The sequence below is a fragment of the Shewanella hafniensis genome (genome assembly GCF_019655335.1).
In the GTDB taxonomy this organism is placed as follows: domain Bacteria; phylum Pseudomonadota; class Gammaproteobacteria; order Enterobacterales; family Shewanellaceae; genus Shewanella; species Shewanella hafniensis.
Map to the genome: position 1 here is coordinate 1 of NZ_BPFD01000030.1, position 48,277 is coordinate 48,277.

The following is a 48,277-nucleotide window of genomic DNA, read 5'->3' on the forward strand; positions in this document are numbered from 1 at the left end:
AACGGCCTAATACCGTTCGATTACATCGAACACTGCCTAACGCAGTTATCTTACCCTGACTGCGATCTCCACAGCCTATTACCTTGGCAGGTTAATCTAGGCAAGACGTAGATCACCGGACGCTTACAGTGATTTGGCTTCTTTAGGCTTATCTTCTAACGAGTAAATGAACCTATTTATTTCAGAAGTACTTATCACTAAAATATTATTATGGTCATCTAATTTACTTGCTAAGCTGTATTGTGGAGGTCTGTAAGGCCTCTTCAGCCTCAACCTTATTTCTTGAAGACTAAGTTTCTCATTTTCGTCTTGAGCATCAGGAGCCAAAGAAGAGTTGTACTCATCACTTTCAGACAAACGCTCTCGCCTAACCTGTAATTGATAGGTTTCGCCATCTTTTTGAAGATAATGCCCAACGAAACGAGGAATTATTCCAGCATGATCAGAAGTTGTTTGATAATACCTATCTGCTATATCCGCCTGTTCCGCACCAACCATTGCTAAATCCCACACCCCTGATATGGAATACGTCTCAGCTACGACCTCTTCAGCCCACAAGTCTCCTGATATCTGGGTATATCCTTTTATCGGAACGCGAAAGCACTTATCTTTAGGAAAATCGGGGATATTTTTAGGTATAAGCTGCTTATATTTCACATCTTTTGCTCTAATAAGCCGTACTTTTTTAGCTTTTGCTCCATTTACAAATTTCACTGAAAGCCTGATGTGACCATCGGCTGCAAGTTGATATAACTCCGATAGTGAGATTGACTCCCCAATCAAATTAGAAATATGAGTAATCGCTTCATCAAGTGTTAACCATTTTTTCAATTTATATAACTTACTCATGCTTAGCCTAGCCCTATAACGTTTTACTAGATAAAACGTCTAGATAATCCGCCCATTCCTGCATTAATTTGGTTCTTTCAGCCAGATAAAGCGAACGGTTATAAGCTCTTGAGGTTGCAGTCCCAGTTAGATGAGCAAGCTGCACTTCAATCACCTCATGATTCCAGCCTTTTTCATGCAAGATAGTTGATGCGGTACTTCTAAAACCGTGAGCTGACATGACATCAGCGGGATAGCCCAACTCACGAAGACGATTGGTTAAAATATTTTTGCTCATTGGTTTACTGCTATCCCTTTGATTTGGGAAGACCAGCTTTGAATATCCGGTTACCGCTTTTATCTCTTGAAGATGTTGAACCACCTGTTTAGACATCGGGACTAAATGCTCTCGCCCTCGCTTCATCTCTTCTGCTGGAATCCTTATCAAACACTCATCGAAATCGATGTATTCCCACTTTAGGTTTCTTATCTCGGTTGGTCTTAAAAATAGCCGAGGGATCAGCTTTAAAGCTTCGATAGTGCAGAAATTACCCGACTCTGAGGTGTCTATATCGCTGATCAATTTAGCGAGCTCGTTAGGCTTAACAATTGCAGCCCTATGCTTAACAGGTGGTAAAGGTTTTAATATATCTCTCAGAGGCAAGCCTTGAGCTGGGTTATTACGTGTGAGCCGATGCGCCAATGCATAGCCGAATACTCGGTTTATAACAGCCAAAATGTTAGGGGCTTTCTTAGACGTTCCACCAGCTTCGATGGCAAGCATTAATTCAGTTATATGACCTGCATCGATCTCCTCAATATGAAGCCCACAGATAGATTTAGAGTCCACCAGCAACCATCGCTTAACTCTAGATGCATGGTCTTCAGACCAAGAATCTCTTTGCTGCTCCCACCATTTAATAGCAATTGTTGAAAACAACTTATCTTTAGAGGCTGTTTTGACACGCTTTCTATCTCTGCGCTCATCCATGGGGTTAATACCATGAATTAATGAAGCTCTTGCTTCTTCCGCCAATCTTCGAGCTTCAGCTAGTGATATAGAGGGGTATTTCCCTAAAGCCATCTCTTGGTACTTACCTGCATGCCTAAATCTCAGTCGCCAAAGTTTGACGCCACTTTTTTTAACTAATAAAAACAGGTTATTACCGTCAGATTTTTTCACCTGAGATTTATCATCTGGACAAATCATTTTTTTAACTTCTAACGTAGTTAAGGGCATCCACAACTCCTAAAGAGGGGTACAAGATGAGGGGTACTGAGGTTTACATACCTGTTTTTAGGACGGCATAAAATTAAGATACCCCTCATTAACACCTCAACATTCTAAGAACCAATGAAATATTATGGGTACTTATAGGAAGCCAAGTCAATAAAAAAGCCCGTAAACTATAAGCTTACGGGCTGTCCTAGGAAGTATTAGTATTTGGGCAATACGATTACATCATGCCGCCCATTCCGCCCATGCCACCCATACCGCCCATATCTTGGCTAGCATTTTGTGGAATTTCAGCAACCATAGCTTCTGTAGTGATCATCATACCTGCGATTGACGCAGCGAATTGCAATGCACAACGGGTCACTTTAGTTGGGTCAAGGATACCCATTTCTAACATGTCACCGTAAGTGTCGTTGCCGGCGTTGTAACCATAGTTACCGCTGCCGTTCTTCACTGTGTTAGCAACAACTGACGCTTCTTCACCCGCGTTAGTGGCGATTTGACGCAGTGGTGCTTCCATTGCACGCAGTGCGATAACCACACCGTGTTTTTGGTCTTCGTTTAATACTTCAACGTCAGCGATCTTAGAAGCTACGCGAACCAGAGCAACACCGCCGCCAGGAACCACGCCTTCTTCTACCGCAGCGCGAGTTGCATGCAGAGCATCTTCAACGCGGGCTTTTTTCTCTTTCATTTCAACTTCAGTCGCTGCGCCAACTTTGATTACTGCTACGCCGCCAGCTAGTTTAGCCATACGCTCTTGCAGTTTTTCTTTATCGTAGTCAGAAGTTGACTCTTCAACTTGTTGTTTGATTTGGCTTACACGAGCAGCAATTTGTGTTTGCTCGCCGTTACCATCGATGATGGTGGTGTTGTCTTTAGTGATCACAACACGCTTAGCTGTACCTAAATCTTCCAGGGTTGCTTTTTCAAGCTCTAGGCCGATTTCTTCAGCAATAACAGTACCGCCAGTTAGGATTGCTACGTCTTGCAGCATTGCCTTACGACGATCGCCAAAGCCAGGTGCTTTAACCGCAGCCACTTTCACGATACCGCGCATGTTGTTAACAACTAGCGTTGCTAATGCTTCGCCTTCAACGTCTTCAGCAACGATAAGCAATGGCTTACCGGTTTTTGCCAGACCTTCAAGGATAGGTAACAGTTCGCGAATGTTAGAGATTTTCTTGTCTACTAACAGTACGAATGGGTGATCTAATTCAACGCTGCCGGTTTCTGGCTTGTTGATGAAGTATGGAGATAGGTAGCCACGGTCAAACTGCATACCTTCTACTACGTCCAATTCGTTTTCTAACGCTTGGCCTTCTTCAACTGTGATCACGCCTTCTTTACCGACTTTTTCCATCGCAGTTGCGATGATTTCGCCGATAGATTCGTCAGAGTTTGCAGAAATAGTCGCAACTTGCGCAATCGCTTTTGAGTCGGCACAAGGTTGTGATAAGGCTTTTAATTCAGCAACAGCAGCAATAACGGCTTTGTCGATACCGCGCTTCAGATCCATAGGGTTCATACCGGCTGCAACGGCTTTTAAGCCTTCAACTACAATGGCTTGAGCCAGTACAGTTGCAGTAGTAGTACCATCACCGGCGGCGTCGTTGGCTTTAGAAGCAACTTCTTTCACCATTTGCGCGCCCATGTTTTCGAATTTGTCTTCTAACTCGATTTCTTTGGCAACAGACACACCGTCTTTAGTGATCAGTGGTGAGCCGAAGCTCTTGTCTAATACCACGTTACGGCCTTTAGGACCTAAGGTCACTTTCACTGCGTTTGCGAGAATGTTTACGCCAGCCAGCATTCTTACGCGAGCGTCATTACCAAATACAACTTCTTTAGCTGCCATCTTGATTATCCTTTAAATTTTTAATGATTAATTGGAATGTCGAATTGATGCTGAGGATTAACCCACTACTGCCATCAGGTCAGCTTCCGACAGGATCAAGACTTCTTGACCGTCGATTTTTTCTTTCTTAACGCCGTAACCTTCGTTGAAGATCACCACGTCACCCACTTTGACATCCAGTGGCTTAACTGTGCCATTTTCTAAAATACGGCCATTGCCCACAGCAAGGATTTCACCGCGAGTTGATTTTTCAGCGGCGCTACCGGTCAGTACTATGCCACCCGCTGATGTTGATTCAACTTCTAGACGCTTAACGATTACGCGGTCATGTAATGGACGAATATTCATCTATGAACTCTCCTAATGATTTGATGCCCTACAATCGAGCCTATTTGTGATTAAAAAAACAGACACCTCGGTCTGCTCTTTTGCTGTCTGAGATATGGGGCTGGCTGTGTCGAGATCCAAGGGCATTTACAAAAAAAACTTCAATTTTTTGATGTCGGTTTTTTCAAGTCGGCACAATCCTGCTAGAATCTCGCCTCCGCTCGCTAACAAGGCACTATTTTTCCATGAAAGACAGACACGGGCTGCTCACCGCGCCAATTGGTCGTGTACTGCTCAACATGAGCCTCCCCAACTTAATTGGCATTATGACCATTCTAGGTTTCAGCCTCGCTGACACTTTTTTTATCAGCCAATTGGGCACCGAAGCCTTAGCCGCCATTAGTTTTACCTTTCCAGTGACCTTAGTGATCTCGAGTATCGCCATTGGTATTGGCGCTGGTGTCTCGACTAATTTAGGCCGACTTATCGGTTCGGGTAATGCCCACAAGGCCAAAGTCTTCTTGCATGATGCCTTATTACTCACCTTTGGTTTGATTGCCAGTTTAGCCGCACTGGGTAGCATTTTTATCGCGCCGCTGTTTCGCTTACTTGGGGCAAATGATGACAGCTTGCCGCTGATCCACGACTATATGATTTACTGGTATGTCAGCGCGCCACTGCTGGTATTGTTGATGGTGGGCAATCAAGGTTTGCGTTCCACCGGCGATACTCGCTCGCCAGCGATGATTATGGCGCTGGCGGCAGTCATTAACCTTATCCTCGATCCATTACTTATCTTCGGTATTGGGCCGTTTCCGCGCTTAGAAATCCAAGGCGCCGCGATAGCAACCCTGTTCGCTTGGTTGATTGCCTTATCTTTGTCGGGCTATTTGTTGATTGTTAGGCGCAAGATGCTCGAATGGGCGGCCTTTGACATCGACAGAATGCGCGCCAACTGGACTAAATTAGCCCATATCGCCCAGCCGGCAGCGCTGATGAATTTAATCAATCCATTAGCCAATGCCGTTATCATGGCGATGTTGGCACATATCGACCATAGCGCAGTGGCAGCCTTTGGGGCTGGGACTCGCTTAGAGTCAGTGCTGTTAATAGTCGTGATGGCACTGTCGTCGAGCCTAATGCCCTTTATCGCGCAAAACTTAGGGGCAGGACAGCCACAAAGAGCGAAAGAAGCCCTGCTGCTATCGATAAAATTTATTTTTGTTTTCCAAACCTTACTCTATATCCCGCTGATCTTTTTAGCTGAGCCTATCGCGCACTTATTCAGTACCGATCCGCAGGTTATCGAATGGCTTAGTTTTTATATCTTAGTGCTGCCCTGCGCCTACGGACCTTTAGGCATAGTGATTATTGTCGCAACCTCGCTCAATGCTTACCACAGACCTATGAGTTCACTGGTGATCAACCTGTGCCGCTTAGTGCTACTTATGCTGCCGTTGGCGGCCTTGGGATCGTACATAGGTGACGTGAAAGGCCTGCTGCTGGCGCTGCCTGTGACCAATATTTTGATGGGGATTGCCTGTTACTGGCTGGCGCAGCGGATCTGTGAACCGACAAAGGTCACAACCGCTAACGCCATGAGCTAAAGGGAAACGAGTTCGATTTTTTGCCTAGAAAGTGGCAAAACATCATCTGAAAACGCTTCTGAAGAGGCTTTGCAGGAGCGACGTGTACCTTGCTCGCTCATGTTAGTCGGCACGCCATTTGGCACTAACTCTTGCATTATGTAGTCGATAAAGCGTCGGCTGGCTAAACTCACATAACGTCTTGATGGATAAGCTAAGAAGCACTCGCCTTGGTGGGGCTGGATTTCAGGTAACAGCGTCACCAACTCTCCGCTTTGGACATATTCCTCTACCACTTCAACGGGCGCATACACGATACCGCGCCCTTGCAACGCAAACTCAACTGCCACTTCAACACTGTTGGAGCAGAAATTGCCTCTGACTCTCACCTCTTGCTCTGATCCTATCCATAACTCATTGAAAATTTTTCCGTTGGATAATCGGAACAAGGAAACATTATGCGATTCAATTTGTTGTGGTGTTTTAGGTGTGCCGTGCGCCGCTAAATATTGAGGACTGGCGTAAAAACGTAAGTCAGTGGTAAAAATCGGCCGCACCACTAAATCTAAGGTATCCAACGCGGGCTCGACCACAAAAGCCACATCGAGATTATGTTTCACCATATCGACGGATTCTGAGCTACTGATGACTTCTAAGGTGAGTTTTGGGTGCATATCCATAAAGCGGAAAATGGCTTGCATCAAGATTTTCATGCTATGGATGGGGAACATTTGAATGCGCAGATGCCCGCTGATCTCAGCATCATCATTGGTCATTTCAAATAGAGTTTCATCGAGCTGGGCCAGAATGTTTTGCGAGCGCTGGTAGAAATGGCTGCCCGCAGAGGTGAGCGTCATGGAGCGGCTCTGGCGGTGGAACAATTTAATATTCAGCTCATCTTCCAAGGCTTGCAAACGTCGACTCACAGTCGATTTGGGTAAGTTAAGTAAATCAGCCGCTTCAATCAAACTACCGGTTTCAGCAATTCGGTGGAATAACGCTAAGTCCTCTGTCTTCATTTTGGCCTTAAATTCAATCTCATTATGTGGGACTGATAATCCCAAAGTATCCCGTTTATTGCAACTACTTTAGCTGTTATCTTCGCGCTCAGAAATGCTGACAACTTGTTAACTAGGAAATCGCTACCATGAAATCATCTCGACTCTTGCCACTGGCTATGCTGCTTCCAGCCCTGCTCAGTGGTTGTTCGCCAGCGGAAAGTTCAGTGCAAGTGGACACTGTCCGTCCGGTTAAACTGTTTGAAGTGCTCAACGTAGAAGCTGGAGATTTTAGAACCTTTCCTGCCCGCGTTGCCGCCAATAGCCGCGCCGAATTGTCGTTCCGTATTTCAGGGCAACTCACCGAACTGACATTAGTCGAAGGCCAAAGAGTCGCTCAAGGTAGTCTGCTCGCCCAGCTTGACGATAGGGATGCCAAAAATAACTTAATGACCCGTGAGGCAGAGCACGAACTGTTAGCCGCCGACTTTAAACGTAAGACCGAGCTACTCAATCGTAAGCTGATTTCACAGTCTGAGTTTGATAGCACTCAAGCGCAGCTCAAATCGGCCAAGGCCGCCCTTGCGGCTGCGCGCGATCAGCTGAGTTACACCCGCTTAACCGCGCCCTTTAGCGGCACTATTGCAAAACGTTTAGTGGATAATCACCAAATCGTGCAGGCCAATCAAGGCGTACTAACACTGCAAAACAACAACTTGCTCGATGTGAGCATTCAAGTCCCCGAAGCCATGGCGGCGGGGCTGAAGCAATATACCGATCAAGCTCACTTTGCAGCTAAAGTGCGTTTTAGCGCCTTCCCCGAGCAGAGCTTCGACGCCAAGTTTAAAGAATACTCCACCCAAGTCACCCCAGGCACTCAAGCCTATGAAGTGGTGTTCTCATTACCTCAACCCCAAGATATTCAATTACTTCCTGGTATGAGCGCCGAATTAACCTTGGCTTTAGTCAAAGATCCCAGCGCACTCGCGTCAACGGTCGTGCCTGTGACCGCTATCGATAAACGCGATCAAGATGGCCAAGTGCAAGTGTGGGTTTATCAAACCCAATCGGGTGAAGTCAAACCGACGATGGTGACGCTAGGACGCGTGAGTAATCAAGGCGTTGAGATTTTAACTGGCGTCAACAAGGGCGATCTTATCGTCAGCGCTGGGGTGTCTCAATTATCCGCGGGCATGAAAGTCAAACCACTTCGCTGGCAGCGTGGAGTGTAATTGATGAACATTGCAGAGTATTCGATACGCCACAAAGTCATCAGTTGGATGTTTGTGTTGCTACTACTCGTGGGTGGCGGCGTGAGTTTTACCGGTTTGGGGCAATTAGAATTTCCCGAATTTACCATTAAAGAAGCCTTAGTGATCACGGCTTATCCCGGTGCATCACCAGAGCAAGTGGAAGAAGAAGTCACACTGCCGCTCGAAGATGCCCTACAACAACTCGATGCGATTAAGCATGTGACCTCGATTAACAGTGCGGGCCTGTCACAAATCCAAATCGAGATTAAAGAAAGCTACGACAAAACCAGCCTGCCACAGGTATGGGATGAAGTACGGCGCAAGGTCAACGACACAGCTGGAAGCTTGCCTCCGGGCACCACAGCGCCGCAAGTGATGGACGACTTTGGTGATGTGTATGGCATTTTATTTAATCTCTCTGGCCCTGATTACAGTAACCGCGAATTAAGCAATTACGCCGACTATCTGCGCCGTGAACTCGTGCTAGTACCCGGCGTTAAAAAAGTTTCAGTTGCGGGCAACGTCACCGAGCAAGTGGTGATTGAAATCTCCCAGCAAAAGCTGTCGGCACTGGGGTTAGATCAAAGCTATATCTATGGTTTAGTGAACAATCAAAACGTGGTCTCTAACGCGGGCAGCTTAGTGATTGGCGATAACCGTATCCGTATTCATCCCACGGGCGAATTTAGCAATGTGCAGGATCTCGCGCGTTTGATCGTTAGTCCACCGGGTAGCACTGAGCTCATTTACCTTGGCGACATTGCCAATATTGAGAAGGACTACGACGAAACCCCGAATGTGCTTTACCACAATAAGGGTGAAGCGGCGTTATCTCTGGGGATCTCTTTCTCTAGTGGCGTGAACGTGGTTGAAGTCGGACAGAAGGTCAGTAACCGTTTAGCCGAGCTTGAATCCCAACGCCCAATCGGCATGAATTTAGCGACGGTTTACAACCAGAGTCAGGCGGTCGATGAGACAGTCAACGGCTTCTTAATCAATCTATTAGAATCGATTGCAATCGTGATCGCCGTGCTCCTGCTGTTTATGGGGCTGCGCTCGGGTCTGTTGATGGGTCTGATCTTACTGCTGACAATTCTGGGTACCTTTATTGTGATGAAAGTGCTGGGGATTGAGCTACAACTTATCTCCCTCGGCGCACTCATTATCGCCCTCGGCATGTTGGTCGATAACGCGATTGTGGTCACAGAAGGTATTTTGATTGGTCTTCGCCGTGGTAAAACGCGCCTCGAAGCCGCCAAGCAAATTGTGGCTCAAACCCAGTGGCCGCTATTGGGCGCGACTGTAATTGCCATTATTGCCTTTGCGCCCATTGGCCTATCGCAAAATGCCGCCGGTGAGTTCTGCCGTTCTTTATTCCAAGTGTTGATGATTTCGCTGTTTATCAGTTGGATCACCGCCATCACCTTAACGCCGTTCTTCTGCCATCTGTTATTTAAGGATGCGCCGAGCGACGAAGAAGCCCAAGACCCTTACAAGGGCTGGTTCTTCAACTTATATCGCGCAAGTTTAACCCTAGCGCTGCGCTTTAGACTGGTGAGTATTCTGCTGGTTGTCGCCATGCTGTTCAGCGCGGTGGTGGGCTTTGGTCATATTAAAAATGTGTTCTTCCCTGCCTCTAACACGCCAATTTTCTTTGTGGATATCTGGATGCCAGAAGGGACAGATATTAAAGCAACCGAACGCTTTACCGCTGATATCGAAAAGTTAATGCTCTCGCTGAACGAGCAAAAAGACGTAGGGCTAAAACACTTAACAACCGTTATTGGTCAAGGTTCGCAGCGTTTCGTCCTGCCCTATCAACCAGAAAAAGGCTATCCCGCCTTTGCGCAGTTGATAGTCGAAATGCAGGATCTTGCCGCCGTTAAAGCCTATATGCCAGAGTTAGAAACCTTGTTAAATCAACGTTTCCCACAGGCGCAATATCGCTTGAAAAACATGGAGAACGGCCCTTCGCCCGCCGCCAAAATTGAGGCGCGCTTCTATGGCGATAATCCTGAAGTGCTACGCGCTTTAGGCGACCAAGCCGAAGCCATTTTCCACGCCGAACCGAGCATGGATGGCATACGCCACAACTGGCGCAACCAAGTGCCCTTGATCCGTCCACAGTTAGAAAACGCCCAAGCGCGGGAAACGGGGATCAGCAAACAAGATCTGGACAATGCCCTATTGGTTAACTTTAGCGGTAAGCAAATTGGTTTATACCGAGAAACCAGCCACTTGTTGCCGATCGTCGCCAGAGCGCCCGCCGAAGAACGTTTGCAAGCCGACAGCCTATGGAAGCTGCAAATTTGGAGTAGCGAACACAATACCTTTGTACCAGCCACTCAAGTGGTGAGTAACTTCAACACTGAGTGGGAAAATCCGCTGGTGATGCGCCGCGATCGCATGCGTATGCTCGCTGTGATGGCCGATCCTAAGCTTGGCAGTGATGAAACAGCCGACTCTGTGCTGCGTAAAGTGAAAGACAAGGTCGAAGCGATCAGCCTGCCCGCAGGTTATCACTTGGAATGGGGCGGTGAATTTGAAACCGCAGGCGAAGCACAAACCGCAGTATTCAGCTCAATTCCTATGGGTTATCTGGCGATGTTCTTGATCACTGTATTCTTGTTCAACTCAGTGCGTCAGCCCTTAGTGATCTGGTTTACTGTGCCCTTGGCCCTGATTGGGGTGTCTGCGGGACTCTTGTTATTCGACGCCCCTTTCAGCTTTATGGCGCTACTCGGCCTGCTGAGTTTGTCGGGTATGGTGATTAAAAACGGTATCGTCTTGGTCGATCAAATCAACCTCGAACTCAGTGAAGGCAAACCCGCTTATTTCGCCTTGGTCGACTCCTGTGTCAGCCGTGTGCGCCCCGTCATGATGGCAGCGATAACCACTATGCTCGGGATGATCCCACTGATCTCTGACGCCTTTTTCGGTTCAATGGCGATTACGATTATTTTCGGTCTCGGTTTTGCGTCACTGTTAACACTCATAGTACTGCCAGTGATGTACAGCCTAGTATTCAATATTAAAGCGACAGCGATAGGAGGTGAGTCACCTAACAAATAACACTCAACTTATAGCTCCGCAATTGTTCCAAAAACGCTTCCCGGCGCGGCCGGTCAGTCACTCTGTTAGTGGCTGACTGGTCATTATTGCCCTTTAAGAAAAACTGAAAACAATATCGTTTGAATAACTAAATTTGGCATATTAATGCAAGGCTTTAATTAATGATGGCAAATAACACAGCCAAGAAAAAATGTATTCCTTAAAACATGAACTATCAGTTCCATATTTACACGAGTAATATGAAGTAATAATCAATTACGCACATTTACACGAATAAATAACAAAGGTATATTTATAGCCGATTATTAATTTGCCATGCCATCTTAAATACCACCCTCATAGTTTACGACAAAATAATGTTACTATTTTGTTGGAATTAACATTTGAGAAGCATCATGAAATTACGTTTTGATAGTATTCTTCCAATAAGAAAACCGACAGTATTACTGGGAATTATCAGCGCTCTGCTCATACTATCTTTAATTCCGTTTATCGGCAGAGCATTCTGGCTTGCACTCGTACTCCTATGGTATGTGTTTTTGTAGCTTGAATTCAGTAATGTTAAGCTGCCAAGTAAAAACTTATTATCAATTTAAATATCAGCTATTTATAGGTAACAAATGTCTTTTCAATAAGCGTTGCCTTTAATTTTTATTAGTTTAAAAGAGCGCCAAGATGAGATATGCAAAGAAAATGTTATCTGTGACAATTAGAGCACAGCTAATTTACGCGGTACTTTTCTTACCGAATACTTTCGCAGAAAATATCAATTATAACCATTATGGTCCACTCAGTGTGTATGCTCAGTCACCCATGCAGGCGGCTAGCTTAACCCCTATGCTGCGCTCTGGCTTTGCACTGCCTGAGGGGAAAAAAGAGCTATACGGATCTGCGACGGCTGCAAGTGTATGGGCTGAAACTGATGAATATTATGCTGACTATTATCATAATTCTCTCAATGGTGGCATCAAGTGGCAATTGACAGAAAAATGGATGCTAGATAGTCATTACAACTGGAGTTTTAGTGGAGATAACCACCTTGACTCAGTCACTATCTGGTTTCATGATGCTTTTGGTATAGGTCAAAATGGTCGCGACAATACAATCAAAGACAAAAACCAAATATTTTCAAAGAATGGTATAAATCAACCTGATCTTTCTGGCGACACGCTAACGAATGCCCTAAATTTCTATTTAGAATATCAGCTAATTAATGAAAATAATTATGGGCTATCAATAGGTGGCAGCTTATATTACAACCATGTTAATTCAGGCCCATTTGTAGACAATCGGTTTGAACAAGCATTACAGCTGAATTATAGCTATACCACTGGAATGCATAACTTGTACTCCACAGCTGGCATCAGTTTTAGACAAAATAATGAAAGCCTCTCCGGAGCAGACTATAAAGATCATGCATTAATGTTATCTTTAGGTTATGAATTTTTGATGGGACGTCATGGTTGGCTTATTGAATTGCATCATTATGATGGCTTACTGAATGCAGATAATGACTTTTCAAAGGCTTCACACGAAGTATTTCTAGGCTATAGATATTATCTAGATAACAGTGCAATTGAGTTTGCTATAGTCGAAAATCTGCTCAATATGGACAATAGTACTGATATTGCTTTTTCTCTTGGGTATCGAATGATGATTTAAACAGATCTTATTCAATCTCGTGGAACGAAAAAATAGTACATTTATTGCTAAGTGATATTGCTAAGTGATATTGCTAAGTGAATGACTATTGCGATCAGATGAAATACACCAGCGGCGCAGCTCAAATTAATCATGATGGCCGCTGGCATTGAAGCAAGATTGGGGTAAAAAGTTCAAGCGATTAAAGGCGTGTATCAAACGCACTAAACCATAACAGACTAAGGCTTAGGATCTTTATTCTGATCTTTATCAGACAGCTGATGGCTAGCGGGCTTGATATCACTTGGATCGACTTTATGCTCGAAGTCACCCTCAAACACATTACCGTCTTTCTTCACGCTATCATCAAACGGCGCTTGGCCAAATGGGCCATGCGACTTAGGCCCAAACGGACTTTGTCCCGCTTGAAAGCCACCGTGCATACCACCCTGTAATCCCGCCACAACCCGTAACTGCATGCGCTTAAACAGCAAGGCGGCGATCGGGCGACGAGTGAATGGTGTCAGCAATAACAGGCCAATGGCGTCGGTTACAAAACCGGGGATCAGCAGTAAAATGCCCGCCATAGCTAGCATCATGCCCTCGACGATTTCTTGCCCCGGCGCTTCACCGCGAGCGAGTTTTTGTTGAACTTGCATTAAGGTGCTTAAACCTTGGCTGCGAACCAAAGAGACCCCGAGCACGGCGGTAAACAGCACTAAACCTATGGTAGTCCAAGTGCCAAGCACTTCACCCACACGGATCAGCACCGACAGCTCTATTACTGGGATCAGCACAAAGAGTAAAAATATAATGAAAAACATACCGACCTCAGGTTTATCTGACTATCTGTGTAAACTAAATGGGGACTATCCGGTCTTAATTCAAGTCAGGCTAAGCATTGCGACAGACTAAGGGGCTAATAACCTCTGATTAAGCAACGGATTTAACAACTGATATTTAGCTCACCCTTTTGTTAACGCGCTAATGTATGAGACCATTAAAACACGTAAAGTAGCCTAACTCAGTTGGCTTAAGCGAACTTTAAGATTCTTAAGAGACGATACCTAATACCATGCAGCATCAGTATTTAATGGTTAGCACTACCTGCCCCGATGAAGTACAAGCCAATACCTTGGCTCGGGCTTTAGTTGAGTCGCGTATTGCCGCTAGTGTTCATATCTCCGCCCCGATACGTTCAATTTATGCTTGGGAAGGGAAAATCTGCGAAGAACAAGAATTTAGCTTACAGATTAAATGTTTACAAAGTCGATATTCAGAGTTAGAACAACTTGTGCTTAGACTCCACCCTTATCAAGTACCCGAAATTATTGCCGTGCCTGTGACTCACGGGCTACCAGCCTACTTAGATTGGATAAAAGACAACACTCAGCCATGAAAAAACTACTCAGCCTTATTTTCACGTCTTTATTGCTCCTCACGCCCTTAGCGCACAGTGAAGGGGTTTTCGGTAACAAATTCGACTTCATGAAGAGTGAGCCGGAATTGATGCCTGTCGATCAAGCCTTTGCCTTCGATTTCAAGCAAGAAGGTAATCAGGTCAAACTCAATTGGGTGATTGCCGACGGTTACTATATGTACCGCGACAAGCTTAAATTCAGTGTTAATGGCGCCGAACTAGGCACAGTGGCGCTGCCCAAGGGTAAGCCCCATCAAGATGAGTATTTTGGCGAACAAGAAGTCTATTACACCTATGTGGATATTCCCGTTGCGCTGAAACAGGCCGATGACAATGCCACTCTGACAGTCACTTTTATGGGCTGCGCCGAAGGTAAGTTATGTTATCCACCAACCAAACGTGACGTGGTGCTAAAAGCAATTGCCGCCAACGATGGCTTAATCGCAGGCGCCGAAGCAGGCGAATCAACCGCCGCAGCAGAACCAGCTAGCACTGAGTCTGCCAGCATTGAACCGAGCACGGCCGATAAAGCCAATCCCCAACCTATTACCCAGCAAGATACCCTGAGCCAAATGCTGTCGAACGACAGCCTGATTTGGACCTTAGTGATCTTCTTTGGTCTGGGTGTCGGTCTGGCATTAACGCCCTGCGTATTCCCTATGTACCCGATTTTGTCCGGCATTATTGTCGGCCAAGGGCAAAAGCTTTCAACTGCCAAAGCCTTTACCTTGTCCATGGCTTACGTGCAAGGCATGGCAATCACTTATTCTATCTTAGGCTTAGTGGTCGCATCGGCGGGACTGAAATACCAAGCAGCATTGCAACATCCGGCCGTGTTAGTGGTTCTGGCGATCCTGTTCTTTGTGCTCAGCTTATCTATGTTTGGCCTGTACGATCTAAAACTGCCATCGAGCTGGCAGGAGAAGATGAACTCAGTATCGAACAATCAAAAAGGCGGCAACTTAGTTGGCGTATTCTTGATGGGCGTGATTTCAGGTCTGGTCGCATCACCTTGTACTACCGCGCCGCTGTCGGGCGCACTCGTTTATGTGGCGCAAACCGGCGACTTACTCCAAGGCTTCTTAGCCCTGTATGTGCTCAGTATGGGCATGGGTTTACCTCTGCTGATTATCGGCACCTCGGGCGGTAAATTATTACCCAGAGCCGGCGCTTGGATGGACATCATTAAGACCATCTTCGGCTTCCTGTTGATCGCTGTGTCTATCGTCATGCTCGGCCGTATTTGGACGGGCGTGGTATCCGATGTGCTTTGGTCATTGTGGGGCGTGAGCTTCGCTGGCTACTTGATGCATCAGAACAAACTCAGTGAATTTAACTGGAAACAAACTGTCCGTTCAGTGCTATTAACGCTGGCGCTACTGGCGAGTTTCTCCTATGGATTCCAAGCTGTGATGGGCCACTTAGGTTTTAATCACAACCCCGTAGGCACTGCGGCGACAACCGAAGAAGCCCATGGCTTTAAACGGATTAAATCCATTAAAGATCTTGAGCAAGAAATCGCCGCCGCTGCCGCCCAAGGCAAGCCTGTGATGCTAGATCTCTACGCCGATTGGTGTGTTGCCTGTAAAGAGTTCGAAGCCATCACCTTTAAGGATGCTGACGTGTTAGCCCGCATGAATAAAATCGTGCTACTGCAAGCAGATGTGACTAAGAGTGATAAGGTCGATGTGGCCTTACTCGAAAAATACAATGTGCTCGGTTTGCCTACCTTGTTGATGTTTAACGAACAAGGCGAGCAAAGGGAAGATTTACGTGTGACTGGTTTTATGGGCCCTAAAGATTTTGCCGCCCATTTAGATCATCTGGTGAAATAGTCACGGTTTAGACTTAGACCACTAAAGCAATTTCACTCGCGCAGGTTTTAACCGGCGAGTGTATTTGCCGCAACACCAATAAAAAGCGGACTTTTTTCATTAAAAGTCCGCTTTTTTGTTCCAGTGTCATAGATTTCTTATACAATCAGTCACTATTTTGGACTTTTTAGATTGGAGCATCATGGAACCCGGTATCCTCATTATCACACTCATCTGCGGCATGCTCGTCAGCCGTATAGGACTGCCACCGCTCATCGGCTACTTAGTGGCGGGCTTCGTATTATTCGTCCTAGGGATAGATAAAGAAAGCCTGCCATTGCTGCAAGAACTCGCCAGCCTAGGCGTGACTTTGCTGTTGTTTGCGATTGGTTTAAAACTCGACATTCGCAGCCTGTTCAAGGCCGAAGTGTGGGCGGGGTCGAGTGTGCACTTGGTACTCTCGATCGTGATTTTTGTGCCGATTCTGAAACTCTTCGGCTTACTGGGTTTAAGCCAACTCACCAGTCTTAACCTTGAGCAGCTGACGTTAATCGCCTTCGCGTTGAGCTTCTCCAGTACCGTATTTGCGGTCAAAGTGTTAGAAGATAAGGGCGACGTCCAATCCCTCTACGGCCGAGTCGCCATTGGTATCTTGATTATGCAGGATATCTTCGCCGTACTGTTTTTAACCATTTCTAAGGGCGATGTACCTTCGGTATGGGCCTTCGCATTACTCTTACTGCCACTGGCTAAGCCGCTCATTTATAAAGCCTTCGACCGTGTTGGCCACGGTGAACTGTTAGTCCTTTTTGGTCTAGTAATGGCACTCGTGGTTGGCGCTTGGTTATTTGAGTCTGTTGGCTTAAAACCCGATCTCGGCGCACTGATTATCGGTATCTTGTTGGCGGGCCACAAAAAGTCCTCTGAGCTGGCAAAATCCCTGTTCTATTTTAAAGAACTTTTCCTCGTCGCCTTCTTCTTAACCATTGGGCTCAACGGCTTACCTACGGTATCGGATATCGTGCTCGCGGCGCTGTTAGTGCTGTTAGTGCCACTTAAAATCCTGCTGTTTGTCTACATTCTTACCCGCTTTAAGCTGCGTTCACGGACCTCAATGTTGGGCTCGTTCAACCTAGGTAACTTCAGTGAATTCGGTCTGATTGTCGCCGCCGTTGCCACCTATAAAGGCTGGTTACCTCCAGAGTGGCTAGTGATCATCGCCGTGGCATTAAGCTTTAGTTTTTTACTCGCCGCGCCGCTTAACGCCACCGTAGGTAACATCTATCAACGATTCCAACAGCGTTTAATCAAGCTTGAAAAACGCCCATTGCATCCAGAAGACAGACCGATCGCCATTGGCAATCCACGCTTCTTAATTTTAGGTATGGGCCGCATTGGTAGCGGTGCCTACGATGAACTCAGGGAGCAATTTGACGGCGAAATTCTCGGCATTGAGCACAAGCAAGACATAGTCGACTTACATAAAGCCAAGGGCCGCAACGTAGTACAAGGTGATGCCTCGGATACCGACTTTTGGGAGAAGCTCGACAGAGCACCGAATCTTGAATTAGTGCTGCTGGCCATGCCGCACCACGCGGGAAATATGTTTGCGGTCGAGCAACTCAAAAAACTGGATTATCAAGGCAAGATCAGCGCGATTGTGCAGTACAGTGACGATGCCGCGGCGCTTCGAGAGTCCGGTGTACACAGTGTTTATAACCTGTACGAAGCCGCCGGTGCCGGTTTTGTGGATCATGTGATTTACGAGCTGTTGCAAGACTCAGAAAAAAACACCGCGCAAGCGGAAGAAACAGCGCAAGTGGCTGATCCTAAGATTAATGCAGAGTCCAACAGTTAAGTGCCTGCTAATGCTGCATTGAATTAAAATCACGCCATAATAGGCCGCACAAACGAGCAGTAACCTCTTCTGCAAGTTTGTGCGGCATCCAACTAACTACTGACTAATCTTTACAAATCAATCGACTAGATAACGCACTGAATACGCTATTTTGACTTCCTATCACAGTATCGATTTTCTCCTTACAACCTATCGCCATTTCAGCAAAAAATCTCAGTTACATCACCGACTCAGTCGTGATATAAATCGATGACGGTAACGAAATTAGCTCAGCTTTTTTGGAATTTTTTACAGCATGTCAAACCCTGCGCAGCGCGCCACAAAGTTATTTGTCCAAACCTTTGGCACTAAAGCCGACGATTTATATCAAGCCCCTGGGCGCGTCAATCTGATCGGTGAATACACGGATTACAACGACGGTTTTGTACTCCCCGCGGCCATTAATTTTCATACAGTGATTGCAGTAAAACGCCGTGACGACACTAAGTTTCGTGCCGTTGCCGATGCCTTCCCCGGACAAATTAAAGAGTGGACCTTTGGTCAAGAAAACGACATGGACCCGCAAGATGGCTGGGTGAATTACCTCAAAGGTTTTACTGCGGCTATGGCGCAAACGGGTTTATTAGCCAAGGGCTTAGACTTAGCCATTGTGGGCGATGTGCCACTTGCAGCAGGGTTATCCTCATCGGGCGCCTTAGTTGTCGCCTTCGGCACTGCCATCAGTGATACCAGCCAACTGCATTTATCGCCAATGGCGGTAGCGCAACTCGCACAGCGCGGCGAGCACAGGTATGTTGAATCGGCCTGTGGCATCATGGATCAAATGTGCAGCGCTATGGGTGAGCAAGACCACGCACTACTGATTGACTGCTTAGATCTGGACAGTGAAGCCATTCCTATCCCAGAAAACCTAAGCCTTATCATCATAGATGCCCATATTGAGAAACAACGTTTAGCTGCCACCAATCAACAACGTCGCAATGAATGCGCCCAAGCGGCTGAATACTTTGGCTTAGATGCACTGCGTCACCTCGATTTACGTCGATTAGAAAGCGCAAAAGCCGATTTAGATGAAGTGTTATATCGCAGAGCGAAACACGTAGTCACAGAAAACCAAAGAACCCTAAGTGCTGCACGCGCGTTAGAGCAAAATAACATTGAAAAATTCAGCCGCTTAATGGCGGAATCCCATGTTTCACTGCGGGATGATTTTGAAGTGACACTGCCCGAATTTGATACTTTAGTTGAGATTGTCAGCCAAGTGATTGGCGAGCGTGGCGGTATCCGCATGACCGACGGCTGCGTGGTGGCTTTAGTCGATCATGAACTGACCGACGCTGTCGTTGCCGCTGTTGAACATGAATTTTTCGACAAAACCGCCATCGATGCCACTGTCTATTTATGTTCCGCCAGCGCTGGCGCGGGCCGCATAGACAATTAGCCAGAACGCGCTTAAAACAAAGAAAACCAATACAGTGACAAGGCCGTCGATACCATACGAATTCATCGCTGAACTTTATAGTGTTGATGGCAAATAATAGGGTTAACATACTCATTTAACACAATAAGCAGTGAGCATATTCAACACAGAGGGAAGCTAAATGGTACGTTTCAGTGTTTTGGATCCTTGGACCGATCCCCGTGGCGGCGAAATCGAGCGGGTTCGGATCGACAATGGCATACTCGCATTAGAAGTCATCAGCTTAGGCGGAATTATCCGCGCTCTGTGGACCCCAGATAAACACGGCGAACGTGCCAATATCGTCCTTGGTTGTGACAGCGCCGAAGATTACCTGACGCAATCGGCTCATTTAGGTGCCATTGCAGGCCGCTTTGCGAATCGCATCGCTAACGGCAAAATGCACTATCAAGGTCAAGATTATCAACTCGATGTCAACCAAGCGACCAACTGTTTACACGGCGGCCGTGAAGGATTTAACCGTAAAAACTGGCACTTAGGCCAACTGCCCGATGGTGTGCGCTTGACCTTAATGAGTCCAGACGGCGACATGGGTTTTCCCGGTAATTGCACGGTTCAGCTAGATTACCGCCTGGCAGGCAATAATCTCTATGTGGAGATCTTAGCCTCAGTGGATAAAGCCTGCCCCGTGAGCTTAACCCAGCACAGTTATTTCAACCTCGATGGTTCAGAGACCAATCACGAGCATTTGATGCAAATTGATGCCAAGCGTTATCTCACCATGAATGATGTCAGTGTTCCCACTGGGATTGCCGAGACGGCAGGGTCGATTTTCGACTTGAGTCAGCCGATACGTTTAGGCGACAAACTGCATGCCGCAGAACTCGCAAGCACGCGCGGTTATGATCACTGTTATATGATGAATGATCCAAGCGGTTCACTTGCCCGCTTTGGCTGTTTAAGCAGTCCAGTGAGTGGTCGCGCTATGACGGTTTATACCAATCAACCGAGCGTGCAGCTCTACTGCGCTAACTTTTTAGATGGCACTGTAGGTCGCAATCAACAGGTATTAAATCAACATCATGGCGTGTGTTTAGAGCCGCAGATGCTGCCAGACTCACCGAATCAAGGCGAGCGCTTTGGTGATGATGTTTGGTTAGTACCTGGCAAGGTTTATCACCACATCAGCCGATATCAGTTCGATGCCGATGCGTAACCATTGCCTATAAAATAGCAATAAATTAACGGTAAATGGGGGCACGCTAAAATAGCGATGAATTGAGGTTAACACTCGGTTTCGCGGAAGGAAATAAAGCGATAAGGAATAAAATAAGCCCTATTTTATTCCTTACACTCACAGTGTTAGCCCTTAAGCCGACACTGTGTTAATCATCAAAATCATCGCCCCAATCATCGTCAAAATCCACGCCTACGGCATCGGATTCCACTTCTGGTTCAACTTCAGGCTTTGCCTTACGTACAGGCGCAGTTTCCTTCACGTTGTTTAGGTCAATACGAGCTTGATGCTTACTCATGAATTGAGCTCTAGCCGCCTTCCATGCACCACTAAACTTAGCCTCAGCAGCTTTTAACGCAGCCTCATCTAAGTCGTATAGGTTCACTTTGACTATATCTTCCACATACTCAATGATCGCATCGCGATCGGTATTGTATAGGTAGATACGTCCTGGGGAGGCATCGGGCAGCTGGTTGTCATGGACGACAATCGCGTTGCCTTTCGATGTTCTCAGCTCACCATACCAAACCTGTTTCTTTGCTGTGTTATACATATATGCTAATACCCTTAAATCAACACATACACTATGAGTTTTTTAGCCTGAATAAGCGAAGTATCGCTTGCTTTGATCCACGAATAGCGCCGGAAAGTCTCTGACGTTTTCAACTGGGTATTTTTACAGAATATTTCCGATAATCAATGCCTCATACCATGAAATTTTCACTAATTACGTATTAATTTCTGCCAAAGTACCCAAAAAGTTTAATCATTAACGACTTTAGTCTAAAAAATCGACGCGGCAAGTTTTATTCCCAATAAAAAGCAATCATATCGACTATGTTCGATGGGCTTAAACTTTGCGATTCGAAGTTGCCGTTCGAGGTTACTGCAAGGTTAAGCATCAGGTTTAACCATGACGATTTAACGACAGTCGCGCAAACGGCTATTTACCACTGCGTTACTCAGCCACACTTTTGCCTGAAAGATCGCAGACTGACATCGAATGGCAGCGACCTAAACCAGCTCGCTGCCAAGCCAAGGTGCCTAATCTAAATAACAGTCAATACCACCTTGCCCCTGTGCTCACCCGACTCCATCAGCGCATGGGCTTTCGCGGCTTCGCCTAATGGAAAGGTCGCAAAAATATTCGGCACAATTTTATGGGCATTTAACAGTGGCCAGACTTTCTCAAATAATTCGGCGGCAATCGCTGCTTTTGCCTCCACGCTTTGCGGTCTTAAGGTCGACCCTGTCCACATAATGCGTTTTGCCATCAGGCGGAAAATCTCGACTTCAGCCTTAGGCCCGCGCTGCATCGCCACCGACACCATACGACCGTCCATCGCCAAGGCTTGTAAATCGAGGTTAATAAAATCGCCACCCGCGATATCAAAGACCACGTTTACCCCCTTATCTTGGGTGAGCGCCATGACGGGCTCAACAAAGTTGTGGGTGCGATAGTTGATGACTTCAGCCGCCCCAAGACTCAAGCAATAATCGCGCTTCTCATCTTGCCCCGTCGTCGCTATCACTGTTGACCCTAAGGCGCTGGCGAGTTGAATGGCCGTACTACCAATACCGCCCGAGCCGCCATGGATCAGTACCGTCTCGCCCGCTTTCAGTCCCGCACGCATAAACAGGTTGCCCCATACGGTAAAGAAGGTTTCTGGCAGCGCAGCGGCCTGCACATAACTAAAGCCCGTTGGGATAGGCAAACAGTGGGCGGCATAGGTGAGCGCATACTCGCCATAACCCCCGCCAGGCACTAAGGCGCAAACCTTGTCGCCGATTTGCCATTGGCTCACGCCTTCACCTAGGGCGCAAATATCCCCCGCGACTTCAAGCCCAATAATGAGTGATGCACCCGGTGGCGGTGGATACGCGCCCACCCTTTGTTTGACATCGGGGCCATTCACTCCAGCTGCATGTACGCGGATCAACACTTGACCAGCGGCGGGGACTGGCAGAGGCGAGCGCGATAATTGCATCACCTCGGGGGCACCGGGTTGCTCAACATAGATATGGGTGTATTCGCTTGGTAAAGCTGACATAAAAGCTCCTTTGGAATGGCATCGACCTCATCGCAGATGGCTTAGCGGTTCGAGTGCTTACTGCGGAAAGTGCATCTAACCTTAATGCGGCTAAGCTAGCGCAAATTCAAGCCAAATAGCCACTCTTATTCAATCAGGCATTTCATAAGGTATGGAGTCCCACAGACTCAGCTTCCGGTGCAAACCCATATAGCAAAAGCTGAACCTAAGCTGAACAAAAAAGATGTATCGAGTAAATATTGAGGTAAATACTAGATATATTAAAAACTTACAGCCATCATTTGAACGCATTATTTGCTAGCTGCGATGTTTGTCGCGCTATTGTTATCACGCAAATAATCCAATGAGGTTTGATGCAAGCTTAGGTTCCACGCATCAAATAACGCCCAAGGAAGATCTGCTTTGCAGACTAGATAACTACGGATACACAATGAAAAACACACTGCTCTTCGCAGCTATTAGCTTAGCTTTTGCGACTCCCGCTCTCGCCCATGACACTCATACGAGTCACCCATTAGGCAGCAACACACCCAGCAATCCACAAGCGCAACCCGCACCACGACCACCCTCGGCGCCCATTAGCCAAATAGAATCCCATAGACAGCTACTGCGAGAGACGCCATTGATGGCATCCCCGAATGAGCCAACTATGACAGAACAGACAATGACAGAACCGCCTAAGATGCATTCACGCAAGAAGCGCGAAGTATCTGAGCAACCGCCACTTAAGTTACAGAGTCGCAGCGCCGCACTGCAGAGCAATGACTGCAGTGACTTTGTCGGTAAATCGGGCCAAGCCCTAGTGGATCAATTGAGCCAATCGACACCCGAGTGCGTCGGTAAGCTCTATAGCCTCAAAGGCAGTGCTGCGACCGCGCTGTTTAGCGAGGCCAATGTGATCAGTGTCGCCAACGCCATTGCCACTAAAGCCAAGGACTACACTGGGGTCGATGTTCAGCATCTTGAATCGCATATTTATTTTGTCCGCGCCGCTCTCTATGTGCAGTTTTACAGCCCAAATGATGTATCCGCTTACAGCAGCGCCGCTAAGGCCAGCTTAAAATCGGCCCTCAACGCTTTATTTGCGAACGCTGCGATTTGGACTGTTTCCGATGACAATGCTGGCGTGTTGAAAGAAGCCTTAATCCTGATTGACTCTGCCGAGCTCGGCGCCGATTTCAATCATGTCACCATTAAAGTGCTAACGGACTACGACGCTAACTGGCAAGCCAGTTTCGCCATGAACGCCGCAGCCAACTCAGTGTTTACCACCTTATTCCGCGCCCAGTGGAATGATGACATGCAGGCGCTGTTCGCTCGTGACCAAGGCATTTTAGATGCGCTAAATAACTTCCAACTCGAACATCGCGACTTGTTAGGTACCAATGCAGAGTATCTGTTAGTTAACTCAGTCAAAGAGTTATCTAGACTGTATTACATTGATGCCATGCGCCCGCGAGTGACTCAGCTGGTTAAAAATATCCTCAGCAGCACCAGCAAAACCGAACCGAGTAAAGTGCTTTGGTACGCGGCGGCAGAAATGGCCGACTATTACGATCGCAGCCATTGTAACGATTACAATATCTGTGGTTTTAAGGCGCAGTTAGAAGCCGATGCCTTACCTTTTAATTGGAAATGCTCCGACAGTCTCAAGATCCGCGCCCAAGATCTCTATCAAGATCAAGCCAAATGGGCCTGTGATGTGCTGACCAGTCAAGAGAGCTATTTCCACAGTAAGCTAGAAACAGGCATGCAACCCGTGGAGCAAGATAACAACGATGACTTAGAGCTAGTGATCTTTGGCAGTTCGTCTGAGTATAAATCCTTAGCCAACAGTATCTTTGGCATCAATACTGACAACGGCGGCATGTACCTTGAGGGCTCGCCCGCCGGACTCAAAAATCAGGCGCGTTTTATCGCCTATGAAGCCGAATGGCGCACGCCGGATTTCCATGTCTGGAACCTGCAACACGAATATGTGCACTACCTCGACGGGCGCTATAACCTGTTTGGTGACTTTAGCCGCGGCACTTCGGCCAATACTATTTGGTGGATTGAAGGCCTAGCAGAATACATTTCTTACCGTGACGCCAATACCGCGGCCATTGCCATGGGCGAAACCGGTGAGTTTATGTTGTCGACCATATTCAAAAACAACTATGAATCGGGCCAAGACCGTATCTACCGTTGGGGTTATCTGGCGGTGCGCTTTATGTTTGAGCATCACAGGGACGATGTAAGACAGATTCTCGCCTACCTACGTAACGACCAATACGCGGAATATCAAACCTTTATGGATGGTATCGGTACACGTTACGACAACGAGTGGCAAGGTTGGCTCGCCAGCGGCTTGAGCACGGCTGACAATGGCATTGTCGATAAAGGCCCAAGTGATGTCGATGCTGAGCCCAGTGGCCGTGAAGGTAACTGGACTGGTCCTGCGGGCACTATCAGTAAGGATTACTCGCCTTGCCAAGTGACGAACGAAGCCTACCGTTACACAGAATCGGCCAGCCTGAAAATCGATGTGCCGATGGAATGTATCGATTCAAAACTCGGCCGCGCCAGTTTTAGCTTCACTAATACCGATCGCTCGGCCCAAGATCTTTGGATCAAGATTGGCGGTGGTTGGGGTGATGCCGACATTTATTTCGATTCTAGAGGCTGGGCAAGCCCAGAACAAAACCAAGGCGCGGGGATCGGCAATGGTAACTATCAAGTCATTAAAGTGCAGTTAAACCCTGACGAATATTGGCACTACATTACCTTGTCGGGGGACTTTGGCGGCGTCGACATGCAAGTCAGCACCACTGAGCTGTTCGCTGATGTCGATCCCGATCTGGGAGATGGCGGCGTGGATCCTGAGCCACCAGCAAATTGCGGTGCAGTGACCTTAGACTATGGCCAGCTCACACTGGGCAAAAACGAGTGCATCAGTGGTGGACGCAACAGCTTCTACTTCTGGGTTGAGGAAGATAATAGCCAGTTCACCGTCACCACTAAGGGCGGCGCAGGGGATGCCAATCTTTACTTCAATGCCAGTCAGTGGGCCGACGCCGATAATGCCGATGCCAAGAGCACTCAAGTGGGTAATCAAGAGTCGCTTAGTTTTAGTGCCAATCGCGGCTGGCGTTATATCACAGTGGATACTGCCACTGAGTTTAGCGGCGTCACTCTCACCCTCAATGCTGGTGCAAGCAACACGCCTACGCCAGCTCTCATCGCCAATGCCTGCGCGACGCAATCCCCCTTGAGTCATGGTGAGCTGAGTTCAGGCAAAGCCATCTGCACCGCCGATGGCCGCAGCGATTACTATCTTTGGGTGCCAGAAGGTACGAGTCAGTTAAGCATCAACTCTGCCCACGGCAGTGGTGATGTGAGCCTGTTTTCGGGGACGACTTGGGCCAATGCTCAACACTTCGATGCAGCGTCTGTCACGCCTGCTAACACTCAAGAAAGTATCACAGTCGATGCGCCAAACGTGGGGTGGTATTACATCACAGTGCAGAGTGAACCCCAGAGTTCGGGTGTCGCACTGCAAGTCGATTTACGCTAGTTGGCTATCGTTGTTTAAGCCAGAACGTTTAAATCTGCTTATTCAACTCTAGCCACTTAACACTAGAGGCTTAAATCAAGTATTTGAATAAATAGCAAAATCCCTGCCATGGCAGGGATTTTTATTGGCTAAATGCTAACGAATACTCTTTTATATAAACATGAGGTTATAAGCGCAGCTGTTCAAGCACTTGCACTCTGTCCTTGGCCTTTGCTTCATAGTCGTTTGAAAATCGCTCTGCCATTTCAATGCTCTGCTGATAAAGCGTTAACGCTGTTTTCGCATCGACCGCGCCGCCCTCGCCTTTATCTAATAAGGTTGCAAGCTGGAAGTAAGCATTGCCTAAAATGTCCGCCTGCAAACCTTGCTTGGCACCCAGCGTCGTCACTCTTGCTAACCAGTAGCGCGCGTTAACTGCATCTCGATGGGTTTCCGATAACAAGATATTGGCAAGTTCGGCTGCGGCGTAGAGATCCCGCTCGGCTGCAATCTGCCAAAACTCCGCACCCGCAGCAAAATTATCTGCCAAATAGTAATAATCGCTGGCCGCCGCATGGGCCAGTTCAGGCTTAGCCTTCACACTCAGGCGATAATTTTCCAGCGCGGCGTTAGCATCAAAATACGGTGAATAGGGTAACACTTGATAGAAAGCCATCAGGCTGCTTGCCTCAGGCAATCCTTGGTCAACTAATTGATTTAACTGCTGCCACGCTTGCGTTTCTCTAACCTTATCCTCACCCGTATTAACGAGGCCACGCTCAATAACCGATAAAGGTAAACGGATTAACTCAAGCTTTGCCGTGTTATCACCAAAGCTTGCGGCGCGCTCCAGCCAATAGGTTTTTTCATCATTTCGCCCCGCGTAACCGGCTTGATCTCGCATCCAGTGCAAGGCCTCAATATCGCCCGCCTCTGCGGCTTCGCGGTAATACTTTAGCGCCTTAGCCTCGTCCTTAGGCAAGGCGTGCCCAAGCTCATAGATACGCGCCAATAAGCGCTTGTCTTCGGCCTTGGCACTTTGAGCTAAGGTCTTGATTTGTGATTCAGGTTTACCATAGGCATACAGTTTCACATCACCGTTAGCATAAGCATATTGAGTACCGTCGGGATACTTCACCTCCACCGCATCGGGCTGATACCAGACATCGACTTCGTAATGCTCGGCAATCTGTGGATTGAAGTTCACCCGCATCACCGCCTCATCGCCACGCCGAACGGCCTGAGTATACGGGCTGGCCCACAGGCTAGCAGTGCGCTGTAGGCTACTCTTCAGCCGTGCCTCGAAGGGTTTGTCTTCCTCTGGATAATGAATAAAAACCGGATAGTAGACTGGCGCTAACGATAACGGCGTGGTCGCCAGCAGCGAGTTATCCGCCTCACTACCCGCACGGATGGGATCGATATTAAGTTCATGGCTTAAATAAAAATCATCGTGGGGTGACACTTGAGTCGGCAACCTAGTTTGGCTGGCAGCCTTAGATGCATCTACCAAAGTGCGCTGCAACTTGGCGAGGTAATCCCGTTGCAGCGTTTTAGCTCTCTGCCACAGCGGGTGGTTCGGCAGTATAGTCACATCGAGCATTAAATCCTCAAGCCGCCACTGACAATCACCACCGCCATTTAAGGCTAAGGGCAGCGAAAACTCACTCGCTTTGCTACCACTGCTAATCACTTGCCGCAGCACTGAGGTTTTTTCGAGTGTGGCGCGGTAGGGATTCGCGAGATCGCCACTGGGAAAACGAATTTCCTTGCGGGTACAAATCGATGAGGCGTAATAACCGACCAGTTCTAATTGCGTATTGGCGGGCAACACACCGACAAACTCGAAACGCTGGCTGCCCGCCGGCGCCGTCACTTGATCGACCGGTAACTCACTGCGAAACAAGGCCTGCCAAAAAGAGGCCATGACCGGAGAGGCAAACATCAGCCCAGCCGAGCAAGCCAGATACAGGGGCGCCCGATGAAAACACTGTAACAAACTCATAATGCCAGCTCTCCGTCGCTGATGAGGCCACTCGCACTCAACACTCTCTCAAATACTGCAATGATCACTCGACAAAAAAATTAAGCCAACGCGCTTAGCTATTGGCTTAAATCATAACGTATTTATGGGCAAGTTGAACCCATGTAGTGGATCTAGGCTCGATCAACCCCAACCAACCTGCGACTAAACTTTAGCACTGCGCAGCCCAGCAAGCACATCCTTAGCTTTGAGTTCGGCCATAGCAACATAGGCCACAGGCACCACAAATAACGAGAAGAAGGTCCCCGTCATTAAGCCTCCGACTAAGACTAAGCCTATGTTGGCTAACCCTAATGAACCAGGCCCAGAAGCCAGCGCTAAAGGAATGGCACTTAAAATCATGGTTAAAGAGGTCATTAAAATCGGCCTTAAGCGCGATTTAGCACTGCTTAGCGCCGACTCAATCGCACTCAAGCCTTGGTCCTGTTGCTTATTGGCAAACTCCACCAGCAAGATGCCGTGTTTAGTCACGAGTCCCACTAAGGTTAATAACCCTATCTGCGAGTAGATATTCACGCTCTGGCCAAACAAAGCTAAGGTCAGCAGCGCGCCAACAATACACAGGGGCACAGTCAGTAAGATAATTAAGGGATCGACGAAGCTTTCAAACTGCGCGGCCAAAATCAAATAGATAAACACCAGTGCCAGCAAAAATAGCGACTGAGTGCCCGCCTGCGAATCCATTAAATCTTTCACTACCCCATTGTATTTAAAGCCTTGGGCGTCATTGAGCAGCGTTGGCAGTTGCTCGTCTAAATAGGCTTTAATTTCATTGGTGGAATAGCCGGGCATAATATCTGCCGTCAGCTCGGCGCTATCAAGGCCCATAAAGGTCTTAATGTTCGACTCTGCCGTAGTCTGCTTAATCGACACAAACTGCGATAACGGCAATGCTTGCCCCGATTCTGAGGTGACGTACAGCTTATTCAATACTTTGAAATCACTGAGCTTATCTAAGTTTACTTGCACTTGAATGGGATAGGTAAAGCCATCGGTGGCATGTAAGTCCGCCGCTTTGACTGAGCCAAGGAAGGTAGAAAGCGCATTCGTCACATCGCCATAACTAACCCCCGAGAGGATAATCGCATTGCGATCGATAGATAAATCGTAGCGTAGTTGATCCCTCAGTACCGAGTTACCGACGTTGTTCAGCCCTGGATAATCCTCGAGTAACTTTTGCACTTTGGCGGCGGTGTTGTTCAGCTCATCCTTATTGCGATCTAAGGTCGTTAACTCTAAGCGCAGATTATTGGCAATACTGAGGTTATCCGCCGAGCGAATGCTAAAGGACATGTTGTAAGCAGAAACGCTCTCCTTCGATTTAGTCATCAAGTCGCTGATCACCTCATCTATCCCCTCGCTGCGCTCACCCCAAGGTTTGAGCAGCACATGGTTTACTGGCTCGCCCTCGATGTAAGACAAGTTCGCTCCAACGGCAGAATGCTCGTCCATCACGCCATTAAGCTCAGCATTATGGTTCAGATGATACTGGCGACCCACACCCGTTGGGCCATTGGACGCCACATCAATAAAACCAGAATCTTCCGCGGGTAAAAGTATTTTCGGCAGCTGCCAGTAGGCTATGCCCGCAAGACCGACAAGCACCACTGCCGCGCCGAGCATTAAACGCTTACGACCGAACCACTTATCCAGCTCTTTGATATACAAATCATTTAACTGCTGCAGCGCATGCTCGACTCGGCTAAACCATTTAGGCTGCTGCTCAGTGGTATTGATAAGATAGGCGCTCATCATAGGCGACAAAGTTAACGCCACCACACCAGAGATCATCACGGCAGCGGCCAAGGTGAAGGAGAATTGCCGAAACAGATCGGCGGTTAACCCCGACATGAGTCCTATCGGCAGATACACGGCGGCGAGCGTTAACGTCATCGCAATGATAGGGAAAATGATTTCCTGACAGCCTTTAATCGCCGCGTTAAAAGGGGTTTCACCGTTTTCGATATGGCGATAGCAGTTTTCCACCACCACAATAGCGTCGTCCACCACCAGACCGATGGCCAAGATTATTGCCAGAATAGTGAGCACATTGATGCTAAAACCCAGCGCCGACATCACGGCAAACACGCCGATCACACACACAGGAATGGTAATAATCGGGATCGACGCCGCCCGCAGGCTACCTAAAAATAGCACCACAATTAAGGATACTAAGATCACCGCCTCAATCAGCGCGGAAAAACCTTCGTCGATGGAAGCCTCGATAAAATCGGCCTGATTGTAGGCCAAGGTCATTTCTAACCCTTGGGGCAAATGCTGCTGCATACGCGCAATTTCGGCCTTAATGTTCGAGGCCACTGTCACAGGGTTAGCATTACTCAAAGGTAAAATTTGCAACGACATGGCACTGTGTCCGCCAATGGACAACAGACTCGGCGACAGGCTTTCTTCGCCCATCACCACATCGGCGACATCGGCCACACGGATGATCTTGCCCTCGCTGACCTTAATCACCAGATCCTTCACGTCTTCAAGCGTTTCAACTTGATTCAAAGGGTTAATCGAGAAATCCCGCGACTTACCTTTGATCGCCCCCGAGGTAAAACTGGCATTGTAAGAGCCTAACGTGCCCACCACATCGGCAGCTTTAATATTCAACGCCTTCATTTGTTCAGGATTGAGCCAGACTCTGACCGCCTTTTGTGAGCCGCCATAGGGTCCCCAAACAGCACCAACGCCTTGAACTTGTTTGAGTTGCGGCACTAGCTGCTGGCTAATGTAGTCGTACATAGCCTGCTTTTCCATGCCACCCACGTTCACAAAGGTGATGATATTACTGGCCGAATCCGTGGCCGAGGTATCGTCGGTAACGGTCGGTTTATCTATCATGCTCTGGGGGAAATCGTTAATCCCTTCGACGCTGCTACGCAACTTATTCATTAAGTTGGTGTATTCGATATCGCTGGTATCGTCATTGAATTTAATGGTTAACGAGCAGCGACCTTCGCTACAGTCGGTCGACATAGTATCGACCTTGTCTATGCCCGAAGCCGCCGCAATTAACTTATCGGCCACATTGCTCGACATAAAATCGGCGCTAGCCCCAGCAATCGATGCATTCACAGATGCCGAGTGGGTGGTGTGCTCAGGAAAATATCGGATATCGAGTTTTTGAAAGGCAATCAAGCCCAGTAACACTGCCATGATGCTGAGCACGGAGGCGAAGATAGGATGGCGAATACAGACTTCGGGTAAACGCATTATTCGGCCCCCTCAGTGCTGGGCTCAGCGCTTAGCGCTTCGACCGCACCAGAGTTAACACTGGAGACAGTGGCTTTATCTGCCGCGCTTTTGTCCCGAATGACTTTGATCTTGCTATCGGCCTTGAGGTTTTGCATACCCGTTTTAACCACGAGATCGCCTTCGGCTAAACCTTCGGTTACAACCGCATAGCCATCATTAGTGTTTTGCGCGAGTTTAACCACTTGTTTTACGGCGCTATCGCCGCGCACTAACCAGACAAAGCGTTCGTCATTATTGGCGATAATTGAATTTTGCGGCACTAATAAGTGTTTAATATCATTGCTGTAGAATTGCTTAATATTGGCGAACATACCGGGCGCCAGTTTGAACTCAGGGTTATCGAGGGCGGCGTGTACCTCAACTCGTCCTGAACTTTCATCCACCGCAGGGGCCACATAGTTAACTAACCCATTGAACACCTTATTACCATAGGCTTCAACGGTGACATTCACCTTCTGGCCTTTTTGTGCCTTACCTAAATCCTTCTGGCTAATGGCATAACGGACTTCGACCGGATTTAAACTATAAAGGGTGACTAAGGCGGTACCTGCGCCAATTTGGCTGCCGATGGACTGACTAAAGCTTGTTAGCTGACCGTCGAAGGGGGCTTTGATCAAGTAGTCGTTCATGGTTGCTTGTTTCTGACGAAAATCGGCATCAGCCAGATTCACATTTTCCCGCAGTTCATCCACATCTTGCTTGGAGAGTGCAAATGGCTCTTTGATTAACAGGTCTTCAATCCGTTCAAGCTTTGTTTTTGCCAGTGCTAAGGTGCTTTTGGCCTTGTCTAAATCAGCCTTGGCCTTAGTGTTATCTTGCTCGGCAATCACTTGGCCCTTCGTCACTTTGTCGCCGTTACTAAAATGGATAGCACTGATTTTTTCACTGGCATTAAAGTTGAGGATCGCCGAATCGATGGCGTTAATTTTACCGACTTCGTTGACGATATCGGCAAAGGCAGTTTCTTGAATGGCCTCGACCGTCACAGGGATAACGTCGATCTTATCCGCCGCTGATACAGCTATAGGGGTTAAGGTGAAAAGACTCGCCAGTAGAAACGTCAAAGGCGCGATTAAGGGCGCCTTTGGAAGATTGTGGGGCTGGCTTTTAAATGAAATATCGCATGCACTGCGTGCTCGTTTTGTCACTATTTGTGTAAACATCGTTTGTATAAACATAGTATGCAAACCTATTGTTCTTACTATTCAACGGACATCCTATCCGACAACAGCAAACCGGATTGAACCCAAGACTAATACCCAGTCCTCCAAAGTGCTTATTCAGCAATTTGAGGTTATTTGGGTATACAGCCTATAGGCATAATCCCTGTCAGTGCCAGTAAAAATACTGTTACACATTCAAACAAAACAATGAGTTAACGCAAAACCTAATCGAAAAAACTTAAATCACACAAAATCACATAAACCACAACAAACTAGAAACAGATGTAAAGCCAGCCTGTTAGCAAGCCACTATTTGCCTTTTAGCAGGGCTCCGATGGCCTTTTTCACGTCTGCAAAACAGGGGCGCTGAGTCACATCTAACTGCATACATTCGTCTTTAATCGCACTCAATTTTTTATAGTATTCAGGGCCAACCGAGCCACTCACATAAGCCAACAGATCTTCAATCAAGCAGCCCAGCGCCCGCACTTCAATCGCCTCCATCGCCAAGCGCTCGACTGTAGACAGATTGCGTAAATTGGATGCCGCGCCAAAATCACCAAACAACAAGTTCATCTGTTGATTAACCATAATGTTATGGGCGTAGACATCGCCATGGCTCACTTGCTTAGCGTGCATGTGCGCCATCGCATCGGCGAGTTGGAATGCCATCATTGCCACCTCATCAAGGCTGAACTGAGTATCGGCATGAAAAGTATCGCGGGTGCAACTTGCTAAGCTTGGCGGTAAGCCTAAATTGCTAAACCCCGGCGGGATAAGCTCCATCACTAAGCCCAATTGATCTTTTTGGCTGATGTGCGCGACCACCTTGATAAGGCTCGGATGATCTCCCGTTGTTAGGCAGCAATCTAACTCGTCGGCGGGATAACCATCGCTGGTCACTTCACCCTTAAAGAGTTTTACCGCAATCTGCGATGAACCCGTCATGGCGACCATGGCTTGATTCAACCAATCGCCTCGATAAATCACCCCAGAGGCGCCTTCACCCAGTTTTTCTGCCAACTTAATATCATCCAGAGTCACATTCACCACAGTGGCCACATCGGCATGGGGATCGACTAAGGTATGGCTGAACGGATTACCCGCAAACGCGAGCCAAGTTAACTTAGGCAAACCCAATAGCCAAGCTGGCAGCGCTTGCAGTTGATTGGCCGATAGGCGCACTAATTCTAAGTTACGGCAATTGGCCATCGACTCGGGCAAAACCGTTAACCGATTGCCCGCTAAGGCTAATTTTTGTAGACGAGGTAAATCGCCCATAGCCGCAGGCAAGGTTTCGATTTGGTTATCGGTAAGAATGAGCCAGCGAGTTTGCAGCGGTAACGCGGCGGCAGTCACAGTACGGATTTGATTCGCCTTAAAGCCAATCATCTCTAAACTTTCACAGCGTCCTAATGCCTCGGGTAAGTGTTCGAAACGGTTATTAGAAGCAAAGATGATCTTTAAACGCGATAATCGGTACAGGTCCTCGGGCAAAGTATTCAATTGATTATTCGATAAATCGAGGATTTCGAGGGTATCGGCTAAGTCAAAAATCTCCCGCGGAAACTCGGTTAACTCCTCGACCAATTGTAAACGCGTGATCCCTTGTAACTGCCCTGCTCTTAACTGCGCTAACGTCTGCACTTTGCTACCCAAGTCAATGAAAAATCGCCGCTATGGTAGCGCATTAATGGCTAAAGCTAAACGCAAGATATCCAGCCAAAGGGCGGCACAATCGGCGCTAAACGGGCGTTAAGCAGGCGTTAGGCGGGCGCTGCAAATAGGGGGAAACCGTGGGGGAGCTATCCAGAAACGCGAAAACAGATTAGCATGTGCACCAATATGGAATGCCCAGTTAACTCATCACAGGACAATCATGCGGAAACATTTTCGCCAAACGCACTCTTTTACAGTGCTAATGCTGGCCATGTTCGTGGCCCAATTGAGCGGTTGCGCGACCACGTCGGCAAGCCCATCAACCACAGAATTCAATGCCCCAGCAAATGATGTGAGTAACGCTAACGAGCACTCGCCACAACACCAGCAGCACACGCCACCTGCTGTGGTTGAGCAGTACAGCGACGTTTGGGAAAAGATCCAACACGCCAACACCATTGACGTACATGACGATGCCGAAGTGCGCAAACAGCGTAACTTTTTCGATGATAAACAGAAATTTATGAACCAAGTCGGCGAACGCGCCGAACCCTTTTTGTATTACATTGTCAGCCAGCTCGAAGCCCGTAACATGCCATTAGAATTGGCGTTATTACCCATAGTCGAAAGTGGTTACAATCCACTGGCACAGGCAAACGGCCCAGCTGGACTGTGGCAGATGATCCCCGCCACTGGGCGTAATTTTGGCTTAACGGTTAACTCTGCCTACGACGGTCGCAAAGATGCACTGGCCTCAACCGATGCCGTGCTCGACTATCTACAGCATTTGTACGACACCTTAGACAAAGACTGGATCAACGCTGTCGCCGCCTACAATACCGGTGAATTGGTGATTAAAGCCGCCATCGACAAGAATAAAGCCAAGGGCAAACCAACGGACTTTTGGTCGCTGGGCATTCCGGCCAAACGCGTACAAACTGTGCCTAAGTGGCTGGCCTTTATTCAAATTATTCGCGCACCCAATCATTACAATCTAAAAGTGCGACCGATTGCGAACCGCCCTTTCTTAGATAGAGTCCCTGCGCCCAATGGCGTGGATATCGGCCAAATCGCCAATGCGGCAGGGCTGAGCAAGGCAGAATTTAAAACCTATAACCCGGGCTTTCGCCAAGGCGTGATCCCGAGCAAAGGCAAATATCAGATCGCCTTACCGCTGGAAAACATAGGCCAATATCAAGAAAATCACGACAAACTCTACGCCCAAAAACGCTATGACAGCCAAAGCTATATCGTTAAGTCCGGCGACAGCCTAGGCACAATCGCGGCTAAGTTTGATACATCAGTCAAGGCATTAAAACAGGCTAATAACCTGACCTCTGATCGCCTCAAAATCGGCCAAGAGCTCACACTCTTAACGCCAATGGCAGCCAATGATAATGAGCCAGAACCCGCTAAAGCCAACACTAAGGCCGATAGCAAAGCCAAGTCATCGACCAAAACAAATGCCAACGGCACTAAGGCCAACGGCTCAAAATCGGCCGATAAGCCAACGGTAAAAGCCAAAACCTACAAGGTAAAATCCGGCGATTCACTGGATAAAATCGCCCGTAAGAATAAGGTCAAACTGGCTGATTTAATGAAGTGGAACCAGCTCAATGGCAAGAGCATTATTAAGCCAGGCCAAGAGCTGAAAATCAGCGAATAACGCTTGCGATATTAACTGCAAAAAAAGCCCAACAAAGCGCCAATTAAAAACGCTGTGTTGGGCTTTTTGCTATCCCAGTGCCAGAGTTAACTATTACCTAAACATTGTGGCCCAGTTAACCTCACATTGACTCCCAGACAATGACTTCCAGATAATGACTCCAAAACAAACCACTCCAAATGCAGCGCCGTTATTTTGTGTCCTTCTTCGCTAAACCGAGGGGATATAATTGCTGCTTAAACATGCCAACGGGCATGTAATCACCGACGACACCATATTGCTCTGGCCACTCTTTCTGACCTCGAACTGCGGTTCCAAAGAGGTAATCTAAAAATGAAAAATGGGCGGCATAGTTACGATCTATAGCCGCCTTATCGGAAGCATGGTGCCAATGGTGGAACTGCGGGCTGACGATTAAGTAACGTAGCCAACCGAAGTTAACTTGGACATTGGCATGGTTAAATACCGCCTGTACGCCAACGATAATGACATAAATACTGATGATATCTTTGGAGAATCCCAAGATAAAAATCGGCGTAAGTACTAGACAGCGGGTGGCGATCAACTCAAACATATGTTGCCTTGATCCCGCCAGCCAATCTAAATGCTTGGCGCTATGGTGTACCGAATGGAAACGCCACAGGAATGGGATCTCATGGTAAGCGCGATGCGCCGCATATTGCATTAAATCGGCGACCAATAGAATCAACAGCAGTTGCAACACAAAGGGCAGACCCGCGATAAAGCTTTGCACTGTGCTGGAAATGGCCCAAGAAAAGGTCGACTGCACAAATTGATTCGTCACCAATAATACAAATCCAATCGCTAAATGATTCACCAAAAAATGATTTAAATCCCCTTGCCATTCGGGTCTCAATATTGGCTGTTCAGGTTTATGGGGTAGCCATTTTTCGATAAAAATAAAAATTAAGGTTGAACCTAATAAGTCTAAAATAAACCAATCTAACCCCAGTGAGACCTTATGATTGGCAAAAGGCTCGACCTCGACTTGATGACCACCAAAGGCAATCGCCAAGCTCACAAATACCCAAGCGACAAAGCCAAATCGTTTATTTTTATTTCGAATAAAATTTAATAAACCTAAGCTGCCCGACACCACTAAGGCGACAAATATCAAACTGCGAATAATATCGACGTTATAACTTTGGCGTAATTCGGGGGTAGTCAGGTATTCAGGGAAATGAAACGCCAATACACCTAAAAACGATAATATGGCTAACATGCACGCTATGGTGCCGCTAATACTGCCTTCACCAATTTGGAAATGGCCGTCTTTAAATCCTTTGCTAATCACAGTGAACTCCTTTTCCTATGCTGCTCGCGTTATCCACACAACCACCACTCAGCTTAATTTTTGCCGATTAGCCTACATTAACCCCACTGCCACAATCAATAAAAAGCGCTACCTAAGTAGCGCTCTTGTATTAGCTAAGTTCACTCACCTTAACGGTTAGAGCTCAATCAAGTTATAACCAAAGCTAGTGGCAGCATCTTTATTCAGCACCATAGTGACATTATCTTCATTGCTGAAATCCATTAAATCGGAGGCATAGACAACGGTTTTAGTGCCGTTTTCGACTGCGATGACTTTAATAGAATATTCGCCTGCAGGTACAGTCACTGACTGAGGGCTAGCTGGGTTGACCGCAGTGATTTTATTTACCGCAGTTTCAATCGTGTCATTTGCTTTTAAGAAATATACAGTGAGATTACTTTTATCGGCAAAACTCACGATGTCAAACTTAAAGCTATAGGGACTTGGCGTCTGAGTTTGCTTCATCTCCATCGCCTTCACTTGGCTGCCCTGCTCTGTCGCCTGCTCGTAAATGAAAATGGTTTTAATATCATCTTGATTAAGGGTGATCAGCACATTGTCGAGTAATTTAGCTTGGCTTGTATGGTCAAGTACGCTCACACCAAAGTCATTAAACTCGGCGCCTTGGTAAGCTGTTACGCCGAAGGGGGCAACATTGCTAAATAGCGCTTCTTGCTTACTACTCACCACTTTCACATCAACATTATGTGTAGCCAAACCGTTGAATACTCTAAAGTCTACACTGCTTTCGAGGGCGACATGGTTACGCACATTGGTGGTTGAGTCGACGCTGTCTAAACTGATTTTAGCGGCTGAAGCGCCAAAGCTTTCCCTTAAAATCAACTTATAAGGCACCTTGGTTTTAAAGTTAATGCTTGCCGTGGTGTAACTGATATTGGTCGTACCCGCCGCAGTCAGATAAATTTTATAGTCGCCCGTATCTAAAATCTGTGGTGTTGAAACCTCACCATAGGAGACGCTGCCTAGCATCACTGCATCGGCAAAGCCTTTATCCGCTTTGGCAATATAGGCATCGTAGGCAGGTGCATCAGTCGCAGTGTGTGCAATCAATAATTGCATCTTGCTCTTGTCCACTTCGGCATTTTGTTTATCGAGCTCGGTACGCGAGTAATTAATATTCAAAAGGGCTGGCGAGGCAAAATCCCCATGCAATACAAAGAAATGGTCGGTTGCCGTTTTTAAATCGATATTCTCTTTGTAGAGTGAAATATCTTTATTTGCCGCATCCTTACCCATCACCTCTACTTCACTCACACCGGGGGTAGATGTAAATCGTGGCATCGCATCTGCGTAGCTCACGCTTTCATAGGTTTTATCGCCAATCTTCAGCGCGGTAGCAGTGCTCCCCACTGTCGCATTATAGAATTGCACATAAGTATCAGTTTTAGAGGTATCCTCATCCTTGTCATTATCAGAACCACCGCAAGCGGTCACGCCTAAACAGGCGAAGGTCAAAACCGCGAATCCCTTTAGCTTACTTTTTATCATTGTTTCCCTCATTAGCAGACAAAAATTCAGTTCAGTCTACGCAGTTATACAATGACAACAATGGCAATTTCCACTAAAAACAAAAACAAATATTTCACAAACTCAAACACTTAACAAACATTTCAATAACACACCAAATACTGATACAAACGCCACTTTTCGGGCTCTTAATTGATACAAATGCGATTACTGATACCTTAGTTCACATCTACAAAAACGCTTCCGCTCCAGAGCAATAAGGCTGGCATATCGAATACCTCTCTTTTAGGCTATTGCGACCATGGAGAAATCATCCACAGTTGGTGCAAACCTTGTTCGGCTTATGCGATTGAGTTACTCTCGCACCGCCAATTAAGCCTTTGGGATGGATAGGGTTTGCAAGGGATTCTTAACTACTACAAACAGTGTTTTCAACACGATAGTGCTGAAATTAACCTTTGGTCTAGCCACAAACTTGCTGAGCAAGAAAAGCTATTGCTCCAAGGTGAAGACGAGTTAAGCAGTGGCTTTCTGCCACGCTTACCGGTGCCATTTGCTCCTGCCTCGGCATTAATGGCGCGTAGTGCCTTGTATCTGCGAGAAAAAGTATTATTGCACTCTTGTCTGTTTTTCTGCGGCACTGTCGAGCTTAATGGCGAAAAACGTAAAGTCGTCACGCCACTGCTGTACCGTGAATGCCAGTTACAGGCCGATGGCGATAACATTTACCTCGAATCTAATAACAGCTTCTCTGGCGGCGGGCCATTCACCATCAATGAAGCCCTGTTAGAAAAATTAGTCGTTGAAGGACACTGCTTAAGTCAAGAGTTACGCGATAATCCAACGGATGTCAGTGGCTGGATAGCTTGGCTGCGGGCGGGCCAAGCCGATGTTGATACCAGTCATTTATTGCATTTTCCCAAGCTGATCGATGAGACTGAATTCACTGGCTTATGCCGTAAACGTGGGCGGTTTATGGTTAGTCGCAGCCAAATTATTCTTGCAGAGCGTTCGCAGGCAAGTCGCGGCATATTGCACGAACTCGACAATCTCATCACAGCGCCCTCACACTCTGCGCCGCTTCAAGCGCTTTTTGGGCAAACGCCAACTCGAGATTCAGTTAGTCACAATGTCGATACCCAAGAGAATTACCTTCCTGGGCTATTAAGCCGCGCACAAATTCAAGCCTTAAAGGTGGCGGCCAACCATACTTTGGGGCAAATATCGGGCCCACCGGGAACGGGTAAAAGTTACACCATAGCCACAGTGGCGGCGGAGCAGGTATTAAGGGGTAAATCTGTCCTCATCGTCGCCCACACCGATGTTGCCGTTGATGTGATTGCCGATAAGTTGCAGCAACAATTCCAGCTAGGGAGCAGTCTTATTCGAGCCGGCTCGCCGCAGTTTATTAAAGTCCTTAAAAACCAGATAGATGAAATGCTGCATGGTCAGCATCCTGCGACTGCAGAAACCCTCTCAGATATCTTACTACTCAATGCAAAACAGCAACTTAATACTGTGACTCGCGAGCAAACCAAAATGGAAGCCGGTTTTATACACCATTGCCGCCACGCCATACGTCGCGGCCAAAAACTGGCGACCTTACAACAAAGACAATCACGCTGGCGCTTAGGACTTTACAACTGGGCTTACCGTGCCGGGATCAAACAGTTTGCTCAGCAATGGGATGTGCTCGATAAATTAACCGCCCTCATCGCCCAAAAAGAAGACTTAAGCCTCAAATACTTACAATTGGCCACTCACTATCGATTACACCAATTACTCAAACATAAGCGCAGTACACTGGTGAGTTTTGCCAGTGCACTTCGCGCTCGGCAGTCCGCTAAGCAACTCGACGGTTTCTACAAAACAGATTTTGATGCCTTAAAGCAAACCTTTCCCATTTGGTTATCTAGCCTTGCCAGCTTGCATAAAGTGCTGCCCATGGAGCAGCAAATGTTTGATCTAGTGATTATTGATGAAGCCACCCAAGCCAATATTGCCGCATGTTTACCGGCCTTACAGCGGGCAAAAGCGGCACTGGTGGTGGGCGACAGTAAACAGCTGCGCCATTTCTCGTTTTTATCCCGCGCAAAACAAACCCAAATCCAAACCCAACTTGGACTTGCTGCGGATTGCCGCGGCCTAATGAGCTACCGTGATGCCAGTATGCTCGACTTAGTATCACAATCCCTTGCGAGCCAATCCCAAGTGGTATTTTTAAATGAGCATTTTCGGAGTAAACCTGAGCTGATCCAATTTAGTAATCAGCAGTTTTATCAAGGTATGCTGAAGATTATGCAGCACAGACCCTGCACAAGTTCAGGGCACTTACACAGAGTCCAGGTGACTGGCAACCGTGATAGCAAGGGCATTAACGCCATAGAAGCTGAGGCATTAATTGAAAAGTTAGCTCAACTGATTGATGAACAAGAGAATGCATTAGTGCCCGCCAGCATTGGAGTGCTCTCCTGTTTTCGCAATCAGACAGAGTATTTATCCCAGCAAATTCTCGCACGTTTTAGCACGCAGCAAATAGAACGTCATCAATTACGGATTGCCACGCCCTTTGGTTTTCAAGGGGAAGAGCGCGATATTATGCTGCTGTCGTTTAGCATTACGGCCAACGACAGCCGCGCTGCCGTGTATTTAAATCGAGCCGATATGTTCAATGTCGCCATCACCCGCGCTAAACAAATGCAGTGGCTATTTTTATCGGTACAAGCGCATGAGCTCCCCAACAATAATTTACTGGCAACTTACTTAGCATCGGCGGGCCAATTTCAAGCGGCACACAATTATGTCGATTCCCTCGATAGCTTCGGCCAGTCGGTGGCACTCGCGATTGAAGAAAAAGGCATAACAGTCTGGCGCGCCTACCATATGGCGGGGCTAGAACTGGATATTCTGTGCCGCTATGGTAACCAATATTTAGCAATAGATTTAATCGGTTACCCAGGGCCATGGGCGGACTTTTTCGATATTGAACTGTATAAGCTGTTACAGCGCGCCGGGATTAAACTTATCCCCGTCAGCTACGGACTATGGTGCCAACAGCAAGAATTGTGTATCCAATATATTTGCCAGCAATTGGGTATTCCCCAACAAAGTGAAAGCAGTAAATAGAAACCTTAATCATGCTGTTGATAAATTGCTTTTATCTTGTTTCGCAGCCAAGTGATTTTAGGGTTGTGGCTGTTTCTCTTATGCCAAATCAAGGTGAAAGGAATGGCGAGTTTATTAAGATATTCGCCACTTATCGGGATCGGGCGAGTGACTAAGTCAGGGTGTAATTGGCGGGCATATTGCTCACAATATTGCGGCGCTATTGCCAGCATGCTGTGGTGAGGCTCTGCCGCGACAAACAGTGACTGCTCAAAGCTGGCCAAGGTCAGTACTATATTGCGACTTAACCCAAGCTCAATAAGTACATCATCTAAGGCCCAGGTTTCGCTCTTTTCCCACAAGATATTGATATGCGAGTATTTTAAGAAAGTGTCTATATTCCACTCTTCCTGCAAGGCGGGATGATCGCGGCGTAAATACACCTGAGGAAGATCGGTAAATAAAACCTCAAAATCGATAAAATACGGCAATAAATCAAGGGATTCCTTGGAGCGAGGATGACTTTCTCGGCCTGTAAAACCTATGTCAGCCTCACCGCGAATAATGGCCTCCAGAGAATCATAATCCCAATTTCGTACTTTCACTTTTGCATCAGGGTAGTGTTGGTAAATCGCCTGCGTTAATTGATTAAGCATAATGAGCGACAAAGGTGACTCAAGCATCAGCTCAAAACTGAGCCCTTTAGCCATATCGTCCCCGCGCTTGCCCATAAGCTGTTTGCCCCTTTGTAACCAATCGGCTAAGTCATGCTCCATGCTTTGGGCCAATGGCGTTAACTGCAATCCCTGAGGCGTTTTAATGAATAGTGGGTCGTCAAACCAATCACGCAATTTCGCCAAGGATTTACTCACGGTTGATGGGGTGACATTGAGCTTTTTAGCGGCCTTAGTCACACTCCGCTCTTGTAAGAGAAGTTGTAGAGTAAACAATAGATTAAGGTCAAGACGTGCGAGTGATTTCTTCATCTAGATAAACGCTCGGTGCTGTAGGCACACATAATATGAGTAAGGTACTGATAACAGAGCCCAAGGCTAATATCAGCAACAATATGTTAAGTGGACTAATACCTATTAATCCCATCAGCCAAATATACAGTGCTGAAGTACAAACCTGTGCAATACCTAACAATGAACTTGCCACCCCAGCACGCGATGCAAAGGGGCTCAGTGCTTGGCTCATAGTCACACCAAATCCAATAGCGAATCCGCTACAGACAAAACCAAAGCCTAATAAATTCACATTAAAACTAAAATATTGCACCTGAGTTAGCACAAACACTAGCGCGGCAGCTGCAAATAACAGCTGTGAAATCAACATCAAACTTTTTTCTTTAAGCACAGCAAGTGCAAAAGGAGTCGAGAACGATACCAGCATACTCACTAACGCTGTCAATGCCATAACATTAGAATATTGGCCGCGGTCAAACCCCATCTGCCCCATGATCAGCATGGGAGACACATTGACATAACTGAGAATCGTAGTCACACCTAGAGTCGTCATAACAAGCCGGCTGAGGAAAAAGGACTGACGAAAAGATTCTTGCGGCGCCAACTGACGATTAACATCCTCAATCCTACTCTGCGCAGGTTTAGTCTCCCGTAATATAAAAATACATAGCAAACAGACTAATAGTCCCATGCCAGCCATAGTGCTAAACAGACTCTGCCAAGGGAACTTGAGCATAATTACATGCCCAATAACAGGTGCAATGACCGGGATAATGCACGTAATACCATTGATCATTGAGAGCACTTTAGCTCGGCGCTTATCGTCTAAGGTGTCGCGTAAAATAGCAAAGGCGACAACGTAACAGGAACCAGCACCAATTCCCTGCATAAAACGTATGAGTAAGAACTGATTGCTTGTCTCAGCCATGCCACCTAAATACGAAGCTAAGGCAAAGACAATAGCGCCGAATAGAGTGACAGGCTTGCGCCCTAATCGGTCCGCTACGCTGCCAGCAAAAAGCATGGTTGCCGCCATTCCACCAAGATACACAGAAAAAGCGATATGCAACTGTGCTTCACTCGCGCCTAAATCCTGCGCGATTTGCGGTAAACCAACCAAGTACATATCTATCCCAGTTGGATACAGAAGCACTAAACAAAAACTACACAAAAGATATCGCAACATATACCTCACCCATCTCCTCGCAAATAAGTTGCGCTTAGAGTAGTGGGGCGACCACAGTTAAGTGAGTGGCTTTTTCGACAACAGGTATTTCCGTTTGCGACCAAGGGATATAGGCAGTGGAATTGGCCCTAAATTGAAGGAACAGAAGGAATAGAAACAAAATATCCCCTGCACTGGCTAGCACAGGGGATATGGCGGCGAATGGTCAATCTTCTATTCTATGAACCCAACACTCATTGCTGAGGTGTTAAGGGTGCAGGAAGGACTTGGATGGTTAAACTGCCCTCTGCTGGCAAATATTGCTGTGCCAGTTTACTAAGCTCTGCCGGTGTCATCTTCTGCGCCAACGCTTGCCTTTGTTTAAACGCTGCAAAACGCCCAGGGTGGCTCTGGGCATTTGACGCTAAATCTAACCAAAAACCATTGCTCTGCGGCGCGGCTTGCATCCATTCAAGCACAGGTTGACGGGCTCGATTAAGTAAGTCCTCGCTAATCCCCTGCGGCTGCTTGACTTGGTTAACTGCAGCGGTGAAATACTCGGAAACCTTTGGCAACATGGCTTGAGTCGTCACGCTAAACAAACCTAAGTAACCATAACCGCTGGCATTGAAATCACTATAAGAAAAGGCCGATGGCGAATAACTCGCGCCCGCTTTTTCTCTCACATTCTCAGTTAATAAAATGCCGAGCACTTGCTCCAGCAATCCCAATCCCGCATGTTGGCTCAAGTGAGTCATATCCGTTGTTGGCCACACCATGGCCAGCGCCGCTGAATCGGGATGACCATAGTGTGTTAACGTCATCTTAGCGGGCACTTTCGGGAACACAGGCACTAGCGACTGGCTATTTTTAGTGGGGCTGCGTTTAATTGCCCCGAGAGTGTCAGCCACAGCAGCGATGGCACTGGCTTCGTCGAAATTACCTACTATGGCGATTTCAATTGCTCCTTGCTCGACGGCTGAATGGAAACTCGGCGCCAACTCTGCAAACTGACGCTTTAAAATTTCTTCAGGATCACCATAACCATAGCGTTTATCACCACTGTGGGAGATACGATCAAACTGATTAGAAAACTCAGTTTGCGGGTTGCTATGGAGACTTTGCTGTTCGGCAATCACTTGCTCGCGGAACAATTGCTCAGCCTGCTTATTCATGCCAGGTTCAATCAAAAAGGCCGTCATTAAGCCAAGCTGTGTACGTAATTCTGCGGCATTGGTACTGATCTCACCACCAAAACTCTGCTCACGCACACCTAGGTTAATGGAAATATCTTGCCCAGCAAAAATATCCTGCAAACTGCCATAGTCATGGGCCTTAAGCCCTCCCTGCACAAAGGCACTGTTAAACAGATAAGACAGGCCATCTAACTCAGGGAATGGCACTTCACCAAAGCCAATGTTGAGGCTGACCAATGTGGTGCCTTTATTAAAGTCAGTAGGCTTAAGATTAAGCCGCACACCATTGGCAAACTGCAACTGACGAATGCCCGTTTCGGCATCGCGATTATCGGCGTTTAACTTGCCCTGATCGCCAAATTCAGTGTATGCGAACTCATCAATCGCCTTCGCTGCTGGTACGCTCACAGCTTGCTTGCGGCTTTTCTCATAGCTAGCAACAAGCTGTTTTTCAACATTTTCGATGGGCTTATTGCTGGTTAGATACAGATACGGCGTGGCGTTCCAAGTCTGATTAAATACTTGCTTTAGCTTTTGCGGCGTCACTGTTGGCATTATTTTTTCAAAAAATGCCAGCTGCCATTCAGGCTCTACAGGCACGCGCTTTTCTGCGACCGAGTAGACTAACCCATCAGCAATATTCACACTGTGGATAGTACTGCTACCCGCAGCGCTGAGCTGATATCCTTTGTGCATACGTTTGATTTGTTGGTCAATTTCCTGCTGACTAAAACCAAATTCTTTTGCTTGGCGCAAGGTTTGCTCCAATATTGCTATGCCCTCTTGCCAGTTATTTTCCTGCGTACCTAAGCTCATTTGAGTGCCGTAGGCGATATCAAATTGATCCCCAACCTGCAGGCTAACGCCATATAAACCTTGGCTATGCTGCAACTGCGACTCCATTCGGCGATACAAGATGCCGTGGGCGAGTTCGAGCAGTATTTCCTGCTCCCGCACAGCAGGGCTGTCGGTAGGGTATGCCATAGGCTTGAGCATACCGAGTGAAACCGAGGTCGATAGGCTTGGATCGAAAAATGCCGCTGCCTCGACGCTCTGGCGCGCAGCGACAGTGCCAATCGATTGCGGCTTCACCTTCGCCGCTAAAGGCGCGGCCTGCCAACTGGCAAACTGTTGTTTTATCTTTTGTTCAACTGCGGCCACCTCGATATCACCCACCACAATTAAAGTGGTGCGTGAGGGCGTGTAAAAACCTTGGTATAAAGACAGTAAAGCCTCACGAGTAGCATTCTTTATGCTGTTGGCCTCGCCCACAGGGAAGCGCTGCGAGAGCAATGTTTGCGGCATCAAGAACTGTAATTGATTGCGGTAATTCTCCAGATCCGCACCGCTACGCTCACGCAGCTCAGCCAAGACCACCGCTTTTTCACGCTCAATAAGCGCAGGGTCGAGTAGTAAATTACTGCCAATTTCACGCATTAAAAATAAAGCAGTATCGACTCTATCTTGGCTATTACTAGGCAAGTTGAATTGATAAACCGTCTGCTGAAACTCAGTCACAGCATTGGTATCGGCGCCAAAACTCAGACCTAAGCGCTGCAAAGTCGGGATCATCTCGCCCGCAGCCAAACCCGTCGAGCCATTAAAGGCCATGTGTTCAAGAAAATGCACTAACCCCTGTTCGGTATCGGACTCCACCACTGAGCCGACATCCACCCGCATGCGCACTATGACAGCCTGCTCTGGCGTCTTATTGCTCACTAATAAATAGCGCATGCCATTAGCAAGTTCACCGGTATGGACTCGCCCACTCATGGGCAAGTCAGGCGTTCCCATCCACAGCGGCTCTTCGCTCGCCTGTAGCGGTAATGCCACAGTTAACAATGTCAGGAGTAGCCACTGGCGCATCAGGCTAATCGCCTTGAAATTATTCATTAAAATTCGCACTTTTCCCCCAAAATCAAACAAGAAACCTAAGAAGCGCATACCTAAGTTTCAGATAAAATAAGCAGTCACTATAGTACCTAAAGCACTTTAAGTCACAAAATCAATACCTTATGGCGTACTAAAAATAGTTTATAGCCTTGATATTTAGCAGGAATATCTTGAAAAATAAGCGCGAGGGGGATAGGGCAAAGGATAGCATTCAGTAAGCTAAAAATTAGCTTATACCAACCGTATTAGCTCCCAGATGTTTGCAGTGACGTTAAAAAAGCAGAATATAAGTGATTAGAAATATATTCCGCTTTCACATTCAGAAATTTAAACTAACAAGGTGAGAGCATAAATAATCATCGCCCAATAGAAACAAAACAGACCAATCCATATCCAATTCAACCAAGTTAAACGCGAATTATCAGGATATTCCACAGATTCAAGTGCAAAATTAACTGCTTTTTGAGCTTGATACAGCGGATATAAAACAGCTAATGGAACAAATATTGATGCCACAACTAATGATATTGGCAACGTTTCAATTTGATTAAGAATTCCGCCAACGACTAACAATACAACATAAAATGCCGCCATAGCTGAGCTATTCCAGCGATACTCTCGATTATCTTCTTTAATGTATTCACTAATATAAACAAATAGAGAATGTGTGTCATAAAAAAGCCCCACAAATCATTGCGAGGCTTTAAAAAATGAGATTATGTCGACTTTAGCATCTAAATTAACGCTAGTACTTCATAGCGAATTAGAAGGGTAATGCACACATAAATAACAACCAGGGTGAGTGAGTGGACATAAAAACATTTTAATACAACGAGTTAAACAAAGAAAATCCAAAATAAATATACACAATTACTAAGTTTTGTTAATTAAAGGCATTGTAAGAGCTTTTAATTGACTTTAATCAACATTTCTAACTCAACTAAAAGCCAAGTTTTACTCCAATCTAGTTTGCCAGATTGTATACCAATACTAAAAGTCTTAGTTAACGTTTGAATCTGGTAGAATTCATAGCCAAAAGACTTCTCAACCACAAGATCAGTAGCAAGCCCCCCTGTGTCAGGATTGTTGTCACCCCTAAATAATCATTATGTTTAAAGACAGGGTGCGGCAAAAGAGAACGATATGGCTCGGTATTCACCAGAACGTAAAGAGGCGATCCTTAAAAAATTATTAC

General features: G+C 47.0%; 30 protein-coding genes. 12 read left to right on the top strand and 18 right to left on the bottom strand.

Annotation, left to right across the window (positions count from 1 at the left end; genetic code table 11):
* Positions 1-123 precede the first annotated feature (123 nt).
* The 4 genes from K5Q99_RS10380 to K5Q99_RS10395 all read right to left on the bottom strand — a co-directional run bounded on the left by K5Q99_RS10380 (position 124) and on the right by K5Q99_RS10395 (position 4,271).
* A complete protein-coding gene (locus tag K5Q99_RS10380) occupies positions 124-849 on the bottom strand; it encodes a hypothetical protein (RefSeq protein ID WP_220776813.1) in 726 nt (241 codons plus the stop codon).
* Between the two features lie 13 nt (positions 850-862).
* On the bottom strand, positions 863-2,068 hold the full coding sequence (locus K5Q99_RS10385; RefSeq protein ID WP_220776814.1) for a tyrosine-type recombinase/integrase: 1,206 nt from the start codon (positions 2,066-2,068) through the stop codon (positions 863-865).
* Positions 2,069-2,285: 217 nt separating this feature from the next.
* Positions 2,286-3,923, bottom strand: coding sequence for a chaperonin GroEL (groL, locus tag K5Q99_RS10390; protein WP_220776815.1), 1,638 nt, complete (start codon positions 3,921-3,923; stop codon positions 2,286-2,288).
* A 57-nt stretch (positions 3,924-3,980) separates the two neighbouring features.
* Positions 3,981-4,271, bottom strand: a complete 291-nt coding sequence (locus K5Q99_RS10395; RefSeq protein ID WP_006086113.1) for a co-chaperone GroES — start codon at positions 4,269-4,271, stop codon at positions 3,981-3,983.
* Positions 4,272-4,495: 224 nt separating this feature from the next.
* Here K5Q99_RS10395 and K5Q99_RS10400 point away from each other — a divergent pair, with 224 nt between their 5' ends.
* Positions 4,496-5,857: an MATE family efflux transporter gene (locus K5Q99_RS10400; RefSeq protein ID WP_220776816.1), complete on the top strand. Its 1,362-nt coding sequence runs from the start codon at positions 4,496-4,498 to the stop codon at positions 5,855-5,857.
* On the opposite strand, the gene K5Q99_RS10405 is transcribed toward K5Q99_RS10400, so the two are convergent.
* On the bottom strand, positions 5,854-6,855 hold the full coding sequence (locus K5Q99_RS10405; RefSeq protein WP_220593003.1) for a LysR family transcriptional regulator: 1,002 nt from the start codon (positions 6,853-6,855) through the stop codon (positions 5,854-5,856). The genes K5Q99_RS10400 and K5Q99_RS10405 overlap by 4 nt on opposite strands.
* Before the next feature lie 128 nt (positions 6,856-6,983).
* Here K5Q99_RS10405 and K5Q99_RS10410 point away from each other — a divergent pair, with 128 nt between their 5' ends.
* From K5Q99_RS10410 to K5Q99_RS10420, 3 genes are all read left to right on the top strand, one after another.
* The gene (locus K5Q99_RS10410; protein WP_220776817.1) at positions 6,984-8,066 is read left to right on the top strand and encodes an efflux RND transporter periplasmic adaptor subunit; all 1,083 of its coding nucleotides are present in this window, start codon (positions 6,984-6,986) and stop codon (positions 8,064-8,066) included.
* Between the two features lie 3 nt (positions 8,067-8,069).
* Positions 8,070-11,159 carry an efflux RND transporter permease subunit gene (locus tag K5Q99_RS10415; protein ID WP_220776818.1) on the top strand — a complete coding sequence of 1,030 codons (3,090 nt, stop codon included), beginning with the start codon at positions 8,070-8,072 and terminating at the stop codon, positions 11,157-11,159.
* Positions 11,160-11,834: 675 nt separating this feature from the next.
* Positions 11,835-12,821 carry a DUF3187 family protein gene (locus K5Q99_RS10420; RefSeq protein ID WP_246604449.1) on the top strand — a complete coding sequence of 329 codons (987 nt, stop codon included), beginning with the start codon at positions 11,835-11,837 and terminating at the stop codon, positions 12,819-12,821.
* Positions 12,822-13,039: 218 nt separating this feature from the next.
* Here K5Q99_RS10420 and K5Q99_RS10425 read toward each other — a convergent pair whose 3' ends face one another.
* Positions 13,040-13,624: an FxsA family protein gene (locus K5Q99_RS10425; RefSeq protein WP_106649372.1), complete on the bottom strand. Its 585-nt coding sequence runs from the start codon at positions 13,622-13,624 to the stop codon at positions 13,040-13,042.
* 251 nt (positions 13,625-13,875) lie between these two features.
* On the opposite strand from K5Q99_RS10425, the gene cutA reads away from it, so the two are divergent.
* The 5 genes from cutA to K5Q99_RS10450 all read left to right on the top strand — a co-directional run bounded on the left by cutA (position 13,876) and on the right by K5Q99_RS10450 (position 20,528).
* Positions 13,876-14,199, top strand: coding sequence for a divalent-cation tolerance protein CutA (gene cutA, locus K5Q99_RS10430; RefSeq protein WP_220776819.1), 324 nt, complete (start codon positions 13,876-13,878; stop codon positions 14,197-14,199).
* Positions 14,196-16,055 carry a protein-disulfide reductase DsbD gene (locus K5Q99_RS10435; protein ID WP_220776820.1) on the top strand — a complete coding sequence of 620 codons (1,860 nt, stop codon included), beginning with the start codon at positions 14,196-14,198 and terminating at the stop codon, positions 16,053-16,055. The genes cutA and K5Q99_RS10435 overlap by 4 nt, the downstream gene beginning before the upstream one ends.
* Before the next feature lie 181 nt (positions 16,056-16,236).
* Positions 16,237-17,892 carry a cation:proton antiporter domain-containing protein gene (locus tag K5Q99_RS10440; protein WP_220591943.1) on the top strand — a complete coding sequence of 552 codons (1,656 nt, stop codon included), beginning with the start codon at positions 16,237-16,239 and terminating at the stop codon, positions 17,890-17,892.
* Positions 17,893-18,187: 295 nt separating this feature from the next.
* Positions 18,188-19,333, top strand: a complete 1,146-nt coding sequence (galK, locus tag K5Q99_RS10445; protein WP_106649368.1) for a galactokinase — start codon at positions 18,188-18,190, stop codon at positions 19,331-19,333.
* Positions 19,334-19,493: 160 nt separating this feature from the next.
* A complete protein-coding gene (locus K5Q99_RS10450) occupies positions 19,494-20,528 on the top strand; it encodes an aldose epimerase family protein (protein WP_220776821.1) in 1,035 nt (344 codons plus the stop codon).
* Between the two features lie 169 nt (positions 20,529-20,697).
* Here the strand turns inward: K5Q99_RS10450 and K5Q99_RS10455 are convergent, their stop codons facing one another.
* Together K5Q99_RS10455 and K5Q99_RS10460 are read right to left on the bottom strand one after the other, a co-directional pair.
* Positions 20,698-21,102 carry a hypothetical protein gene (locus tag K5Q99_RS10455; protein WP_220591940.1) on the bottom strand — a complete coding sequence of 135 codons (405 nt, stop codon included), beginning with the start codon at positions 21,100-21,102 and terminating at the stop codon, positions 20,698-20,700.
* 496 nt (positions 21,103-21,598) lie between these two features.
* Complete coding sequence (locus K5Q99_RS10460; RefSeq protein WP_220776822.1) at positions 21,599-22,600, bottom strand: NAD(P)H-quinone oxidoreductase; 1,002 nt, start codon at positions 22,598-22,600, stop codon at positions 21,599-21,601.
* Positions 22,601-23,030: 430 nt separating this feature from the next.
* Between K5Q99_RS10460 and K5Q99_RS10465 the strand changes: the two genes are divergently transcribed.
* A complete protein-coding gene (locus K5Q99_RS10465; protein ID WP_220776823.1) occupies positions 23,031-26,156 on the top strand; it encodes a M9 family metallopeptidase in 3,126 nt (1,041 codons plus the stop codon).
* A gap of 166 nt (positions 26,157-26,322) precedes the next feature.
* On the opposite strand, the gene K5Q99_RS10470 is transcribed toward K5Q99_RS10465, so the two are convergent.
* The 4 genes from K5Q99_RS10470 to K5Q99_RS10485 all read right to left on the bottom strand — a co-directional run bounded on the left by K5Q99_RS10470 (position 26,323) and on the right by K5Q99_RS10485 (position 34,253).
* Positions 26,323-28,140 carry an SEL1-like repeat protein gene (locus K5Q99_RS10470; RefSeq protein WP_220776824.1) on the bottom strand — a complete coding sequence of 606 codons (1,818 nt, stop codon included), beginning with the start codon at positions 28,138-28,140 and terminating at the stop codon, positions 26,323-26,325.
* Positions 28,141-28,323: 183 nt separating this feature from the next.
* Complete coding sequence (locus tag K5Q99_RS10475; protein WP_220776825.1) at positions 28,324-31,401, bottom strand: efflux RND transporter permease subunit; 3,078 nt, start codon at positions 31,399-31,401, stop codon at positions 28,324-28,326.
* Positions 31,401-32,621 (bottom strand): efflux RND transporter periplasmic adaptor subunit, encoded by a 1,221-nt coding sequence (locus K5Q99_RS10480; RefSeq protein ID WP_220776826.1) that lies wholly within the window; start codon positions 32,619-32,621, stop codon positions 31,401-31,403. Before K5Q99_RS10480 ends, K5Q99_RS10475 begins: the two co-directional genes overlap by 1 nt.
* A gap of 294 nt (positions 32,622-32,915) precedes the next feature.
* Complete coding sequence (locus tag K5Q99_RS10485; RefSeq protein ID WP_220776827.1) at positions 32,916-34,253, bottom strand: leucine-rich repeat-containing protein kinase family protein; 1,338 nt, start codon at positions 34,251-34,253, stop codon at positions 32,916-32,918.
* 232 nt (positions 34,254-34,485) lie between these two features.
* On the opposite strand from K5Q99_RS10485, the gene K5Q99_RS10490 reads away from it, so the two are divergent.
* On the top strand, positions 34,486-35,931 hold the full coding sequence (locus K5Q99_RS10490) for a LysM peptidoglycan-binding domain-containing protein (RefSeq protein ID WP_220776828.1): 1,446 nt from the start codon (positions 34,486-34,488) through the stop codon (positions 35,929-35,931).
* Between the two features lie 190 nt (positions 35,932-36,121).
* Here the strand turns inward: K5Q99_RS10490 and K5Q99_RS10495 are convergent, their stop codons facing one another.
* Positions 36,122-37,243, bottom strand: a complete 1,122-nt coding sequence (locus K5Q99_RS10495; RefSeq protein WP_106651750.1) for a sterol desaturase family protein — start codon at positions 37,241-37,243, stop codon at positions 36,122-36,124.
* A gap of 159 nt (positions 37,244-37,402) precedes the next feature.
* Complete coding sequence (locus tag K5Q99_RS10500) at positions 37,403-38,776, bottom strand: DUF4397 domain-containing protein (RefSeq protein WP_220776829.1); 1,374 nt, start codon at positions 38,774-38,776, stop codon at positions 37,403-37,405.
* Positions 38,777-39,151: 375 nt separating this feature from the next.
* Between K5Q99_RS10500 and K5Q99_RS10505 the strand changes: the two genes are divergently transcribed.
* Entirely contained in the window at positions 39,152-41,881 is a 2,730-nt protein-coding gene (locus K5Q99_RS10505; RefSeq protein WP_220776830.1) for a DEAD/DEAH box helicase, read from the top strand.
* Between the two features lie 5 nt (positions 41,882-41,886).
* Here the strand turns inward: K5Q99_RS10505 and yidZ are convergent, their stop codons facing one another.
* The 4 genes from yidZ to K5Q99_RS10525 all read right to left on the bottom strand — a co-directional run bounded on the left by yidZ (position 41,887) and on the right by K5Q99_RS10525 (position 47,769).
* A complete protein-coding gene (gene yidZ, locus K5Q99_RS10510; protein ID WP_220776831.1) occupies positions 41,887-42,846 on the bottom strand; it encodes an HTH-type transcriptional regulator YidZ in 960 nt (319 codons plus the stop codon).
* On the bottom strand, positions 42,821-44,014 hold the full coding sequence (locus K5Q99_RS10515) for an MFS transporter (RefSeq protein WP_220776832.1): 1,194 nt from the start codon (positions 44,012-44,014) through the stop codon (positions 42,821-42,823). Before K5Q99_RS10515 ends, yidZ begins: the two co-directional genes overlap by 26 nt.
* 233 nt (positions 44,015-44,247) lie before the next feature.
* Positions 44,248-47,055, bottom strand: coding sequence for a M16 family metallopeptidase (locus tag K5Q99_RS10520; RefSeq protein WP_220776834.1), 2,808 nt, complete (start codon positions 47,053-47,055; stop codon positions 44,248-44,250).
* A 354-nt stretch (positions 47,056-47,409) separates the two neighbouring features.
* Positions 47,410-47,769 carry a hypothetical protein gene (locus K5Q99_RS10525; RefSeq protein WP_246604451.1) on the bottom strand — a complete coding sequence of 120 codons (360 nt, stop codon included), beginning with the start codon at positions 47,767-47,769 and terminating at the stop codon, positions 47,410-47,412.
* Positions 47,770-48,277 lie beyond the last annotated feature (508 nt).

What these genes read in the sequence shown, in the direction of transcription:
- K5Q99_RS10480 (WP_220776826.1), bottom strand. Translation starts at nt 32,621, where the DNA reads ATGTTTATACAAACGATGTTTACACAAATAGTGACAAAACGAGCACGC.
- K5Q99_RS10405 (WP_220593003.1), bottom strand. Translation starts at nt 6,855, where the DNA reads ATGAAGACAGAGGACTTAGCGTTATTCCACCGAATTGCTGAAACCGGT.
- K5Q99_RS10490 (WP_220776828.1), top strand. Translation starts at nt 34,486, where the DNA reads ATGCGGAAACATTTTCGCCAAACGCACTCTTTTACAGTGCTAATGCTG.
- K5Q99_RS10380 (WP_220776813.1), bottom strand. Translation starts at nt 849, where the DNA reads ATGAGTAAGTTATATAAATTGAAAAAATGGTTAACACTTGATGAAGCG.
- K5Q99_RS10425 (WP_106649372.1), bottom strand. Translation starts at nt 13,624, where the DNA reads ATGTTTTTCATTATATTTTTACTCTTTGTGCTGATCCCAGTAATAGAG.
- K5Q99_RS10395 (WP_006086113.1), bottom strand. Translation starts at nt 4,271, where the DNA reads ATGAATATTCGTCCATTACATGACCGCGTAATCGTTAAGCGTCTAGAA.
- galK (WP_106649368.1), top strand. Translation starts at nt 18,188, where the DNA reads ATGTCAAACCCTGCGCAGCGCGCCACAAAGTTATTTGTCCAAACCTTT.
- K5Q99_RS10455 (WP_220591940.1), bottom strand. Translation starts at nt 21,102, where the DNA reads ATGTATAACACAGCAAAGAAACAGGTTTGGTATGGTGAGCTGAGAACA.
- K5Q99_RS10465 (WP_220776823.1), top strand. Translation starts at nt 23,031, where the DNA reads ATGAAAAACACACTGCTCTTCGCAGCTATTAGCTTAGCTTTTGCGACT.
- K5Q99_RS10460 (WP_220776822.1), bottom strand. Translation starts at nt 22,600, where the DNA reads ATGTCAGCTTTACCAAGCGAATACACCCATATCTATGTTGAGCAACCC.
- K5Q99_RS10410 (WP_220776817.1), top strand. Translation starts at nt 6,984, where the DNA reads ATGAAATCATCTCGACTCTTGCCACTGGCTATGCTGCTTCCAGCCCTG.
- K5Q99_RS10470 (WP_220776824.1), bottom strand. Translation starts at nt 28,140, where the DNA reads ATGAGTTTGTTACAGTGTTTTCATCGGGCGCCCCTGTATCTGGCTTGC.
- K5Q99_RS10420 (WP_246604449.1), top strand. Translation starts at nt 11,835, where the DNA reads ATGAGATATGCAAAGAAAATGTTATCTGTGACAATTAGAGCACAGCTA.
- yidZ (WP_220776831.1), bottom strand. Translation starts at nt 42,846, where the DNA reads ATGAAGAAATCACTCGCACGTCTTGACCTTAATCTATTGTTTACTCTA.
- K5Q99_RS10385 (WP_220776814.1), bottom strand. Translation starts at nt 2,068, where the DNA reads ATGCCCTTAACTACGTTAGAAGTTAAAAAAATGATTTGTCCAGATGAT.
- K5Q99_RS10475 (WP_220776825.1), bottom strand. Translation starts at nt 31,401, where the DNA reads ATGCGTTTACCCGAAGTCTGTATTCGCCATCCTATCTTCGCCTCCGTG.
- K5Q99_RS10450 (WP_220776821.1), top strand. Translation starts at nt 19,494, where the DNA reads ATGGTACGTTTCAGTGTTTTGGATCCTTGGACCGATCCCCGTGGCGGC.
- K5Q99_RS10520 (WP_220776834.1), bottom strand. Translation starts at nt 47,055, where the DNA reads ATGCGCCAGTGGCTACTCCTGACATTGTTAACTGTGGCATTACCGCTA.
- K5Q99_RS10415 (WP_220776818.1), top strand. Translation starts at nt 8,070, where the DNA reads ATGAACATTGCAGAGTATTCGATACGCCACAAAGTCATCAGTTGGATG.
- K5Q99_RS10435 (WP_220776820.1), top strand. Translation starts at nt 14,196, where the DNA reads ATGAAAAAACTACTCAGCCTTATTTTCACGTCTTTATTGCTCCTCACG.
- K5Q99_RS10400 (WP_220776816.1), top strand. Translation starts at nt 4,496, where the DNA reads ATGAAAGACAGACACGGGCTGCTCACCGCGCCAATTGGTCGTGTACTG.
- K5Q99_RS10500 (WP_220776829.1), bottom strand. Translation starts at nt 38,776, where the DNA reads ATGATAAAAAGTAAGCTAAAGGGATTCGCGGTTTTGACCTTCGCCTGT.
- cutA (WP_220776819.1), top strand. Translation starts at nt 13,876, where the DNA reads ATGCAGCATCAGTATTTAATGGTTAGCACTACCTGCCCCGATGAAGTA.
- K5Q99_RS10515 (WP_220776832.1), bottom strand. Translation starts at nt 44,014, where the DNA reads ATGTTGCGATATCTTTTGTGTAGTTTTTGTTTAGTGCTTCTGTATCCA.
- K5Q99_RS10440 (WP_220591943.1), top strand. Translation starts at nt 16,237, where the DNA reads ATGGAACCCGGTATCCTCATTATCACACTCATCTGCGGCATGCTCGTC.
- groL (WP_220776815.1), bottom strand. Translation starts at nt 3,923, where the DNA reads ATGGCAGCTAAAGAAGTTGTATTTGGTAATGACGCTCGCGTAAGAATG.